Origin of the sequence: Shewanella psychromarinicola (genome assembly GCF_003855155.1) — a bacterium.
Lineage (GTDB): Bacteria > Pseudomonadota > Gammaproteobacteria > Enterobacterales > Shewanellaceae > Shewanella > Shewanella psychromarinicola.
In genome coordinates, this window is record NZ_CP034073.1 from 576714 (window position 1) to 634384 (window position 57671).

Genomic DNA, 57671 nt, shown 5'->3' on the forward strand with positions numbered 1-57671 from the left:
TAATATCGGGGCCATTATATGGCTCAAAAAATAGCACTCTGATTATTCGAATATAGTAAATAGCGCCAATAATGCTCCCGAGCAAAATCATAATTGGCAGAATTAAGTTTCCTGTTTGCACAGCAGCATAGACCATCAGAAACTTACTGAAAAAGCCGCTGAATGGAGGTAGTCCCATAATCGCCAAAATCCCTATAGCGAAACAACAGCAAGTGAATGGCATCTTGCGGCCAACCCCTTTCAAGTCGACAAGCATCTTGCTTTTCATTCGGAAAATTACGGCTCCGGCCGCAAGAAACAGTAAACTTTTAAATATGGCATGATTCATCACGTGCATCATTGCACCAGCAGTACTTAGATGACTTCCAATCCCAAGAATAGCGACAATTTCCCCTACCTGAGCCAAGGTTGAGTAAGCCAGTATTCGTTTAAGATTCTGTTCTTTCAGCGCCTTAACCTCGCCATAAATAAAGGTCAACCCTCCCAATGAAGAGACAATTAAACCAACAGAAAAACCTCCTATGGCAGAGCTTAAACTTGCTAAAGCTCCTGTGCCAAAGACAACAAACAGCACCTTAGCAAGGCCATAAATGCCCGCTTTGGTTAAAATGGCTGACATAGGTGCAGAAATTGAAGATGGGGCGACAGGATGTGCATCAGGTAACCAGCTGTGCATAGGAAATAAACCCGCTTTTACCCCCAAACCGATAATAAAGGTAGCTAAGACCGTTAGCGCGATAGGGGGCGTAAGCTGATTAATCCCCTCACCAATCACATCCATCTCGAAACTACCGAGATTGGCATGCAAAACCAAAATACCAAAATGCATGATATATGCACCGGACACACACATCAGGAAGTATTTCTTCCCCGCCTTTAGCGCTTCATTAGTCTGTTCATGAACCACCAAGAAGTATGAACTCCAGGTCATCAACTCCCAAAACAGATAGAAGTTGCCAAAGTCTGTTGCACTGGTAACACCTAGCAATGAGCCTGTCATTAGGAACAAGAAGAAATAGTAGCGATTGCATTGCTCATCACCGCGCATGTATGAAAGTGAGTAAATAACTACAATCAAGCAAATAAAAGCAAATATTAAGCCGAACAAGTACGACAGACTGTCCACACCTTCGACATTGAAAGCGAGTATCAAAGTAAGACCAGAAATAACTACAGCAAGGGCATTGCGCAAAGTTGGAGAATAGCGACCAACTGCAAAAAGTATAAATCCGCCCAGATAGGGCGCTAGCACCAATGGATTCCATGGAGATTCAAATTCAGGTAACACCACGTTACTCACATCTGACGATAATGACTCAACAAAATGCAGAAATGGCTCAGGGAATAGACTCATGAAGATGGTCAGGACTGTAAGACAAAAAATGGTAGATATTACCAGTCTGGCTTTCGGGACGGAGAAATCAAAGTTTAACTTATTATCTGATTCTGCCAGTTTTTCAAGGCAGACTCGCTGTATGACAATAAGATAATATACCGATGCAATAATACTGGCTAATGTTCCCACTAAAGCCAGCAACCACTGCCCCTGTTCTACCGCGCCATAAAGAATCAAGAACTTACTAAATGAGCCTTTAAACGGAGAAAGCCCCATCACAGAAAAGAGTCCAAAACCAAATATCGTCGCTACTACCGGCATTCTATGTCCACTGCCAGCTAACTTACTAAGACTCGATGATCCCGTCCTTTTAATAAGATACCAAGCCGACACATATACCAACATGCGCATCACTGACTGGAAGCAAAGGTGAAGCATTGCACCTGTTTCTGCTGCCTCATTTCCCAAACCGAAACCCAGCATCACATAACCAAGTTCCGCTAATGTTGAAAACAACAGCATCTTTTTGAGACAGTGGACATTTCTTAATGTCCACACCTCGCCAAGCAGCAGAAGCAGCGCTCCTCCCCAAGCTAGAATCGAATTATCAAGCATGTTATTCCCCGTTATATTTGTTTGATAGTGAATATAATTCGGGACAAATTTAATTCAGATAGGGGGGAGGATCTGTCGCCTTGCTGACAGTAGAGTGTCATTAAATTTCGTAGCATAGCTTTACATTAACAACTGGTGCGATAAAACAAGCTAATCTGCATTATTTTACTATCAAAATACTAATAAAAATTATATTCAACATATTGAATAAAAACAGAAATATAACATTTATCTCCACAGGTTTTTTTAGGAGGGGAAGTTGATACAAGTAGTCTCAAAGAAATAAATATGAATTCGCAATTTCATGACATGACGCACTGTTAAGAAATTTATCAAATTGGAGAACACAAAATATGACGTCGATTCTTTTACTCGGATTTTTATTAGGAATGCAGCATGCGCTGGAAGCGGATCACTTGGCAGCCGTATCTTCAATTTCAGTCGGTGAAGCCTCTATTCGTAATGTTGTTACCCATGGCGCCATTTGGGGGATGGGGCATACCCTTACCCTTATGCTGTTTGCTGGAGGTGCGGTACTACTTGGGCTTGAATTCAGCGAGTCGATGACTGGTTTATTAGAGTTTGGTGTTGGCATAATGTTAATCTATTTGGGTTTTTCTGTACTCAGAGGGGTAGTTAAGAATAAAGTCCACATCCATCTCCACAAGCATGACAATGAGCCACATCTTCATGCCCATTCTCATGCCCTAGATACCGGATCACATGACAGCAATATGCACCGGCACTCCCACCCGCCAAGAATACCAATGCGAACCTTATTTATCGGTATGACTCATGGCTTGGCCGGATCATCTGCGTTAGTCATATTAGTGGCCTCAACAACCCCCTCGCCATTAATTGGCTTATGCTACGTGGTTCTATTTGGACTAGGCTCCATTTTAGGTATGGCCTCATTGTCAGCCTTGATTGCAGTACCATTTTTAAAAACAGCCAACCAATTAAATACCAAGATCAGCACCGGTCTACGATGCTTAATCGGCCTAGGAACCTTAGTCTTGGGAAGCCAAATTATTTATCACAATGGCTTGGTGCTTTTCGCTTAATAATCAGGTACCAATATTTGGCTGGCATATGCTGGCAAAATACTTGCGTGATTAATCAAGATGGTCGTATTCGAACGCCTCAATTTTTCCCACCTTTGGCAGCCGGCAATCTCTGCGCTAGTCATAAGAAATAGAATATAAAGGAGTCTAGATACAACTCTGCCTTGTTAGGTTCACATCCAGCCTAATTTCCACAAATAGCCGATTACAGTACAGCGGCTTTGCCATCAAAGAGGCCAACGATTAATCTTAGCTGGCCACGACATGCTAGCGCTTAGAAAGGCCGACAGATGCAAGAACGCGCTAAAGTAATGGAATTGAACTACGGATATTTATCCATTCCCTAGGAGTTCCAGTAACAAACAATGAAACAGAGCACTGAATACCCGCTAGGGTAATCATGAGTAATACTTATTATGGACCGGTTCTAATAACGGCCAATAATTACCATATCGAATGCTATCCGTTGTTGATACCGCTAATAAGCACAAGTTATCGCCGCTCACTGTCATTAACAATATTGTCAGTGCCGTCATGAAAACACACTCATATATGGATGTGTTTAAGCTTGGGTGGGTTCGAACCGTGGAATATAAACTCACGTGACCATGCAGGATTTATAGCGGAGGTCGAGCTGGTGCTCGATGAGATGAGTTGCGAAGCAGTACCGTACAAACAAGGGTTTTAATGGGGTATCTCCTTATAAATCAAGGCCTATTCAATGCAATAAAACTCCGACCCTTCATATATTGTTGTATTTAGCCAGAACTGATACTTAAGTCTCAATTATGCATATTTTATCCTATTAGTGTCATCTGGCCGACAGATTTTATGTCGGTGCTACTGCAAAATTTTCATAAGCTAAAAAATAATCAACTGTTCAACTATGGGCACTTAAATGCATGAAGCAACAATTACCAGTGCACTGGTCAAGACTTTACTTGCTGAGGCCACACGCCATGGTGTGACTCACGTAAAGCGTGTAACCGTTAAAATCGGCATGCTAAAAGCGGTAGAGCCACAGGCGCTAAGTTTTTGTTTCAACATGTTTGCCGAAGGCACAATTGCAGAAAATGCTGAATTGGTGATTGAACATCTTCCACCCATTGCGCGATGCAGGGGATGCCAAGTGCAGTTTAAGGTACCGAAGTTTAAATTTCGTTGTCCTGACTGTGATGATACAAATCTTGAGATCATTCAGGGTGAAGAGCTATTTATTGATAGTTTTGAAATATAGAAAAAACTAAAAGGCCGACGTTATGAAAGAGCTGGAGAATGTAATTATCTATGCTGACGCTCAGAAGTGTATCGGGTGTCATAGCTGTGAGCTCGCCTGCGCAGTGGCACATGGGGGCAAAGGTGGGCTTATAGGGGCTGTAATCAACAAACAACCCCTGCATCCGCGAATAAAAGTGGTGGAAGCCGATGGTGTGATCATGCCAATGCAGTGCAGGCAATGTGAAAATGCACCATGTGCCATGGTGTGCCCTACAGGAGCTTGTCGCCAAGAAAATGGGCAGGTGATGATAGTCGAAAGCAACTGTGTTGGTTGCAAGCTATGTGTCATGGTTTGTCCATTTGGAGCCATAACAGTAAGAAGAGATAGTTTTAAAGATGATGGCTCTTCTACCAACCAGGGAGTGGCGCTTAAATGTGATCTTTGTACCTCTTGGTGTGCTGAGAATAACAAAAAAGATACGGCATGCGTGGAAGCCTGCCCAACTAAGGCTATCAGCCTGATCAAGATGCATGAATATAGAACGGCACTGTTAAAGGCTAGGGCTAAAGAGCTAGCTCAATCGCATAAACATATGAATATGACACTGAGGAAACTGTGATGAATAATAGAATTAAAACAAGTGATCCAGCAGTAATAGCCCTATGCTCTGTGGCTGAAAGTGAGGGGATTGCTACAGTATTTGATCGCTATCAGGCACAGCAACCTCAGTGTGGGTTTGGGTCTTTGGGCTTGTGCTGCCGAATATGTTGGAAAGGCCCCTGCCGAGTAGATCCCTTTGGTGATGGTCCCCAAGCTGGTATCTGTGGTGCCGATAAACATACGATCGTAGCGCGTAATGTCACTCGTATGATGGCCGCAGGTGCCGCCGCCCACTCAGAACATGGCCGTCATATTGCCTTAGCTCTGCAGAAAATTGGTAAGGGACTTTTGCCTGCTTACCGGATACGTGATGAAGCTAAACTTTATCGTATTGCTACGTTGCTTAATATTGATACTCAAAACAAAGAAATGCTTGAAGTAGCATACGATGTAGCAACAAAGACACTAGAAGACTATCAGAATCAAGACCATCATAAAGGGTGTCATTGGATAAGTGCGACTCTGCCTAAGAAACGGGTTGAACTTCTGAGTCATCTTGGGGTGCTACCGCATAATATCGATGCCACCGTATCGCAGATCATGGCAAGAACACACATAGGTTGTGATGCCGAACCCAAGAATGTGTTCCTAGGCGGTATTCGCGGCGCCTTAGCAGACTTTAATGGTATGTCTCTGGCAACAGAGTTGTCAGATGTGATGTTTGGCACTCCAAGTCCGGTGGTTACTGAAGCCAATATCGGTGTTATAGATAAAAATGCTGTCAATATCGCTGTCAATGGTCATAACCCCATGCTCAGTGAAGTCATCTGCGATATGGCCAGAGAAATGAATGATATTGCTAAAGGGGTTGGGGCTCCAAAGGGGATAAATATTGTTGGTATTTGTTGTACCGGTAATGAAGTGATGATGCGCCATGGTGTGCCTTTAGCGACCAACTATCTTTCTCAAGAAATGGCTATATTGACTGGCGCGTTAGATGCAATGGTGGTTGATGTGCAGTGCATTATGCCATCTTTACCTCAGATAGGAAATTGCTTCCATACAGAAGTCATTACGACCATGGATGAAAATAAGATGCAGGGTGCACGTCATATTAGCTTCCATGAAGAAAATGCAGTGGAAACTGCACGGGAAATCATTCAGTGCGCAATAAATGCCTATACACGCCGGGATCCAAAGAGGGTCAACATCCCCAATATTAAACAAACTGCTGTGGTGGGGTTCAGTAGCGAAGCCGTAATGGCTGCTCTTTCTAAGATCGATGCAGATGATCCGCTAAAACCTTTGGTTGATAACATTGTTAATGGAAATATTCAGGGCGTGGCTTTATTTGCTGGCTGCAACAGTACCCAAACAGTACAAGATGAAAGTTATCAGGTCATCGCTAAAACGCTTGCTGCAAATAACGTTTTGATGCTTGCAACGGGTTGTGGTGCTGGAGCATTTGCCAAACATGGGCTGATGAATCAACAGGCAACGGAGCAGTATGCAGGTGACTCACTCAAGGCCGTATTAACTGCAATTGGTCAGGCCGCGGGGCTCGGAGGTCCCTTACCACTAGTGCTACATATGGGATCTTGTGTTGATAATAGCCGAGCGGTGAGTCTGGCGACGGCATTGGCTAACAGATTAGGTGTTGATTTGTGTGATCTACCTTTAGTGGCATCAGCACCTGAGGCGATGTCCGAAAAAGCAATTGCGATTGCTTCATGGGGCGTTGCCATCGGCTTACCTACTCATCTTGGCACTATGCCTCAGGTGACAGGTTCTGATGTGATTACCGATCTAATGCAGGAAGGCGCTAAAGATCTATTTGATGGTTACTTTATTGTCGAGACTGATCCTAAAATTGCCGGTAATAAACTGGTGGATGTCATTAAACAAAAACGCCAAAAATTAGGTATTTAACTAAAAACATCCCCGGTGAGTCTTCATATGTCCACCGGGGCTGATTAAGAGGTCAATATGAAAATAGCTATTACTGGTAAAGGGGGCGTCGGAAAAACGACTATTGCAGGATTATTAGCACGCTCATTTGCTTTGCAAGGACGAAGAGTATTGGCGATTGATGCCGATCCCGATGCAAACCTTGCGTCTGCAATAGGTATTCCGGCTCAAAAGTTAGCGGGTTTACAGCCTTTTTCTAAAATGAAAAACCTTGCCAAACAACGAACGGGAGCAGATCAGAATAATGGCGGTCTATTTGTGCTCAACCCCAGAGTCGATGATTTACCTGATAGACACTGCGTAGAGCATGCTGGCGTCCGCCTGCTGATGATGGGAACGGTAGAGCATGGTGGGTCTGGATGTGTTTGTCCTGAACATACATTACTGCGGAGTCTGATGAAACATCTCTTATTGGATAGAGACGATGTATTGATCATGGATATGGAAGCCGGAATAGAACATTTGGGCAGAGCAACCGCAGAGGCAGTTGATGTACTCATTGTTGTCGTTGAACCCGGAAGCCGCAGTCTGCAAACTTCAATTCAGATAGAACAATTGGCAGGTGAAATTGGTATAACCAAAATTGTATACATTGCCAGTAAAGTAGCAGACGAGGCTGATTTAACTTATCTGCAACAGTCACTTCAGAATAAAACCTTGTTGGGGCATCTGTCTGTAAGTGAGGCAATAAGAGAAGCGGATAAAAAGGGATCTTGTGCTTTTGATATGCAAGGCGAATTCAAAACTCAAATTTCTAATATTGTGACTGCACTCGGTGCTTTTTCTCGATAATTCCTTAATTAATATATCCACAATGCATGAAAACCTGGAGATAGGCCATGTGTAATATCACAGTTAAATTAATGTCCAACGATACTGAAGAGTTAATCAAAGACGTCACTCAGATCGAATTTTGCACTTCAGACATATTAGTAAGCACTTTTTTTGAACAGGACAGGGCCTTGTCAGGCTATAAACCTGTATTAATAGATTTTCTTCAAGGGCTCGTGGTTCTCGAACGGCAAACTAGTCCAGGTCAATTAGGAATAATATGATGAAAGACGATGTAAATATGCAAAAAACCGAAGCTGAAAAAATTGCAATCGGTCAAACAATAGCAGAGCGATTAAAAGTGCTATTACCCCACTGGAATCATCATAACGATGAACATATTACCCAGCTTAATAACTGGCGAGAAAAGATGATTGAAGAGGAGCTTAACGAACTTGCGGAGACAATTGAGAGCGCAGTATTTCATATGAAGTGCAGTGGAGAATTTTTGTCAAAAGCTTTAAATAGTCTTAATTCAGAACCAGAGAATAGCGTTCAAACTCACCATTCCTGAATATAATATTGCTAAGAGTAACGGAGTTAAATATGTGTAATACGTGTAACTGCAATATAACCGACGGTAACCGTCACCTTCTACAAGAAGGTGCAGAGTATGCTAACTGTAGTGATGGAAGCAGATCGATTGAAGTAATAAAAAATTTATTGCATGAGAATGATCACCAGGCTGAGCATAACAGAGGTTTTTTTAATGACCGTAACATCTTGGTTATCAATCTAATGTCGTCCCCAGGCAGTGGCAAAACACGCCTTTTAGAGGCGAGTATTGGTGCATTAAAAGAACGCGGTGTTGGTGTTGCAGTTATCGAGGGCGATCTGGAAACGGAGAATGATGCTGACAGGATCCGTAAGCATGGGGTGCCCGTTATTCAGATCACTACCGGCATGGCTTGCCACCTAGATGCACATATGATTGACAAGGCAATCATAGAGCTTGATTTAGAAAAGGTCGATATTCTGTTTATTGAAAACGTGGGCAATCTGGTTTGTCCTGCAAGTTTCGATCTTGGCCAACATCTGAACGTTGTGCTTTTATCTGTAACAGAAGGAGATGACAAACCCTCTAAATATCCGGTAATGTTTCGAGAAGCCGATACAGTGTTACTGACCAAAGCCGATCTATTACCTCATTTTGATGACTTTTCAGTAGACAATGCAAAAAGGGCTGTGTATGAATTGTCGGATAGAACCGATATCTTAACCTTGTCCGCCAAAAGTGGGACTGGAATGAATGAGTGGTTAACTTGGCTACAAGCATCCCTATTTCGGTGCCGCAACAATGAACTTGCTTCGCAGTTCATTGGCTCCCAAGATACTGCCTAGCCTAAATGAATCAATTTAACCTTTAGAGTGGACTGTGAAAAATGTGTATTTAGTGTTTAATATTCAGTTAGTCATTCTGGATTATTAATACTGAGTCTGGAGGCAAACTAAGCCTTGCCTATACTAAGGCGCCAGTGTAATGGCAGAGTTATTTCCCCACTCTTTTGTAAGTCAATCAGCTACAACTTGGCGCCAATAATTAGATACACTTATACCATTGGCAATAGTTTGTAACTCACAAATGGGCATAAATGAGTTTGCCTGTTTAACTGAAAATGTACAAATTCAACTCTGAACTTGAGGCCGTTAAAGACTTTTTATAAAAGAATGCGTGAGCAGATTCATCGCTTCAGGTTCAATTAAAATCGAGGACGTTGAAGAAAATAGCGTGAAGCTCACATGGCCTTTCACGTATATCCATATACTCCAAGGCATTCAGGCATCCTGCCTATCAGATGCTAGCTAGCTTTCGCGGTACCGGTCGTTCCTTGGCGTTCTGCCATCACGACATTCGTAAATCCATTCACATCAGATGTACCATCGGAAGCGTTAGCATTTTCACTCTTTATTGCAAAATGGGCCGAAGCAGCATACAAATGAATTTAAAAGCTGGATCAATCCCCATGGCGACCTTTTCGCATCTGTTGTTTAAGTAAATAGGGAAAATGTTGCGGGGCGGCTGGGCCAATTCTTTTAAAAAGAGTAAAGAGGGAACAGCCGTTGGTTTCCTCTTGGTCTGGTGTGGGCGAAGCGCCACGACGTTCGTGGCCGCAGGCCATACGCTCAGAATACAAATGACCGCAGACTACATCTAAAAATCACAATGGAATAATACTTATCAAAAAACTTATTTATATCCCCAAGGTTTCGGCGGTAATGCGACAGGCTTAGTGAGATCAAACTCTACTTTAAAGTCGCGATTTTCTCGGCTTAACCGATAAGTAAAAGTATGGGCTTCAATCATCATCTGCCATTCGTTAGTGACCGATTGCGTTAAGCCATGTTGCTTAAAATTGGCAATGGACTCATCATCTACAGGAAAAGTCTGCATATTTGCAGTGCCAGTATCGCGTGTATCACCACCATACATAGTCACTTTATCTTCACTGCCATCTTGATGGCGATGATCATGCTTTAAGCGTAATCCGGTATCGGTTTGAGTTATCACCCAAGTGCGAGAGTGATCATCGCCAACATGAAATGGAATACGTAACTGATGATCGGTGCATTCTCTTACATGCATAACTAATGATTTGCCACTAAAGCCATCCCCTTTACCGCCACCAGCAGTGACTTTACCCGCAAAAGCTTTACCGCAAAGATCGCTGATCGCTTCAAAAAATTGCTGTTGCTGTAACGAGTTAGCGGCATAAGCAGGATTAACTAACATAGCGCTACCACACAGCAGTACACCACTGAAATATCCGCTAAGCCTAATTAACGTTGGCATAATGATCGTTCCTTGTTTATCAAACCATTGGGTCATCTAATCAATAAAGTGCAGTCGTATAACAAAACAGCGACTGAGCAGACTAAATTAAAAGACCAAAGTATCGAACCAGATTACCTTGTTATTGAATCTGTTACTGCAAAAAAACAAAACCCGCAAACGTTAATGCGGGTTTTTATGACAGTAAGTTAACGTGTTAGCTTACTTGGCGTATTTAGATTTAGTCGCCCAAGTGGTCGCTTTAGCTGGACGCTTAGCGCCTTGGTTTTTGGGTGCTTGCCCTTTTGCCGCTTGGCCCGAAGCTTTGGCTGGAGACTTTGGTTTCTGCCCTACTGGCTTAGCACTGCCTTTGTCTGCTTTAGTGGAACCTTTACGGTCTTCAAACTGATCAGCAGAAAAACGCGTCATGGCCTTTTGACCACCTTGCTCTTTCGCTTTAGCCGATGGCTTTTGGCCCCACTTCACTTTCGTTTGTTCATTACGGGTTTCTGGCGGCACCAAATGATTTGGTCCATTACCAATTAACGACTCTTTACCCATGGCAACTAGCGCTTCACGGATCATCGGCCAACCCAATGGGTCGTGATAACGTAATAAGAATTTATGCAATTTACGCTGACGGCCTTTTTTCGGCACTGTCACTTTTTCACTATCATGCTTAACGTTTTTCAGTGAGTTCAGTTCGGTATGATAAATCGTGGTCGCATTGGCCATCGGTGAGGGATAAAAGTTTTGCACTTGGTCGAGCTTAAATTTCTGCCCTTTTAACCATAACGCCAAATTAACCATGTCTTCATCGGTGGTACCAGGATGCGCCGAAATAAAGTACGGAATTAAAAACTGTTCTTTACCCGCTTCTTTAGAAAACTTATCAAACAGTTCTTTAAACTTGTCATAGGTTCCCATACCTGGCTTCATCATTTTACTGAGAGGACCGTCTTCGGTATGTTCAGGGGCAATTTTTAAATACCCACCAACATGATGCTTAGCTAACTCTCTAATATATTCTGGGTTTTCGATAGCCAAATCGTAACGAACACCCGAAGCAATTAACACTTTTTTAATGCCAGGTACTTCACGTGCCGCTTTATATAAATCGATGGTGTGTTTATGGTCGGTGCCTAAATGACCACAAATAGACGGATACACACACGACAAACGTCGGCAGGTTTTCTCCGCTTTCTCACTGGTACAGCCTAAACGGTACATGTTCGCCGTTGGGCCGCCCAAGTCAGAAATGACCCCGGTAAAGCCCGGCACTTTTTCTTGAATGTCTTTAATTTCTTTAATGATCGACTCTTGCGAGCGACTTTGAATAATGCGTCCTTCATGCTCGGTAATCGAACAAAATGAGCAACCACCAAAACAACCACGCATGATATTGATTGAAGTCTTGATCATATCGTAGGCGGGGATTTTCTCATCACCATACATGGGGTGCGCGATACGCTGATACGGTAAATCAAATACCGCATCCATTTCATCGGTGTTTAGTGGCCACGCAGGCGGATTAACCCACACCCCGCGGTTGGCATCATGGGACTGAAATAACGCTCGAGCACAACCCGGATTTTGCTCTTGGTGTAAAATCCGTGAAGCATGGGCGTATAAATATTTGTCTTCGCTGACCTTATCAAATGCCGGTAGCAACACATAGGTTTTTTCCCACGGCTTAGGTCGTGGCGGCTGAATACTAATCGCTTTAGGCGCGTCGTTATCAAAAATTTTGTTGTCGGAAGGACCCGATAAATTACTGCAGCCAACATCATCGGCACCATAAGGATTCGGCAGCGGTTCAATTTTGTGTAACTGATCAATTTTACGAGAATCCATACCGCGCCAACCAGGCATAGGTGCTTTACGCATTACCGCAGTACCACGAACATCATCAATGTCGCTAATGGCTTCACCCGCCGCAATACGGCGGGCGACTTCCATCAGTGGACGCTCAGCATTACCGTAAATTAAAATGTCTGCTTTGGCGTCAAAAATCACGCTGCGACGCACTTTGTCTGACCAATAATCATAGTGGGCAATACGACGTAAACTGGCTTCAATACCGCCAATGACCACCGGCACTTCTTTAAAAGCTTCTTTACAACGTTGGGTATAAACGGTCACGGCACGATCTGGGCGTTTTCCGCCAATGTCACCAGCCGTGTAAGCATCGTCATGACGTAACTTACGATCAGCCGTGTAGCGGTTAATCATCGAATCCATGTTGCCAGCGGTCACCCCAAAAAATAAGTTGGGGCGACCGAGTTGCATAAAATCATCTTTATTAGACCAATCTGGCTGAGAAATAATCCCCACCCGATAACCTTGTGCTTCTAACATTCGCCCAATTACTGCCATACCAAAGCTAGGATGATCAACATACGCGTCACCTGTTACGATAATAATGTCGCAACTATCCCAGCCTAATTTATCCATCTCTTTACGAGACATAGGTAAAAAAGGTGCGGTTCCGTAGCATTGCGCCCAAAACTTTGGATAATTAAATAACGTTGACTCAACTTGCATGTATATGACCTACATAAATGGGGAAAATCAGTCTGCCTGATCCATTGACAACATCAGCCTGTGGCTGAATTTAACGGACGCAGATTATAGCAGTACCGCGACACTAAGTGTGACTAAAAAAACACCAAATGTGAAATATTTTTATCCTGTTATACCCTTGCAAATTGAGTGGTCATATTACTATTCCCTCATGTTTTCAATGTTATAACCCAAGAAAGAAACCAATATTAGCAACAGCTAAAATCAATAGTACAATCCAGGTGATTAATACGCCGTAAAATCGACCAAAATGATAATCACCCTTACCTTGATTAAGTCCAATAGCATGCAGTAAACGCGCAACAATCCAAGCCGTGCCCAAACAATGTACCAAGTACATTGGCATACCATTAAATTCAGCTAGCACCAATAAAATTAACACTATGGGGGCATTTTCAATTAAATTTCCGTGGGCTCTTATGGCAACGGATAATCCTTGATGGCCGCCATCACCTATACCAATTTTATTCGCTCGGCGAAATTTAACCACTTTGTAAGATAATGCTAAAACCAACAGTGCCGTTAAGCCGGCATATAAACCCGATACCATCAATGTCATGAGTTATTCCTTGAAAAGACTATATTATTGTTATTACATCAATATTTAATAAGTTGAGTATAGCCAAACGACCTCGAAACACCGGATTGAGCAAGTATAGAGGTGACAGAGTCAAGGCATGAAATAGCTGGACTAGTTATTCTATTTATTCTAGTTTCCTATTTTATAACACTGAAACAGGTTGCTTCTCAACTTGCCCTTCGGGAGCTCTGAAACGAGCATGTTGAAGTGGCTTAGCGATATAACATCATATTGGATCAGTTTGGCTGTAAACACACGCCTTAATCGGTTAATATTCGCGCCAAATAAGCTCATCACCTTACAAAAAGTGACTATCGCCCAGTGGATAATCAGGATTTTTTAGAAAAACGTCGATTTATCATTAAATTAGGAAAAGCCTTACACAAGTTTGGTACCCCGGCGTATCGCTTAGAATCTCACTTACAAACCGTATCAACGACTCTGGGTATCGAAGGGTATTTCTTAATATCACCCACATCGATGACCTTCGTACTTCAGCATGACACTGAGCAAGAATACAATCACGTAGCCCGTGTGAATCCGGGCGATCTCGACTTAGGCTCGTTAGCGCGCACCTTTGAACTGGTAGAAGAACTCAGCTCTGGGCAACGGACACTGCAAGAAGCCCTTGATCGCTTAGAAGAAATAGCCAATAAGCCTAATCCTTATGGACACAAACTGACGTTATTGGCCTTTGGCACAAGTGCGGGCGGGTTTGCCATGCTAATGGGCACAGGTTGGCACGATGTTTTTTGGTCGGCCATACTTGGCTTACTGGTATACGGTTTAGTCTTTTGGGCTGAACGATCAAAACGTATCGCCGAAATGCTCGAGCCCATGGCGGCGGTTATGTGCGCCATCTTGGTCTCCGGTATTGCGCAATTTGACCCCAGCATCAATTTACCTGTCACCATTTTGTCTGGGATCATTATCTTTGTCCCTGGCCTTGCGCTCACACTCGGTTTAGCTGAGCTAGCCGCCCGCGATTTAATCTCTGGTACTGCGCGCATTATGGACGCTGTGATGCAGCTGTTTAAACTGTATTTTGGCGCCGTGCTCGGCATGACCATTGGTAAAGCCATCTTTGGTGATGCCATTTATGTTGAACCCATTCCACTGCCACGCTGGGCTACTTGGTCTGCGGTGCCGCTATTGTCTATGTCACTGGTGATCATCTTTAAAGCGCGCTTAAAAGACTCTCCTTGGGGGGTTTGTGCTGGCATTGTGGCATTCTTTTCTGCCATGCTCGGAGGAATTTACTTAGGCGAATCCATTGGCATATTTGTTGGCGCGTTATCGGTAGGGATATATTCAAACCTCTATGCTCGCTGGATGAAAGCACCTGCATCCATTGCATTACTGCAAGGCATCGTTATTCTTGTGCCTGGCAGTAAAACCTATATTGGCTTAAATGCATTAATTTCGGGTGAAACCATGCTTAACCAAGCCCATTTGGGGTCGCAAATTTTTCTCATTTTTATGTCTTTAATCGCTGGACTCATTTTTGCTAACGTTGTTGTACCCCCTCGTCGTTCGCTGTAAACGTTAGTCTTGTCCTCATATTCCTATCGACTTAAGGGCTGCTATTATTTCAGCCGTTATTTTTACAATCTAAATATCCACACAATTTTGATGGCTAAATGAAATATTTATTCAAGCTAAATGCTTGACTATTATATTATTCAGGTATGATATAAAACAAATAGGCAACATAAAAACCTCATACAGGAAACAATACTTCAACGCTTGCTGACCTATTAAAGACATAACAATAAAAATAAGGACGAAGCTATGCCAATAATATTTACGGCAGTATTTTTTTTCGCCATCCTGCTTGCTTCGTCTTGTGTTCAAGCAAACATAATTGACACTAGGACGCAGTTAATAGTCAAAGATGACTCTGTCACCCGCAAATCATCACCATCGACAACCAATAAGCATGATGTCGACAAGGTCACTAACATTGTGGTGGTCAGTCATCCTATTTTTGACGAGTCGGCACCCGATGCTATTTTCCTACATCGCTGGGCCAATTATCTGCATATCAATACCAAAGAATCGACTATTCTCAATAGCTTAAGCTTTGAGGAAGGCGATAGCCTTACCAAGAAAGATCTTCAAGAAGCGCAGCGCTTACTGCGCTACGAACCTTATATTCGTGACGCTGATATCAATATCGCCAGAAAAGATCCTCTCGCCGATGACAACGTTGAAGACGTGGTATTAGTAGAAACATGGGATAACTGGTCACTACTGCCAACGGTCAGTTTGAGTAAAAATGGCGGCGACACCAAATACTCATTTGGCATAAAAGAAGATAACCTACTGGGATTAGGGGTTAAAACCAAAATAAAATATCAATCGAGTGCCGAACGCACCGGTTACAAGTTTGCCTTTGATGCTCCAGTAAGGTGGGTTAAACACGGTAATGTGTCGGTTGATTTTTACGATAACAGCGACGGCCAAGCATCGGCAATTGCCTTTAATAAACCCTTCTACACACTCGATACTCAGAATATGTACACTGTGTCGTGGTTGACCGATACGCGCATCGACACCACACGACAAAATGGCCAAGACATTAATGAATTTGAGCATGTGATTGATTATACCAATGTAGGTTTTGGTTGGTTAGTCGACAAACAAGCAGATCAATTGCATCGTGTTAGTCTGGGGATTACCCAAGATAATCATCAATTTAGTAACATAGACGATTACCCAGTTTCGCCTTTACCTTTTGATCGTGAGTTTGTTTATCCTTGGATCCGCTACGAATACCTGCAAGATCAATACACAGTATTGAATAATATCAAGCTGATTAATAAAAACGAAGACTTTAACTTAGGTTGGCATCATACGGTAAGTGTAGGATTTGAAACCAATGACATCGCCGACAATGCGGATATGGGTTATCACGTAACGGCTTCAAGCAGTCGCGGTTGGCAACAAGACAATCAATTATTGTTAATGAGTTTAACTGGGCGGACAGATATTCAAACTGGCCAACAAGATTTTTATAATGTGGGTTTAGCTGCGGAATATTTTCATCAAATTAGCCCTAAATGGACCGCCTACTCCAAGGCGCGCATTGCAACCTCACACAATAACTATCTTGATCAAACGTTTGCACTTGGTGATGAAACCGGCGTACGCGGTTACCCCAATGACTACCAGCATGGTGATAATCAATGGTTGCTCACGAGTGAAATCCGATACTATCCAAACATCAATTTATATCAACTGGCCGAGTTAGGCTGGGCAGTATTTGCCGATATCGGTCAAGCAAGCGGTGGCCCAGATGAGCAAAACGAAGTTGATGGTCCTATTGGTAGTATTGGTATTGGCGCACGGATTTACTCTTCTAAATCCAGTTACGGTAACGTAGCCCATGTTGACATTGCCGTTCCGATCACCACAGGTAACGACATCAATGCTTGGGAGTTCAGGTTCCAAGTGAAAGATCATTTCTAACCAGGCAGGCTCTGTTGTTACCACAGCGCCTAACTAGGACGGTAGCACTAACGAGTAAACGATTAAGACTAAACAATCAACACTCACTCGTTAAATGAATTATTAATATCCATCTGATTTAATGTAAATAATGTAAATAACCTGCGTTTGTTAATGATAATGAATATCATTACCTCCCACTCATTATTTATTAATCGGTATACCTATGTTATTCAAGCCTAGCCAATTGGCTATAGCGACTCATTGTGCATTATTTTTATTAGCACTCCCCGTAGCTAATGCCAATGCAGAATCATCATCACAACCCACAGACAACAATGCCTCAATGGAGCGAATGATTATTACTGGCAGTCGCTCAGCCGAACGGATAGACGAAGTCCCCTCTTCAGTCACGCTTATTGAACAACAAACCCTTGCACAAGACATGTTAGTCACCTCTGAGTTACAAAACTTACTCGCATTTCGCGTCCCAGGACTAGCGCCTAGTACAGGCACATCAAGTAACTCAGGGCAAAATCTCCGTGGTCGTGCCGCATTAGTGATGATTGACGGCGTGCCCCAATCTACCCCATTACGAAATGGCAAATTAGGCATAAGCTCTATCGATGCTGGAGCAATTGAACGTATCGAGGTGATTAAAGGGGCAAGCTCTATTTATGGCAATGGTGCTTCAGGCGGGATCATCAACTACATCACTAAACGAGCCAGCGAAGATAAAGCACGCGTTAATGTCGGGGTTTCCAGTAAATTTAGCGCGGTAAAATCACAAGACAGTGCCGGTTATCGAGTTGATACTTCCATAGACGGTACCCTTGATGACTTTAGCTACGTATTGAGTGCCATTACAGAAAAAACAGGCGTGGAACGCGATGCTGAAGGTGACGCCATCGGATTAGTTTATGGTTTATCAGAAACGAAATCGAACAACTATTTTACCAAACTCGGCTACCAACTTGATGACGACAAGTCGATTCAACTGACGTATAACTACTACGAAGCCCAACAAAACTCAGACTACATCGATGTTGCTGGCAATGCTAACACTGGCGAAAAAACTTACGCCGTAGAAAATACTACTGGGATTGCAAAACTGGGCGCCCCTCAAGGGCCACGCGGCAATCATAACCTAATGTTAAAATACGTCGACTATGAGATATTCAATAACACCCAATTAACCGTCGATGGTTACCTGCAAAAAATTGAAAATATGTTCTTCTTTTCAACGGCACTCGCTAACCTAAGTGAAGGTTACGAAGGCGGCCAATCGTTTATCAAGTCAGAAAAGAAAGGCCTGCGGGTTAACTTTGCCACCCAAGTTGATTGGGATAATGTCGAATCAAGCTTTATTTACGGTATTGATGCACTGCAAGACATCAGTTCACAACCATTAGAAGACGGCCGAATTTGGGTGCCTGAAATGGACATGGGTAACTTAGCGGTTTATTTACAAACTAAGTTTGTCATTGCCAATGATTGGGTTTTAAAAGCCGGGATCCGCCAAGATAGCGTCAAGTTAACTGTCGATGATTATCAAACCTTAACACTCTGCCGAACCCCAAGTACTTGCTCAGTACCTTTTGATGTCACTGGCGGAGAATTAACATATGACTCAACCACATATAATATTGGCTTACGTTACAATATCAACGCGTTATTTAACCCGTTTATGAGTTTTTCCCAAGGTGCAGATATTTCAGATATTGGTCGCCTTTTACGCACCGCCACGGTTGATGATATTGCGTTAATCCGCACCGAGTCATCCATTGTTGATAACTATGAAATCGGTTTTGCAGGGCAATGGGGTGATGTCAATTATGAAATTGCTGCCTACCGAAGTGAATCAGAATTAGGTACAAGTAATAGCTTTGATGCAACAACAGGCATTTACTTACCCGTGCGTGCACCACAAAAAATTTGGGGTTACGAAGCACAAATTGACTATCGTGTATTTGATAATCTCAGCACGGGGTTAAGCTATAGTTGGATTGAAGGTAAAGACACTGATACCGATACGTATCTAGATGGTGGCACCATATCACCACCTAAATTAACCGCTTATGTCAGTTGGCAGCCTGTTGAAGAGGCAAGTATCGGCATTAACTACATGTCTGTTGGTGACCGTGACCGATTTGAGCCGATCGATGGCGCATATATTGGGTCTCAAGGACCTATCGAAAATTATAACCTAGTAAACCTAACCAGTCGCTATCAACTCAATAATTGGCAACTCTCACTAGGGGTAGAAAACTTACTTAATGAAGATTATTTTTCTGCCCGCTCACAAGCTTCGACTAACGCGAGTTACTATACCAAATCACTGGGTACCACTATCAATGTGGGCGTAAAAGCCAGCTTTTAACCCTAGGAAAAGTAACAAAAAAAAGGCCTCGCATTGCTGCGAGGCCTTTTTTTATAAAGAGGTGAGTTGGCCGATAAGCCGGGTCCTGTCGTGGACAGTTATTCATCTAGGCCTGCAATTGCTCACAGGCTCAAGCGACCTACCCGGTCCCAACGCGAGCAGCGCCATACGGGACCCTATTTGGTCTTGCTTCGGGTAGACCCTAGCGACAATTGCACGGATGCTTCTAATGCTAAAAGTGGCTACAGTGTACCAAACGATGTACCAAATTCACCTACTTTTATATCACATGAATAATCCGAATGATTTCTCTTCGTAAATATGTGATTATAATATGATTATTTACAATGCGAACCATTCTGAAAGGTACTTATGATTATTGAACATTTGCATGTCAAAAAGTTTAGAGGCTTTGACGATGTAGGATTTCCTTTGGGAAAGCAATTAACTTTAATTGCAGGGCAGAATGGTACCCAAAAAACTACAGTATTGGGGATGCTCACACAAGCATTCACAATTGGAAAAGACTCTCCACTCAATGGTGTCAAGCCTCTATGCGGCGGAACTTATCGCTCTATGTTTTCAGATAAATTTAAACTTTCTGATACATTTGATAAAGCAAAAGAACATGAATGGACACTAAAGCTATCATTACAAGAAGAGCCTTTTGTAATGGAAAGTATGACGAGGGATAGTGTTAGTGGTTCTATTCGATTCTGGCAAAAAGGTAAACGTGGGAAAGGTGATGGCTACTTTCAGTTACCAGTCATATATCTTAGTTTAAAAAGGTTGATGCCTATTGGTGAGGACCGAAATCTTTCACAAGACTCCCGAATCACATTAAATACTGATGAAAAAGAAATCTTCGAAAAAGCTTACAAAGATATTTTAATTAGTACAGATAGAATTGACGCTATCGACCCCTTGGCTAGCTCACACAAGAATACTGCAGGGGTATCTAGCGAGCACTATGACTGGAAAACTAATTCTGCCGGTCAGGATAATATAGGTAAAATACTTCTTGCGATCTTGTCTTTTAAACGACTAAAAAGCGAATACCCTAATGACTATAAAGGTGGAATAATTGCAATCGATGAAATTGATTCCACACTGTATCCTGGCTCCCAAGTTAAACTGATAAAAAACTTATTAAAGTTTTCAGTAAAGTATGACATTCAGTTTATTGCGACGACCCATTCTTTAACAATGATTAAAGAAGTTGATAAATTAGTTAATGACCAAAAACGGAAAGGTCAAGCAACGAATATTTTCCTGCGTAAAGCAAACTCAAATATTTTAGCAGATATCAACCTCCCATATGCTGCAATGAAGAATAATCTAAATGTATCATTAGGTAATCATACCCCCCCCAAGATTCCCGTTTACACAGAAGATCCCGAAGCGATTGACTTCGCTAAAGCTGCGCTAGGAAAGAAGTTTAAATACATTGACTTTAAAGATTGCAAGCTTGGGTGTAGCCAGTTCCTAGACCTAATCGAACGAAAAGTTGAATCATTTTTGTTCCCCTCCTCAATAATTATCCTAGACGGGGATGTGATCCCTACAAAAGCCTACAAAAAATATCTAAACAAAAAGCTACAGAAAAATATAGTATTGTTGCCAGGAACAGTAAACCCTGAAACAGTACTCGCTACATACCTAAGTGAACTAGATGACACTGATAGTTTCTGGACCCCGACGAGCTCAGTTATGACGTACACTAAACAGTTTTGCTTCTCTAACTATACTTTAGAGGATATCAAGTCTGATAGGGTGAAAGCTAAAAAATGGTATAATGAACAGAAAGATACTGGTGCATGGGGTGCTAGAAATGCTAGCAAAATATTCAAGAAATGGTTTGAAGAACACCCAGAAGAAAAGCGAAGATTCGTGAACGACTTCGAAGACCTATACAATCTTGTAGCCAAAGAGCATGGTGTTCAAGTATAGAGTGGCCATAAGAACTTATGGCTGGTATAATACATGCTTCTTCTATATTTATGCGGTAAATAATGCCTTCAACTCCATCTCCTTTGAGATACCCAGGTGGTAAATCCTCAGTGCTAAACATGGTATCTGAGATTATTCACACTAACAACTTATCAGGCTGTTCCTATGCAGAGCCATATGCTGGTGGTTGTGGATTAGCCTTGAACTTGCTACTAAAAGGTCATGTAGAGAACATCTATTTAAATGACTACGATATTTCAATATGGAGCTTTTGGCACTCTGTATTAGAAATGCCTACGCAGCTAATACAGAAAATCATTGATACCCCAGTCACTATAGATGAATGGAGAAAGCAACGTCATATTCATAGTACACCGAATGAACACGATACGTTGACATTAGGGTTTTCTACATTGTTTTTAAATAGAACTAATCGCTCAGGAATAATAAAAGCAGGTTTCATTGGTGGTGCGGCGCAAGACGGAAAATATAAAATTGATTGTCGATTTGGAAAAAAAGGATTAATTGAAAGAATTGAAAAAATTCAAAATCATAAAGATAAGATTAATCTATACAATTTGGATGCATTAGAGTTTTTTGAAAAGACAGATAGCTTGCTTTCTCAAGATGGTTTTTACTGCATTGACCCTCCCTATTACAAAAAAGGGCATACTCTCTATACCAACTTCTATAAACATGATGACCATGTAGAGCTTGCAAGAAAGATATCTGATTTAGAAACAAAATGGATACTCACATACGATAATGCAACGGAAATAAAATCTCTTTATCCATCCCTGAAGCAATATCTATTTAATCTCAACTATAGTGCAGGTGTGAAACGCAAAGGAACTGAACTGCTAGTAGTTAGTAATGATATTTCAATCGGAACTAAAATTAACATTTCAAAAGTAGCACCCTAAATTACTTCGCACTCCAAGTTTCAATAGGTTAGTAATGGGCAACCATGAAGCCACCTTACGAAAGTCTCAACCTATATCCCATCAGTGCACTTCTGTGATCATATTTTCCAGCATTGCCGCAACTGCACTAGCATGTTTGGATGGGAAGATGATGCCATCGGCTATAGAGCGAGGTCATGACAAGAGGTCGTCACTATAGTCCTGTGCAGCCACACGAATAACCTCCAAGTCATCAGAGCTGTCGACCTCTATCGACTGGTTGAGTACTCATTAAAGGCATATGCGCCAACATACTCGCTTGGTGTCACAATAATCTCTTTTTAGTCCCCCAATCCATCTTTAGGTCAATAGGATAACCAGTACTTACTACTTTCTAGCGTTATCTTGCATTATCATACTGACAGCCCAACTACTATATGCCTCGCATGTGGTTCTACCTGAGTTAATTCCTTCTATTAGCTCCTCCGCCCTTGCTGTTACTGCATCACGGTTGTATTGAAGGATAAAGCCAGCCTCAGTTCTACTTGGGTACTGGTCGATTTGAGCTAGTTTAGCTATATCTTCATAGCCCCCTGTGTCAGGATAGTTGTCGCCTCTACTTTTTTAGTTAGAGGAGATTAAAATGAAGAGAAAATTCACTAGAACAAGTGGGGTCAGTGTAAACTTTATTCTACAAAAAACAGCCAACCATAATAAATCGGTAAGTAGTAGATACCATTACGCTGGTGCGTATAGGGGATTGTTTGTAGCACAGTTGACTATTACTCTGTAAGAAAAAAGGCCTCGCATTGCTGCGAGGCCTTTTTTTATAAAGAGGTGAGTTGGCCGATAAGCCGGGTCTTGTCTTGGACAGTTATTCATCTAGGCCTGCAATCACTCACAGGCTCAAGCGACCTACCCGGTCCCAACGCGAGCAGCGCCATACGGGACCCTATTTGGTCTTGCTTCGGGTAGAGTTTACCTTGCTACGAACTATTGCTAGTCGCACGGTGCGCTCTTACCGCACCCTTTCACCCTTACCATTTTTAGCCGAAGCCAATAAATGGCGGTCTCCTCTCTGCTGCACTTGTCGTCGGTTCACACCGCCCAGGCGTTACCTGGTACCCTGCTCTTTGAAGCCCGGACTTTCCTCCCCGTACTTGCGTACGCGGCAACTGTCTGGCCAACTCGGCGCGGATTATAGCTTAAGCAGCGCAACAAACCAATGCATAAGCAACGGACTTTTTATAAATCGAGCTCTAAACCGTATTTATACAAAGCATTTTTCTTTAAACCGTGTATTTGCGCCGCTATAGCCGCGGCCTTTTTAAGCGGTAATTCTTCACAGAGTAGCTTTAACGTAGTGACCGCGACCGCTGGAACACCTTCTTCATCAGATAATGAGAAGCCGTGACACATGATGACAATTTCGCCTTTCTGTTGATTTTTATCGGCTTCAACTATCGCCAAAACTTCAGCAGCGGTGCCAGATAAAAAGGTTTCGAAAATTTTAGTGACTTCACGCGCCATCACGATTTGTCTATCGGCGCCTAACACTTCAATAATCGCGGCAAGGCTATACAGAATACGATGAGGAGATTCGTAAAATATGAGTGTACGAGGATCTTCTTTAAGAAATTCAAGTTTATCGATACGGGCTTTTTCTTTTGACGGTAAGAACCCCTCAAAACTGAATCGATCCGACGGTAATCCCGATGCACTCAAGGCCGTAATCGCGGCACAAGCACCCGGTAAAGGCACCACTCGGTGGCCCGCTTTGCGGACATAATTAACCAAATGGTAGCCGGGGTCTGAAATGAGCGGTGTGCCAGCGTCAGAAATGAGTGCTATTGACTTGCCCGCATCTAATTGTTCAACTATCCATTGCACTCGGTCACGTTCATTGTGATCATGTAGTGCCGTTTTACGGGTTTCAATACCAAAGTGACTCAGCAGCTTTCCGCTGTGGCGAGTGTCTTCACAGGCGATTAAATCTACCTGTTGCAGCACCTCTAATGCACGAGCGCTGATGTCGCCAAAATTACCAATAGGGGTGGGAACAATATACAGCGCGACCATTTGGTCCATAATTACCTCGATAATGAATCTACCTGATACTTTCGCCAAGCGTAAGAGCAGGTTAAACTAGTGCCAGCATCTTACCAGAGTGAAGCCAAGTGTTAAAAAGACTGAATACTACAAAATTCGTGTGTGCGTTGATTTTCTCTGTATTGGTAGTAGGTTGTGCCGCCAAAAAACAGCAAGATAATGTTGACGTAAACGCATCACTCGTTGCCGCGGAGCATCCGGCTAAAATTTATTTAGTTAATGCTACCAATAGCAGTTTACCAGAAAAGCGTGATCGTTATTTATTACTGGCGGCTCACGCTTATATAAATGATGGTAATTTTAATGCTGCCACCAATGTTTTAACGTCAATGCAAAAGCCAATGGTGAAGGTACCTTCGCTTCTCGCTGAGCATATTTACTTGCGCGCCCGCATTGTTGAAAAAACCAATAGCAGCCAAGCCGCATTAGATATTTTACAGTATCCGCCGCATTGGCAGCTACCACGCTGGCAAATGGCAAGTTATCACCAATATAAAGCCAAGTTGTATAAGCATACTCAGCAGCCCATCGATCAGGTAAAGCAACTCAGCTTATTAAGTAATTACTTACCAAAATCCGAAACGGCCGCCGTTAATGATGTCATTTGGAAACTGCTACAGCCTTTGCATGAAGAAACTGTGCAGTCGTTTATGCGTGATCAATCTAATCCGATTTTTGCAGGTTGGTTGCAACTAACCTATATTGCCAAGCGTTATGCCGTTGAGCCAACACAGCTGGTGCGTTATTTAGGTGAGTGGCAACGCAATAACCCTTATCACCCGGGAGCGGTGAAGTTACCCGCTAATTTAGAAAAAGCACTGAATGCCAAACCCTTTAGACCACAAAATATTGCCGTCTTATTACCGTTAACGGGTCCGCGCGCTGCGATTGCCGAACCAATTCGCCAAGGATTATTATCTAGCTATTTATCTGATTTTGATACCAATGTGTCGCTTAACTTTTATGATACTCAGCAAGGCGTCACGGCGGCTTACCAACAAGCTGTCGCCAAAGGTGCAGAGTTTATCATTGGGCCGTTATTACCCAATGAAGTTGAAGAATTACAAAAAATTAACGACAAACAACAAAGCACTGTGCCTCAATTGTATTTGAACCAAACTGATACATTTACGCCACAGGCAAATTTATTTTATTTTTCATTGTCACCAGCGCAAGAAGCCAGTGATGCGGCACAGAAACTCTATAGTGATGGGGTAAAGCTGCCGCTACTACTGGTAAGTAATGATGCCATTGGCAAGCGTATGGCTGACAGTTTTAAGCAAACTTGGTTAACCTTAACCAGTAATGATGCAGAAGTGTATTATTATGATGCTGGCGACCAAATGAAGGTAACAGTTCAACAAGCATTAGGCGTTACAGATAGCCAAGCGCGGATTAGCAGAATGCGTAATTTATTGGGCAGTAGCTTAGAATCAGATTTTCGTTCTCGCCAAGATACTGATGCGATATACATGATTTCGGGTTCACAAGATTTAGCCCTGCTCAAACCCTTTTTAGACGTTAACTTTAGCGTGTTCTCTGAACCCGTAGCCTTGTATACCACTAGTCGCAGCCGCCTTGAAAACGAGTCGGCGCAGTCGGCTCAAGAACTCAATAACTTGATGATTAGTGATGTGCCATGGTTAATGCAATCTAGTAGCGAAACGCAAATGGTGTCAGCGCTATGGAGTGGTTGGAATAACAGCCAAAAACGTTTGTATGTTATGGGTTTTGATGCACTTGAATTGGTCAACCGTTTAGCCCAAATGCGCGCTTTCCCAGGATATCAATTTATGGGCCGCAGCGGTGCGTTATCGGTGGATCCTAATGGGGTGATTGATCGTCAATTGTCTTGGGGACAATATACCCAAGGACAATTAACACCACTATGAACCGCGGACAATTAGCTGAACAACATGCGCGAACTTACCTTGAACAACAAGGTCTGACGTTTGTAGAGGCTAATGTGCGTTACCCATTTGGTGAAATAGATTTGATTATGCGCCAACAGGATGTATGGGTGTTTGTTGAAGTAAAATTTAGGGCGTCAAACCAGTTTGGTGGAGCCTTAAATGCCTTAACAAGCAAACAGATCACCCGGATAAGATTAGCTGCTGATCATTATTTACAACGCCAAAAATTGAATCCACCTTGTCGCTTTGATGTGATTGCGATGAATATTGATGAAATAAACTGGCTACAAGGCTGTTTTTAAGCGACAACTGATTACCATAACCTTGATTTATGGCATCATATAGTCAAATTACCGAGTCTAACTGATGAGCGACGATAAAAAGCCAATCAGAGACATACGTAGACATAATTTAGCGTAAGGATTGTTGCATGTTAGAACGTATTAAAGATAGTTTCACCGAATCGATTCAGACTAAAATTGATGCTGCAGAAGCATTACCTGAGCCTATTGAAAAAGCTGCAGAGATGATGGTGCAATGTTTACTTGGCGGTAATAAAATTCTGTCATGCGGTAATGGCGGCAGTGCTGGTGATGCTCAACACTTCTCTGCTGAGTTATTAAACCGTTATGAAATTGAACGTCCACCGCTACCTGCAATTGCATTAAGCTGTGACACGTCAACGATTACGGCTATCGCCAACGATTATAGCTACGATGAAATTTTCTCGAAGCAAATTTTTGCACTGGGTCAGCCAGGCGATATTTTATTAGCCATTTCGACCAGTGGTAACTCGGGTAACATTATTAAAGCCATGGAAGCAGCGTTAAGCCGCGACATGACTATTGTAGCGCTAACCGGTAAAGACGGCGGCGCAATGGCTGGCTTGATGAGTGTGGGTGATGTAGAAATCCGGGTACCATCAAACGTCACCGCACGTATTCAGGAAGTTCATTTACTGGTTATTCACTGCTTATGCGATAACATCGATCGCACCTTGTTCCCACAGGATGAACAAGCATGATAAGAGCCATACTCATCATCTCAGTCTTGGCAATGCTGCAGGGTTGTGCTGGTGCGGTCATGGTTGGCGCCGTTAGTGGTGCCAAGATGGCAAATGATGAGCGCAGCATGAGCACTCAAATTAGCGATACTAATGCTGACTTTGTTATTGCTAGCGCATTATCAAAACATGATGACCTTAATAATCAAACCAATATCGCGGCGATTGTGATGAACAACAATGTGTTGATGATAGGCCAAGCACCTAACTCAATGCTGCGCGATAAAGCTATTAAAGTGGTGCAAGAGTTACAAATTGGCGGAAAAATACATAACCAAATTCGTATTGGTACGCCAACATCGTTTACCACTCGCAGCAACGACACTTGGGTGACCACCAAAGTGAAAGGCCGCATGTTAAATGAAAAGTCACTCGACATTACTCGAGTAAAAGTGATTACCGAAAACGGCGAAGTCTTTTTACTTGGGTTAATTGACCGCAAGCAAGCTGACTTAGCCGTTGAAATCGCTCGGAATACTGCTGGTGTGCGTAAAGTGATTAAGGTTTTTGAATACACCAAATCTTAATCCTGCGGTACATTGTGGCTTATAGCGATTAAAAAATTCATCCTGCATTTTGCTCGATGAATTTTTTTTGGCCTCTTTTCGCTTGTATCCAAGGGATAATCAGCGACGGCAATACAATAAAACCAGCCCCTACCCAACTTAACCCATCGAGCCATTCATCAAAAAACAACCAGCCGAAAAAAACACAAAACAATAATCCGGTATATTCCGCCACCACGATTTGACTGGCTTGTGCTTGGCGATAGGCCAAAGCACAAAACCACTGATAGGCATTATTTTTCAGGTTAAGAGATGGGATCAATAAGCAAAAAAACAAACAAAAAATAAGCCAGCAAATTGCTGGCTTAAAGGTAAAATTGGCTGATGACTTAGACAATAAGCCCAATTTTTTCATACACATTCTTAAGGGTCACTGCAGCACGCGCTTGGGCTTTCTCTGCGCCTTCAGCCATGATCTGGTGTAAGAATGCCTCGTCAGCACGATACTCTTTAAAGCGCGCTTGCAATGGCTCAAGCATACCAACAACAGCTTCGCCTGTAGCCACTTTCAAATGACCATACATTTTGCCTTCAAACTCAGCTTCTAAAGACGCAATTGACTGACCCGTGCAACCTGACATTAAACTGAGCAGATTAGACACCCCTGGCTTTTGCTCCAGGTCAAAACGCACTACTGGCGGCTCTTCGCTGTCGGTCATGGCTTTTTTTATTTTCTTTAAAATCACTTTAGGATCTTCAAGCAAACCGATCACGTTATTACGATTATCATCCGATTTAGACATCTTTTTAAGCGGCTCTTGCAACGACATCACCTTAGCACCATGTTCAGGAATGAACGGTTCTGGGATGGTAAAAGTGTCGCCATAAGCATTATTAAAACGAGTGGCAATATCACGTGTCAGTTCTAAGTGTTGTTTCTGATCTTGACCAACAGGGATTTCATTGGCTTGATAAAGTAAAATGTCCGCCGCCATTAATACCGGATAATCATAAAGCCCAACGTTAATGTTATTGGCATGCTTTAACGACTTATCTTTAAACTGGGTCATGCGGTTTAACTCACCCATTTGGGTGTAACAATTTAGTGCCCAACTGAGCTGAGTATGCTGCGGTACTTGCGATTGAATAAACACAGTGCTTTTTTTAGGGTCAACACCACAAGCAAGATACAGTGCTAACGTGTCCAAGCAGGCTTCTCGCAATGCTTTAGGATCTTGGCGAACCGTAATGGCATGTAAATCAACAACACAATATAGGCAATCATGACTCTCTTGCATGGCAACCCATTGACGAAGTGCGCCCATATAATTACCTATGGTTAATTCGCCTGATGGCTGTGCACCGCTGAATACTATGGGTTTGGTCATGTGTTTTATTGCTCCAGATTATCTTTTTAAATTTCACATTATTATGAAAGTAAGTATTGCTCTATATCAGCAAAATTTTCGCATACCGCATGGGGATTGCTTAGGCTAATATCTTCGCCGTAGTTGTAGCCATAGGTCAAGCCAATAGACATAACGTTGGCAGCTTTAGCCGCTAAAATATCATTCTTTGAATCACCTACCATCAGTAAATGTGATTCATCTAACTGCCATAGCTTAAGCAGATGTTGCAACGGCATTGGATCTGGTTTCATTTTTGCCAATGAATCACCACCGAGTACTTCACAAAACAAGCCATCGAGACCAAAAGCGGTTAATAATGACACCGTAAAACCGTGAGGTTTATTGGTGACGATAGCAAGTTTGAAACCGGCTTGTTTTAACTTTTGTAATGTGGCTAATACACCAGGATACAAAAGGCTATGCTTCTGTAAATGCTCGCCATAATGATACATAAATTGAGGCATGGTTTGCTCAAGTAATGCCTGTAGTGCTGGGGCATCCTCCGGCATCGCAGACACATAACTTAACGCGCGTTGCATTAACACTTGAGCACCATTACCGACCCAACTGCGCACAAGTGCTTCTGTCACTGGCGGATATTGGCTTTGCGCTAAAGTCGCATTGGTTGCTGCGGCTAAGTCAGGTACGCTATCAATTAATGTACCATCTAAATCAAAAGCAATTGCGCGAATTTTTGACCATTGCATCATGTAAAGTCCCATTAAGTCTTTAAAAATAAATTATGATACCGAAGCGAGTTCAGCACGCATTTGATCAACAACCACTTTATAATCTGGTTGATTGAAAATGGCCGAACCGGCTACAAACATATCTGCACCCGCGGCAGCAATTTCAGCAATATTATCGACCTTCACGCCACCATCGACTTGTAAGCGAATATCAAAACCACTGGCATCAATGCGCGCCCGAACTTGACGAAGTTTATCTAAGGTATGGGGAATAAATGACTGACCACCAAAACCAGGGTTAACCGACATCAATAAAATGACATCGAGCTTATCCATAACATGATCTAAATAATGCAGTGGAGTGCCAGGATTAAAGACTAATCCGGCCTTACAACCAGATTCTTTAATCAGCTGTAGGGTGCGATCTATATGTTCAGATGCTTCTGGATGAAAAGTGATAATTGAAGCGCCGGCGGCAGCAAAATCAGGAATAATACGATCAACGGGTTTTACCATTAAATGCACATCAATATCAGCAGTAATACCGTATTTACGTAACGCCGTACATACCATTGGGCCGATGGTTAGATTAGGAACATAGTGATTATCCATTACGTCGAAGTGAACAACGTCTGAACCTGCATCTAATACGGCTTTAACATCGTCACCTAAACGGGAAAAATCGGCGGACAAAATCGATGGTGCAATTAAAAATGGGCGCATAATCTTCTCTATTGGCAGATCAAAGTGATGACATTTTACCCTTTGCGGCCGCAAGCCTCTAGTCACAAAAGGGAAATAACCACTATCTAATATAGAATTTAGTCAAAAACTAGACCATAAGGCGGATTTGCTATTCTTTAAATAGAAACCACTGTTCAATAACTAAGCGACTTTGCTATAATGAAAAATGTTGTTATCTTAGGGATCTAATAGTAGATTTAACAACTGTTGTAGCATCAATCGAGTTTATACCACGGATAGGACACCTTTTATGGTTAAGCACTTACTACGCAAGCTTTCAGGGCGTGATGGCAAATTATTGCCAGCATCTGTTTTTGCTGTGTTTGCAACGTCGGGGTTGGCATTATTGTTAAGCCAAATTTTACTCACCACCGAAGCTAATTCTGCTAATAGTAAAGCCTGCGTATGCGATAGCACCACAAGCTACAATACTAGTTTGCCAAGTAGTCACCCTACAAATCGTTGTGCTGAGCAATCAGATGATGTCAGTTGGGGTAATTGGGTAACGGGTAATAGCCGCTCGAGCCAATTTCACTTTATTGATTTACTTGAATTGATCCACGGCCACAAAGATAAGCCTTTAAATGATATGCCTACCTCAGGCAGCCCAACTCAGATATCGCGCTAATGTCACTTTGGCGAGTTTTTAGTAGCACTGTAGCGGCCTTTTTTGGCGTTCAGACAGAGCAGAACCGCCAAAAAGACTTCAAAAATCAATCCCCGTTACCCTTTATCATCATGGGAATTATCTTAGCTATAGCCTTGGTTATTTCATTAATGCTGATCGTGAATCAGGTATTAAGTTAACCACCTGCGGTTGTTATATTCTCATCCCAGTAGTACTACTCTTCTTCACGATAATGATGATCGTATAACGCCATAATTTCGTCAACTTTCTTGCGTGAACTGCCTTTTGGGCTAATGTTACGTTGCACCGAAATGGTTGAACAAGATGCGCCACGATACAACTCTCGTGTTAACGGAATATCATGGTTACTGATCAATACCGGAATATTGCGTTCATGGGCAATGAGCCGAGAATGACGGGCAAGTAATGCTTGATCGTCTAGACTAAACCCCGGACCTACATAGGTGGTAAAACTGGCGGTTGTCGATAATGGTGCATAAGGCGGATCACAATAAATGACATCTCCGCAATTCGCCATATAAAAGGCTTGTTCATAACTGATACATTTAAACGTCGCTTGTTGCGCTTTTAATGAGAAATAACGAATTTCAGCTTCTGGAAAGTATGGTTTTTTGTACGAACCAAACGGCACGTTAAAACCACCTTTGCGGTTATATCGACATAAACCATTAAAACCATGACGATTCATGTACAGAAAATATACCGACCGAATAAAAGGGTCACTGCAGAGATTAAATTCAGCACGAATACGGTAGTAGGCATCTTTATCATTCATCTCATCGACAAACATAGCTTTTGCCGCTTGAATGTAGGCATCAGGCTGTTGCTGAACAATTTGGTATAGATTGATTAAGTCTTGATTAATGTCACACAACAAGTAGTCATCAAACTGAGTATTGAGAAATACCGATCCCGCCCCAACGAAAGGCTCAATAAGTCGGTTTCCTGTAGGAAGGTGTTTTGCTAGCTCATCAACGAGCTTGTATTTACCACCTGCCCATTTTAGAAAGGCTCTATGCTTTTTTATCATGAATAGGAATTATACCAGCAAAATTAAAGCTGATAAGTGTACGCTGTTTAGCGACAATTATCATCGGATAAAGTAGATTAATTATGTTGTTTTTTCATATTATTTAATTAGCTATAACTGAATATGACGCGGTTAATCTTGTCGCTTATAATCACTCAAATCTGCCCACTTTCTAACCCATGGAGCAGCTAATGAATATTGTGTCTGAAGACTTTTAGCTTTTAAGTTTGCAACCGTTACGGTATCGAAATCACCTAATAATAAAACATAGCGTTGCTGGTAACTCATAACGTAAACCTGTGGCTCTTGTGCCATTTTAGCTAAAATAGGCGCGAGTGATGCTTTGTCATTAACACTTGCTAGCTGCAAAGTGAAACCTTGTACTTTCAAATTTGGGTTATTATCATTCTCAACAATATCACTGGGCTGAACGACTGCTTGGATCTGTGCTTTTGGCAATTTACCTTGAAAAGATAATCCCTTTATTGATGAACTCACCGTTACATCACTGTGATTGTCTGGAGCGGTGTTGTCGTTAACGTCAGAGATATTACGCTCACCCAGCGAGGTATCTGCAGCCATTTGCTTGTCAAATAACACGAGAGCTTGTTTATTTGCAGTAGACTTAGTGAGTGCCAATTGCCTTTTGGCAAAATAAGCACTCAGTGTCGTGTCGGCAAAATGAGCGACATATTGCTGTGCTTTTACACGTACGATTGATTGCTCTGCTGTCAATGTTGGTGCTAATGATGTTGAAATCGGCACAGGTAATTGACTATTAACCGCTGCCCCAATGGCAACAAAAACCGAGATAACAGCCAAAATTACAAACAGCTTAACTGACAGAGACCAAGAGGGTTTCTCTGTTTGTGGTTCTTCTAATGCTAACGCTAATAATTGAACAACTTCAGCTGGCGTACCCTGCTGTTTCTCTAGTTGTTTATGAATAATTTCACGTGGAATAAACGGCGCTTGCTCGCTGCGGAGCAATAAACTCTGATAAAGGCCATCGCGCTCGGGCACCGATAAAGGTTCAATAGTGACGGGTAGCAATCTAGCGCGTATATCATCAGTTAACTCAGCGACTAAGGTATACCAAAAACTGGGCGTGACGGTCACGGTTACTGCAACAGGTTTTCCTGCACAATGGATTTGACTCAGCAAAATGCATTCAGCCCAAATATCTTTAGGCAATAAATCGGCATCATCAATAATGATGTGCAGCGGCTTTGTTAGACTAGATTGGATCCTAAGCACAGTGTCCATTAAAGGACGTTCATCATCAAAAATAGGGGCGGAGATTAATTGGACCAGAATTTTTCGACGAATTTCAGCGCTATCTGCGTGTTGAGGACAAATGATTAATGCGCAATTATAGTCGTCCAGTTCACTTGCTAATGCGGCTGTCAGTGTAGATTTACCCGACCCCTTGTCACCGCAAATAACCAACAACTGTTCACCATAACTAGCAATATGCTGCAAACGCTGAACTAGCGCTTCTTGAGTGGGGAGTAACAATAGTCCTGGAGTCGTCAATGATTCACCACACTATAATGAATATGTAGCATAGTTATAAGCAGCTAATAACCTGTTTCAGTAAGTCTTCACCTACTTCACTAAAGAGATCAGCTTGGCCTATACCCGTAGGTAATACTAAACGAATTTTACCACCTAAGACTTTTTTATCACGGCGCATATGCTTAATAAAATGCTCAAAACCCATCGACTCGGGAGCCGTTATAGGTAAATCAAACGCTTGCATCAACTGACGAATACGCTCAACACTTTGATCATCTAATAGATTAAGTTTACAGGCTGTTTGTGCAGCAAGAACGGTACCAGCAGCTACTGCTTCGCCATGTAACCAGACACCGTAGCCCATTTCAGCTTCGATAGCATGCCCAAAGGTATGCCCAAGGTTTAATAATGCTCTAACACCTTGTTCAGTTTCATCTTGCGCGACAACATCAGCTTTAATCTGGCAACATTTTGCAATAGCATAGTTTAACGCATCAGTCTGGAGCGATTTTAATGCATCGACATTAGCTTCAAGCCATTGAAAAAAGTCCGCATCCCAAATAATACCGTACTTAATCACTTCAGCCATACCTGCGGCAAACTCATTTGCGGGTAATGTCTGTAAGCAAAGCGTATCGATAATCACAGATTTGGGTTGATAAAATGCGCCAATCATATTTTTCCCAAGCGGATGATTGACTGCCGTTTTACCACCGACAGAGGAATCAACTTGGGACAATAATGTTGTCGGCACTTGAATAAAATCAATACCACGCTGATAACACGCTGCCGCGAAACCAGTCATACCACCAACAACACCACCCCCTAGCGCAACTAATACTGAATCTCGGGCAAAGTTATGCTCAAGTAATCCAGTAAAAATATAATCTAGATGCTGTAAATCTTTAAATTTTTCGCCATCAGGCAAAATAACAGTTTCAATACGCGCGCAAGCGCTCATCGCTAGTTGTATCTTTTGACGATACAACGGAGCAATGGTGTCATTTGAAACAATTAAGGCTTTTTTGTTTGTTAGGTAGCGAGCAAATAGCTCGCTATCATTCATCAAATCCTGGCCAATATAAATGGGGTAACTTCTATCACCTAATTGAACCTGGATCTGTTGCATGTTGTTACCTAAAAGCCGAGTTGCTCGATAATTTGGTTTGCGACGATCTTCGCGCTTTGCTCATCAGTTTTAACGATAACATCCGCAATTTCCTCATATAAAGGATTACGAATTTCCGCTAAGCTTTCGAGCACTTCACGTGGATCATCTACTTGTAACAACGGGCGACGCTTATCACGCTGAGTACGCGCAACTTGCTTGTCGATTGTTGTTTCTAAGTAAACCACTATACCTCGAGCAGAAAGATAATTGCGGATATCTTTACTCTGAACAGAACCACCACCTGTCGCGAGAACGATACCTTGCCTTTCTGAAAGATCACCAATGACTTGAGCTTCACGACGACGGAAACCCTCCTCACCTTCAACATCAAACACCCAGGCAATATCTGCACCGGTACGTTGTTCAATCTCGTGATCTGAATCGTGGAAATCTAAATGCAGCATTTGCGCCAGATGGCGACCAATTGTGCTTTTACCTGCGCCCATAGGGCCTACCAGAAAAATATTGCGTTTTTCAGCCATTGCGTATACGTCTGAATCTTATATGGAAGAATGCCTTATCGACTTAAACTTCAAGCCGACCTATAATTTAACCTTGCTCTATTGAGACTTGACGAAGGATTATCTCAGTTAAGGGCTACCGCTTGCAAGTCATCACAGCTATTTATCATGATTTTATTATGTCACTGATACTAAAAATCCAAAAAAAAATATAATATTTGCGATTAAATGTTTGTTAATGCAAAGATTATACATGGATTGGCACGACACAATCTAATTGAGGCATATACTATCATACTTTAATGAGGTCGCCATTATTGCCACTTAAAATGCTAATTTGACAAACTGGAGTGACGTGTAGTGATGATATATTTAACGAGTTTGATCATTATCGCCGCAAAAATAACCGCCATAAAAAAGCCAGCGGTTAAATAGCTGGCTTTTTAGTGTTGTTATTGGCGAAAGAAACTAGCGTTTGTCAGCAACAATCTTAGGGGTTACAAAAATTAACAGCTCTTGGCGCTCATTTGTGTCGGTTGAATTTCTAAATAAGAACCCCACTAGCGGTATATCACCCAACACAGGAACCTTACTCACACGGCTAATCAAGTTTTGCTGATAAATACCACCTAATACGATAGTCTCACCATTATCGACCAGTACCTGAGTACCAATACGCTGAGTATCAATCGCAACCGCTTCACCCGTTGCTGTAGCAACCGTTGTTCCTTGAGAATCTTGGGTAATTTCAAGATCTAGGATCACCCGGTCATCTGGGGTGATTTGCGGTGTAACACGAAGCGATAGCACGGCCTTCTTAAAGGTCACGGTTGTTGCACCACTTGATGCAGACTCAACATAGGGAATTTCAACACCCTGCTCAATGTATGCCGACTTCTGGTTAGAAGTGGTAATACGTGGGCTGGCAATAATTTCACCTTTGTTTTCTTGTTCTAATGCACTTAACTCTAAATCGAGTACGGTACCGTCAGCCAATTTAGCCACATGAAAAGCAATACTAGTAGCCGAACTTGCCGCAGCCGGTAGATTCACGTTAAGGCGATCATCAATGCTTGGAATAATACCATTGGCAATACTGGTTGCACCTCCAATAGTACCAGAAGTGCCTTTAGAACCCTGCTGATCTGTTATGCCCCAGCGAATACCTAGATCTTCAGACACATCATCTTTAACTGTCACCATACGTGCTTCAATTAGCACTTGTTTAATGGGGATATCTAATACTTCAATCAAGCGGTGTACGTTTTCTAAAATCTCAGCCGTATCTTTTACCAATAGCGTATTTGTACGTTCATCTACGGCAACACTGCCTCGAGATGATAATAAGGTTGAATCGGTGGTTTTAAGTAACTCCGATATATCAACAGCTTTGGCGTAGTTTATTTGTAAGAATTCAGAATATAGCGGTGCTAATTCTTTGACTTCTTGTCGGTTTTTCAAGTCATTACTTTCACGAATGGCAAGCTCTTCACTCGGTGCCACCATTAAAATATTGCCTTCAATGCGTTTATCTAGACCTTTAGTTTGTAAAATAAGGTCTAATGCTTGATCCCAAGGCACATCGTCTAAACGCAAGGTAATATCACCTTCAACCGTATCGCTTGTCACAAGGTTAAAGTTGTTATAATCAGCAATAATTTGCAACACGGTACGAACCGCTATGTTTTGGAAGTTTAGTGACAATGAACGACCATTATATTTTTTAGCCTCTTTAGCAACAGAGACTCGTTCGACTTTGTCTACGCTAACTTTAAATACATTGCCGTCTTGGCGATAGTTATAGTCATAGTTACCGTCAACATCGACCAAGATACGGGTGGTCAAATCATCTTTAAATGTTTCAAAACTATTCACTGGTGTGGCAAAGTCTTGAACATCCATGACGTAAAGTAAATCATTGCCAATATCGGTGTTATAGAGTTTTATTTCAAGCTTTGAACCGACTTGCTCTACATTCGCCGCGACAGAACGATTGCTAAGATTAAATAATATTTCTCCACCACCGGTTTTATTGCGGCGAAAATCAATACTGCTAATAGCATTAACAAATGGATTGTTTGCTTCTACTGGACCGGAAACATCATCATTTATGGTTAATCGATAACTATTATCAACAATTTTACCTTGATATGGCTTCACTTTATTCATGGCGACAATGATTTGTAAATTGCCACCTTGTTGTTGTGTATTTACTTCTTTTACACCAACAGCATTTACCGGAATTTTGTTTTTATTTAAATTAGAAATAGTGTCAGAGAACATCAACATAATTTCTGCCGGGTCTGCCGATAAATCAACAGACGGTGACACTATTGATGATTCAAAAATCAACTCTAATTCTAATTGGTGATCAACCATTGAATGATATTTGACGTCCATAAGACGATTAGCAGCTATCGCATTGGGTACTAGACCCATTAATAAAACTGCGCCTAAGAGCGCTCTAAAAAATAATAACTTTGTTATTGCTTTTTTCATCGCGGCAGAAGATTCCATTATTCACTCATCCTTCGCACGTTATTTTCCTGATAATTCTAAATTGCTGGTTCTTTCAGTCCAGCAACCTGAACCATCAGGGATTAATTCTATAATTTCGATAAATTGCGTCGTTACTTTAGCAATTCGTCCATGATAAAGCCCTAAATATTCACCTACACCCATACGATAAACATTGCCATCACTAGATTCTATTAAAGCCCAAATAGTACTCTCTTCACTCAATGTTCCACGCATTCTTAAAATGTCTAATGCATAGGTTTCTAAACGACCTTTGCGACGCTTTAAGTCTGGCTGTAAACAATCTTTAGATGTATCAATCACCTCTTCAGTCAATTCCCTCGACGGTGGAACAAACGGACTGCGCATCAATTCAGCTTGATAAGCAAAATGTTCAAACTTCGGTGTTTGCTTCAATGGCGGTATACGTGCAACGTGTTGCGCCTTTGTAGTAGTAACAAATAACTCTAAATCGCTGCGATCACCGATACAACCACTCAATAAAAACACCATTGATAACAATAAAAGCAAAAACTTCATTATTTCTGCTCCTTATTGGCCTGTTGCGATAATTCAGCCCCTTCTTTAAAGCGATAGGTTTTGGCGAGAATATCCATAGATAATCCACCGGCATCATTCTGCTTTATTATAAAGTCATGCAGACTGACAATTCGAGGTAATTTTGCAACACCACTGACCATATTACCCATCTGATGATAATCACCGACTACTGACATCTTTATTGGAAATTCAATATAAAAATCACGTTCGATTTCATCATCCCAATCTAGACTGTTAATTCTAAGGCCCGCGTCAGTGGCAACAAACGTTAAATCATCTAATAAACCTGGCATTTCATTTTCAGAAGGCAGCATTTTAAGCAACTCGGCAAACTGCACTTCCATTATATCTAGTTGTTCTCGATACAGTTTTAGATTAGCAGCTAAACGATATTTAGTTTCAAAATCTTCACGTAGTTGGATTTCTTTCTGCTGTTCGACTTTTATCACATCAATCGAGTCTGAAATAAACAAATAATAACTGGCACCGATAACACACACAGACAAAAACACAGCAAATACAACTTTTACCAGCTTGGGCCAACCACCGATATTTTCAAAATCGATATCATTAAATTGATCTAGGTCGAGATTCATTTTCTCGCTCCTTGGTTCGCATCAGCATTGGTTATTTGTGAATCATCACGAATAGTGACACGTAATTTAAAGCGCTGTAATTGCCTTAACTCTTCATTTTGCGTCACAATCGATTGCATACTTGGATCGTTAAGATAACCAGAGGTTTTAACCTTTCTCATCATATTAGCGACATTATTATTCGATTCGCTGCGTCCTTCGATTAATAACACGCTACCCTTTTTCTCTATACTTGAGAGATAAATACCAGGCGGCACCATACGGACTAATTCATCTAAAACATGAGTAGGTAAATTACGCGATTGTTGTAAGTTGAGAATTATTTCAGTTCGACGTTCAATGTCTTTTTTACGTTCGGTAATTTTTCTAATTTCTGCAATTTGGGTATCAAGTAAGCTAATTTCCGCTGCTAAATATGCATTGCGTTGACGTTGATCATCAGTGACAACCTCTAGAAAACCCAGAAATAAATATATAACTAATGATGTCACTAAAAAAACTAACGCTAGAATGCCAATAAAGTCGCGTTTTTGCTTCTCTCTAGCTTCTTCACGCCAAGGTAATAAATTTATGTTCGCCATTGAGCATAACTCCTTAGCGCAAGACCACATGCCAGCATATATTTACTTATATTAGGTTGAAGCTGACTTTTCATAACATCATCTGCATGTAAACAACCTTGGAAAGGATCTGCAATAATGGTATGGGTGCCTAACTCGTTACCGAGTAGTTCAACCATTCCTTCTAACTTAGCGGTACCACCACACAAAACGATATAGTCAACTTTTTCACGTCCACTGGCAGTACAGTATATTTGTAACGTTCGTTTAATTTGCTGTAACAATTGTGTCTGATATGGTGATAAGACTTCGAACATATAATTACGCGGTAATTGACTAGAGATCTTAGCTTGTTCAGCCTCGTCATGAGGCATTCCATAATATGACATAATTGATTGAGTGAATAACTCACCGCCAAAGGCTTGCTCACGTATAAACGTAGTGTCACCATTTTCAACCACAGAGAATGTGGTCATATTGGCACCAATATCAATCATGGCGATGGATTTATCTTTAGCACCATCAGGTAACTGACCATAAATTAATTCTGCAGAGCGCCCTAAGGCATAAGCTTCCACATCAACAACTTTGACTACTAGATCAACAGAATCTAAAGCGTCCAAACGTGAATCAATGTTTTCTGTACGGCATGCGCTCAGTAACACATTAACTTTGGTTGGATCGGTGATATTCGGGCTAAGCCTTTCAAAATCAATGCTGACTTCATCAAGCGAATAAGGAATAAGGTTGTCAGCTTCAATTTCAATTTGAGCTTCCATTTCCTCTTCATTCAACGCGGCATCCATATAGATGACTTTAGTCATAACAGCGGAACCTGAAACAGCGACTGCTGCAAATTTGACCGATTTAGGTAAACCTCGTCTGATTTGCCTCAGTGATTCAAGTACCGCTTCAGAATCACGAATATCATGATCAACAACCGCTCCCTTTCTAACAGGAACGGCCATATGGTTTTGAATTTTATATCCATCGGCAGTCTTGCTCAACAAAATGGCTTTTATTTCATGAGACCCAATATCAATCCCGACCATTTGAGGTGCTTGACGCTTCCACAATTTAGAAATCATAGTCCGTCATCACAATTCTATTCTTATTTTCTAAGAGATTAGCACATAATCAACTCGTTAAAAGTATTTGTATAAGATGTTTCAACATTTTACAAATACTATTTACTTATTTCATGTTTTACTTCACCAAAAACTCTCCCGCTTATATACTAGCGCCACTATTTGTAATTTTCTGGAATTATCGAGTGAAATGGTTTAAACGTTTATTAATTGCATTTTTTAGCCTATCACTACTGGGAGTTGCTGCTATAGCAGCCGCTTACTTTTATGTGTTACCTGATTTACCCGATGTTAATTCGCTAAAGACGGTACAATTACAAACTCCGCTGCGTATTTATAGCCGCGATGGCAAACTTATTTCTCAATTTGGTGAGAAACGCCGCATACCTGTAGAGTATGAAGAGGTGCCCGTTCAGTTAATCAATGCGGTACTCGACACCGAAGATGCACGTTTTTTTGAGCATAACGGTATTGATCCGATTGGTATTATCCGCGCAGCAATCATCTTGATAACGACAGGTGAGAAGAGTCAAGGGGCAAGTACGATTACCCAACAGGTTGCCCGAGGATTTTTCTTAACCAACGAAAAAACATACATTCGTAAAATCAAAGAAATATTCCTCGCGCTAAAAATTGAAAAGGCGCTATCCAAAAAAGAAATTTTAACGCTTTATTTAAATCGCTCTTTCTTAGGCAACCGCGCCTATGGTGTGGGTGCTGCTGCTCAAGTCTATTATGGCAAAGAACTTAGTCAGCTTACACTGCCAGAGATGGCAATGATTGCGGGTCTACCTCAAGCCCCATCTGCAGCCAATCCCGTTAGAAACCAAGAACGAGCCATATCACGTCGTAACTGGGTATTAAGCCGTATGCTTGAGAAACGCAATATTACTCAAGCAGAATATCAAGCGGCAATCAATAGCCCTTCTAGCGCAAAATACCATGGTGCTGAAATTGATTTATACGCTCCGTATATTTCGGAAATGGCGCGTGATTACATGACCCAAAAATACGGTGAAGAAGCAGCCTATACCAACGGTTACAATGTCTACACTACAATATCATCGGATTTACAATTGATGGCTCAAGAGTCATTAAGAGATAACGTTTTTGCTTATGACCAACGCCATGGTTACCGTGGTCCGGTTACGGAATTATGGACGGATACGCCGCTAAATAACGATGAGATTGTCGCTATTTTAAAACGCACATCTTCGATGCAAAGCATTATGCCTGCAGCAGTGCTGAGCGTAAAAGATCAACAAGCACAGGTGATAGATGACAAAGGCGAACTGATTACACTTGAATGGAAAGGCTTAAAATGGGCTCGTAAGTTTATCTCAGATAAACGTCAAACCTTACCACCAAAGCAAGCAGCCGATATACTCACCGCCGGCCAACAAGTGTGGATCCGCCATAATGGTAAGCATTGGCAATTGTCACAAATCCCAATAGTCTCGAGTGCAACCGTCTCACTTGAACCTCATGACGGCGCAATCAAAACCCTCGTGGGTGGATTTAGCTTTCGCAAAAGTCAATTCAATCGGGTAACCCAAGCTAAACGCCAATTAGGTTCCAATATTAAGCCTTTTATTTATGCTGCGGCATTAGAAAAAGACTACACCTTGGCGACGCTCATTAATAATGCACCGATTAACAAACCTGATACCCGTCAGGGCACAGCGTGGCGCCCTAAAAACTCACCCGATGTTTATGGTGGACCAACACGCTTACGTGTCGGCTTAGCTCAGTCGATTAACGTTATGTCGGTCAGAGCGATGCGACATACCGGTTTAGACGACACCATAAAAGAGCTGGTGAAGTTTGGATTTGATCCGAGTGATTTACCACGAAATGAATCGTTAGCGTTAGGGTCGCCGTCAGTGACACCATTACAAGTTGCCACGGCATTTAATAGCTTTGCTAATGGCGGTTATTTAGTTGAATCTTATTATATCGATCACGTGACCGACTCATACGACAACATTATTGAACAAACCATACCGACTATTGCATGCAGTAAACCAGAGCCCTCTGTTGTAGAACCTGTGGCTATTGATGACCCATTTGCTGCGATGGCTGAAGAGCTATCTCAACAAGCAGTAGGCCTATCAGCAGATACATTAGACGAAGAAACTGAGGTCGATTTACTGACTGCTGAACAAAATATTTGCAGTAACCCACAAGCTCGCTTTGCTAAGCGGATCATTTCTGAACAAACGGCATTTTTGATCACTGAAGCGTTAAAGAGCGTTATTTGGGGCGGCGGTGACTGGAGCCAAGGTACGGGATGGAATGGTACAGCATGGCGAGCGTCTAAATTAATTAGACGTCATGATATTGCGGGTAAAACAGGAACAACTAACGAGTCTCGAGATACTTGGTTCAGTGGTTTTAATCCTACACTTACCGCGACCTTCTGGGTTGGTTTTGATGATTTTGGTCGTCAACTCGGTCGCTCAAGCTGGGTGGCCAATGGCGACCCCGATCAAATATCGGGTGGTGAAGCTGGGGCGAAAACCGCAGGTCCTGGCTGGAATGACTTTATGAATAAAGCCCTCGCGGGTAGCCCGGAAGCGCCGGTTATTCCACCGAAGGGGATTGTCTCTGCACGTATTGATTTAGCCACGGGTAAATTAACACGTAAGACAGACCACACCACACAGTTTGAGTATTTTGTTGAAGGTACAGAACCCAAAGAATATGTCACCGAAACACCGCAAAGTGGTGATATCTTTATCGACAATGTTGCTGAAGATTTATTTCAATAACACCCTTTAAAATAAGCGGATAAAAAAAGCCATTCAGTCGAATGGCTTTTTTATGTCTGAACTGACCAACTATTGAGTGGCATCGGGCAGCAATAATTGATGTAGTTCAGCTAAATTACGGACCTGATAGCTTGGAGATATATTATTAGTCACAGGTGCATCATGATGATTTAACCAACAGGTGTCGATACCGGCATTGATACCGCCTAAAATATCAGAATGTAGGTTATCACCGACCATGAGTACTTGATGCTTCTCCGGCTCCCCCATTAAGCCAAACGCATGATGAAAAATAGCCACATCAGGTTTTGCTTTACCCAGTTGTTCAGAGATAACCACAGGATTAAAGGCACCTTGAAAGCCTGTGCGACTCAAGCGGATATTTTGTAACTCGGTAAAACCATTAGTAATGATACCAAGCTTGACCCTACCATTTAATGAGTCAATCAATTCCCGGGCACCGGGTAATGGCTGACAAATATCGGCCATTGCCGCCAGAAATTGACTGTTTAGATGTTGCGGGGTAACAGACAACTTTGTCGCCCAGTCATGAAACCGAGCGTGTTGTAAATGCGCAGCACTAATTACACCATTTTGGTATTCAACCCATAGTGGTTTGTTGACCTGCTGATAAACAGCAAAGTTTTCGGTGTTAAAATCAATATTAAATCGAGAGAACATTAATTTCAATCCCGCAAAATCATCGAAATGAAATAACGTTTCGTCAGCATCAAATAAAATCCATTTATATTTATTGAGCATATTTAACATCAATGAGATCCTTATTTCGTTCAAATAAATGGTTAACTATGGCAGCTAAGCGTTAAATAATGACTTTAACGCAGCTTCTTGCCTCAGTAGACTTTGATAAATAGTTAGCTGATTTATCGCGCGATCAAGATTATGGTTTTGGTGCTTGATCCCAAAATAAACATCACCATTTAAATAATCAGTTAAAAATCGTACCCCAAGCATTAACGGCATCACTTTAGTTCCTAGCCATAAACTGCGCTTTTCAAGCGGGGTAATGATGCCAGCGAGAGACGCTATATACGCGTTTGCCGCAGCAATAATGATCTCAGGTCGTGCATACACATTGCCTAAGTCAGTCGAGTCTTCCGGCTCAGGGGAACAAAAAGCCCGCACCATATCACCAAAGTCATACATCAAATACCCTTTCATGCAGGTATCTAAATCAATAATAGCCAGACTAGACATATCTCGACTATCAAACAGCATATTATTGATTTTAGTATCATTGTGACAAATCCTTAGCGGTAAGGCAGCTTCATATTGTACTAATTCTGCTAATAAATCCGTTTGTGCTAAGCACAAGTCCGGCCATTTTTTACACTGGACTAATCGACCGTTGACATCATTAACCATTGCATCATGCAATTGAGTGATACGCTGGGGTAAATTCAAAAAGTTGGGAATAACATCGATAATGTCATTGGGGGTTAAATCACTCAACGCCGCGGCAAAATGGCCAAAAGCTGCGGCGGCCAGCATGGCTTGTTCGGGAGTATCAACCACTTCAATCGTATCGCTATGGGGCAAGTAATCTATTGCTCGCCAAAACCCTTGCTCACCTAAATCTAAGTAAAGTGCACCTGAAACGGTGGCTATTGGACTCACCACTTGCAATGGATATTGCTGCTGTTGACGCTTAGTGAGTAAATGCTGACTAATATTGCTGGCATTTTGAATCATCACCTTAGGATCGGTAAATATTTGGGTGTTGATACGCTGCAAGACCATCGTTTTAGCGTTATCATTCACCAAAAAAGTCTGATTAATATGGCCATTACCCAGTGGATGAAGCGTACTATGCTCGCCCCTAAAACCAAACTGAGACAATACATTTTTGCGGATAAAATTAACCAATCACAACTCCAAACTCATCTTTATCATAGCCAAAGATAACCGACAGAGCTCTACTGTCTGATTATCTCCCTAATGGTTACTGGCTTAGTATCATTTCAAATTGAGGGTTTTGCATTAATGTTGCTTGGCTGCCCTTTAAGCTAAATTCATAACCACACAACTTAAAGCTACCTTTAAGCGCGACATTATTGACAATGGCATCTTTATCCAGCGGCGTAAATCTGGCTTCAGTGGCACTGTCCTGTAACCGATCAACCGTGAGTGGTCGATAACGACTACCATCATTAAATTCAAGGTTGGCGCAGGTTTTATCGCCTATGGCGCTGGCTAAATGCCACAAGCGTCTAGCATCACCGCGATCCCCTAACCAGCGTACAATCAGAACATCGCCGTCTAGTACTAACCAAAACCCATCCGGCAGTTTAATCATTTGTCGACTACTGGCTTGTTGTTGATTGATCATCTCATCAGCATGGTCAGTTTGTTCTGTCGCCTCGCCAGAAAAAACACTGATCAAGGCGGAAACTAAATATACAACCAAACCGGCAGCGACAATGGCAGCAGTAATTTTTCCGATTAAAATAAGCTTTTGCTGATGTAACTTGGCCACATTAAGCCAAGATTTTGCAAGCTCGGTAATCGACCCTGAATGCAATGCATCCTGATCAACATAAAGAGGCTGATTACTGCGAGCAGATGATGTAGAAAATGATCTGACTTGATCATCCTCCATTTTCTCATCAACGTCATGGTCCATGTGTGCGTCAGTTTGCTCGGAACTTGCCTGCTGCACCACATCATCATTTAATTGATATTTTTCTGTCTCGAAAGAATCTGGCTCAACCGAACCCGTAAAGTTCACTTCATCATCCGTTATCTCTGTTGATGAAAATGTACTCTCTGGCATAGTATGAACAGGCATAACCCGCCTTTTCATTACCGGTTCTTGTCGGTGATGTACCGAGCCCGCAAAAGATACTGGCACCATACTGGGTCCATTATAGCCTTGCACATAATTAATCTTACTTTTAGCCGGCATAAAGGCCAAATAGCCACCACAAGCTAGGCCAAACAAAAACACTCCTGCGAGTGCGCCCAAAGGCGCCATAAAGTAAGTCAATATGCCAAAAAGGCCCACAGGAACGACACAAACCATCGCCAATTTAATCGATTTATTGACGTCATTTAGGCGACGAACAGCAGACAAACCAACAATAGGCATTATCGTTAGCGTCACAACCCAATTAATTACACTCGCCGGGAATACGATAGCAGCGACAGTTAACAACAAAAATGCTGCTAATATAATTATCATTAACCTTAAGCCTGTGTCACGACCATCTCGGCACAGTAGGGGTTTTACAAACATCAATCATTCCTATTAATTTACAAAAAAATCAAAACAGCTGGCTACATAACAGAAATCGTCGGTGATTCTACACCGCTATTACAAGGTTAAAGGATTGTTGTTATCATCAAAATCGACAACCGCTATTAATAGCCCAAAGCCTACAGAATTTATCTTATAAAGCCAGACCCAAGCTAGATTTTGGTTTACTTTTTTATTCCTACTTTTGCAAGTCACTTTTATCCATCTTATCGCGATAAGACTCATCAGCAATCTCTATGATTGCGCTAGCATAACCCTACCGTTAACGAGTATAATGTTAAGCTTTCTTAATGAATAATCGGATGAGCAACCTTATTTATGAGCACTCGTGGAAATCTTTTTATTGTGTCAGCCCCTAGTGGCGCAGGTAAATCATCACTTATATCAGCACTATTAAAAGATAAACCCAGCGATAAACAGGTTTCTGTGTCACATACGACCCGTAAACCTCGCCTTGGCGAAGTCGATGGACAGCATTATCATTTCGTGTCTATTGAGCAATTTAAAGCATTAATTGCCCAAAATGCCTTTCTTGAATGGGCCGAAGTCTTTGGCAATTTTTATGGCACCTCCAAGCGCGTCATCGAACAAACCTTAGATAAAGGTATCGATGTATTTCTTGATATTGATTGGCAAGGCGCAGAGCAAGTTAAAAAATTGATGAAAACGGCATTAGGGGTGTTTATTTTACCGCCGTCTAAGTCCGAGCTTGAACGCCGTTTAACCGGTCGAGGCCAAGACAGTCAACAAGTGATTGATTCACGTATGGCACAAGCCGTTTCTGAAATGTCACATTACGCTCAATATGACTTTGTGATTGTAAATGATGATTTTGATGACGCATTGGTCGATTTAAGCGCCATTATCCGCAGTCAACGATTAACCTGTGCTAGTCAGCAGTATGCCCACAATGATATGATTACTGATCTCTTGGCAGATTAATTGTCATAGTGTACAATTTTGCGTCCTTTTTTCCCAATAGATAACACTGGAGTTTCAACACATGGCTCGCGTAACTGTAGAAGACGCCGTAAACAAAATCGGCAACCGTTTTGATATGATCCTGGTTGCAGCGCGTCGTGCACGCCAAATCGCCGTCCAAGGTAAAGAACCTATGGTTGATGAGATGAATGATAAACCAACGGTTGTCGCATTACGTGAAATCGAATTAGGTTTAGTCACCTCAAATACTTTAGATGCTGATGAGCGCCAAACTGTTCGTGAACGTGAAGCAGCTGAAATTGCCGCTGTCGCAGCCATTGCAGAAGGCCGCGTTTTATAAGGAGTAGCGCCACTTGTATCTGTTTGAAGGTCTAAAAGAGTCAGCATCCAGCTATTTAGAGCCGGATCAAGTAGAATTACTCAAGCAGGCCTATTTGGTTGCGCGTGATGCCCACGAAGGGCAAATGCGCACAAGTGGCGAGCCTTACATTACCCATCCCGTTGCGGTTAGCCGCATCTTGGCAGACATGCGTCTCGATCATGAGTCGCTTATGGCTGCCTTACTTCATGACACCATCGAAGATACACCTGTCACCAAAGAAGAACTCTCTGAGTTATTTGGTGTTGCTGTTGCAGAACTCGTGGAAGGTGTATCAAAGCTTGATAAAATCAAGTTTCGTGATAGAAAAGAAGCCCAAGCGGAAAACTTCCGTAAAATGATGATGGCAATGACTCAAGATATTCGAGTGATCCTCATCAAATTGGCTGATCGAACCCACAACATGCGTACTTTAGGCGCACTTCGCCCTGATAAACGCCGTCGTATTGCTAGTGAAACCCTAGAAATCTACGCCCCAATTGCTAATCGATTAGGTATTCACAATATCAAAATCGAACTTGAAGACTTAGGTTTTCAAGCCTATTACCCTATGCGCCATAGAGTGATCCGCGATGTTGTCAAAGCGGCCAGGGGTAATCGTAAAGAACTGATTAATAGTATTGAAGTTGCTATTGAAAAACGCCTTGAAGAGGCTGGAATACCCACAAAAGTTAAAGGCCGTGAAAAAAACCTCTACTCGATTTATCGAAAAATGCGCAGTAAAGAACTGCAATTTCAAGAGGTCATGGATATCTATGCGTTCCGCGTTATTGTTGACTCTATCGATACCTGTTATCGCGTTTTAGGCGCTATGCACGGATTATACAAGCCGCGCCCTGGACGTTTTAAAGATTATATCGCTATTCCAAAAGCCAACGGTTATCAATCATTGCACACATCATTATTTGGTCCTCATGCGGTTCCTGTTGAAGTGCAAATTCGCACTGAAGAAATGGATCAAATGGCCGACAAAGGTGTCGCTGCACATTGGATGTATAAAAATAAGATTGATTCGGCTCAGCAAAGTACCTCTCAAGTTCGTGCTCACCGATGGATGCAAAGTTTGCTGGAATTGCAGCAAAGCGCCAGCAGCTCATTTGAATTTGTTGAAAACGTTAAAACAGAGCTATTTCCTGAAGAAATTTATGTGTTTACCCCAGAAGGCCGTATTTTAGAATTGCCGGTTAATGCCACAGCTGTCGACTTTGCCTACGAAGTGCATACTGATGTGGGTAATACCTGCGTGGGAGCGAGAGTCAATCGCCAAGCTTATCCTCTGAGCCAGCCACTGATCTCTGGGCAAACGGTTGAAATTATTACCGCTAAAGGCGCTCGTCCTAATGCTGCATGGTTAAACTTTGTGGTCACCGGTAAAGCTCGTGGTAAAATTAGGCAAGTATTGAAGAGCCTTAAAGGTGATAACGCCATTGCATTAGGTAAGCGTTTGTTAAACCATGCCTTGGGTGATACTAAACTTGAGAATATTCCAGCCGATTTACTTGAAAAAGTGATTAAAGAAACCAAACATACTTCGCTGGACTCATTACTGGCCGATATTGGCTTAGGTAATGCCATGAGTATTGTGATTGCCCAACGTTTATTAGGCCAACAGCTAGACGCTCACGATCATAATAAAGAAACCTTGCAGATGCCAATTCGTGGCGCTGAAGGTATGTTGGTGACCTACGCTAATTGTTGTCGCCCTATCCCTGGCGATGCCGTCATTGCCCATGTGAGTCCAGGCAAAGGTTTAGTGGTTCACATGGAAAGCTGTGCCAATATTCGTGGCTATCAAGGCGAGCCTGATAAGTACATATCAGTGCATTGGGACAACGTAGAAGGCGCAGAGTACCAAGCTAATCTGCGCGTCGAAATTGTTAACCATCAAGGTGCGCTGGCTAAAATCACCTCGATTATCGCTTCAGCTGGGTCAAATATTCACAATCTCAGCACTGAAGAACGTGATGGCCGAGTGTATTTGATTAATTTACGTATTTCAGTTAAAGATCGTGTCCATCTTGCCAACGTAATGCGCAGGATACGCGTTTTACCTGAAGTATTACGCACCTCGCGTAATCGCTAGTCACTGATCACAATAAAGAGAACACAACATGGCTGAAAAAATTATCATCGCAACCGACAAAGCCCCACAAGCAATTGGCACTTACTCACAAGCCGTTAAAGTCGGCAGTACCGTTTATCTTTCAGGTCAAATTCCATTAGATCCAAAAACCATGACCATGGTAAGCGATGATTTTGCTGAACAAGTCGTGCAAGTTTTCGAAAATTTATCTGCGGTATGCGAAGCTGCAGGCGGAAAAATGAGTGATATCGTTAAGTTAAATATCTTCCTGACCGATCTGTCTCATTTCGCCACAGTTAATGAAATTATGAGCCGTTATTTTCAACAGCCTTACCCTGCTCGTGCCGCTATTGGCATCAAAGCGTTACCAAAAGGGTCATTGGTTGAAATGGACGGAATAATGGAAATCTAAGCCCAACGGTATAATATTGTTTAAAGGCGCCTAGAGCGCCTTTTTTATTATCTGTGGGCCCCCCTATTGTAGAGTATTTACTCAATACCTATTGTTAATTCAGCAGATCCTGCTAACGTGTTGATAATGTTACCTTGCACACATAGTGTGCAATTGTTTGCGCCAGCGCACAAAAATAGCCATAATAAGTTTATAAAGACCCACAATAACAATAAAGAACTATGGAAGCGTCTATGGAAAATTTAATTAAAACGCCGGTTGAGATGTTGTCTCATTGGGTTGATACACAAGGCGATAAAGTTTACCTTCGCCAGCCAATTGACGGTAAGTATGTGGATTTCACCTGGCGTGAAGTTCAACAAAAAATGCAACAAATTGCAGGTTCACTGCGTCATTTAGGTCTAGAACGTGGCGACAAGGTTGCTGTACTGTCTAAAAACTGCGCCGAGTGGTTTATTGTCGATTTAGCATTAATGTACGGTGGTTACATTAGTGTACCGGTTTATCCAACCGCGAATGCTGAAACCATTCGCTATATACTTGAACATAGCGGTGCCAAAGCCATCTTTACCGGCAAGCTCGATCATTGGGCTGAACAAGAAGCGGCTGTGGGCGGTGACATTCTCCGCTTAGCCATGCCTTATGACACTATGCCAGCTCAATATCATTGGCAGCAACTGTTAACGCTGGGTCAGCCGCTTGTTGACGAGCAGCTGCCAACGGCTGATCAAGTCATGACGCTCATTTATACTTCGGGGTCAACCGGCAAACCCAAAGGCGTGATACAAACCTTTACCAGCTATTGCTGGGCCTGTGAAGCGGTCATTCGTGATTTACAAACCAATACGACTGACCGACTATTATCTTACTTACCTCTGGCACACATTACTGAACGTGTGGCGATAGAAGGTTCATCATTCTATTCTGGAGCAACGATTTCTTTTGTAGAAAGCCTCGACTCATTTGTTGATGATATTCAGCGTTGTCGTCCAACGATATTTTTCTCCGTGCCGCGCTTATGGACGGTATTTCAATTAAATATCATCAATAAAATTGGCGTCAAAAAACTCAACACATTACTGAAATTGCCCATTATTAGCAGTATCGTTAAGCGTAAAATAAAAAAAGGTTTGGGTTTAGACCAATCACGCTTGAACGGCTCAGGTTCAGCGCCTATCCCACCATCATTACTGCAATGGTATAACAGCATCGGCATTGATATTTGTGAAGCGTGGGGCATGACCGAAAACTGTGCTTACTCGATAATCAATTACCCATTCAATGCCAAAAAAATCGGCACGGTTGGCCGTCCGGTTGAAGGATGCTTAGTGCGTCAAACTGAACAAGGTGAGTTATTAGTCAAAAGCCCAGGCTTAATGAGTGGCTATTACCTGCAAGAAGCCGCTACCGCTGCAGCATTTACTGAAGACGGCTTTTTCCTCACTGGCGATTTGTGTGAAATCGACGAAGACGGTTACATTGACATCACTGGCCGCGTTAAAGACAACTTTAAAACCTCAAAAGGCAAATATGTTTCACCGGTACCTATTGAACGTAAATTGGCTCAAGATTCACATATTGAGCTAATTTGTGTTATTGGTTCTGGCTTACCGCACCCTATCGCTTTGGTGCAGCTTTCTGAAGGTTCAAAATTACAGCCGCGCGAGGAAGTAAGAACCTCATTAAAAGAGAGCCTCGACAGTATTAATCCCAAGCTTGAGTCACATGAAAATATTGATGCCATTATAATCGTAAATGATGACTGGACCATTGAGAGCGACGTATTAACGCCGACGTTAAAAATTAAACGTCACGTTCTGGAAAAAGCATTTAGCGCCAAAGTAGAAGGTGTCCGCGGTGCTAAAGTACGTTGGGAAGACGAATTGTAATCACCCGCTAAATGATTAACTATCTTAAAAAAAATACACGCAATATGCGTGTATTTTTTTGACATATTCTGTCAATATACGCCCCATCAACTATTCAATGTTAACAATGTTGTTACACACCCTTACTTAGGCAGAGACTCTCATGTTCATTGCGTTAACCATTATCGGCGGTTTTATCATTTTAACCTTTGGTGCAGAAGCTCTTGTGCGCGGAGCCAGTGCTGTAGCGCTTCGTTTAGGCATTGCACCACTGATTATTGGCTTAACTATTGTAGCATTTGGTACTAGCGCCCCTGAATTGGCGGTAAGTGTAAAATCGGCATTAGCAGGTAACCCGGGGATTGCTTTAGGTAATGTGGTGGGGTCCAATATTGTCAATATCGGCTTAATTTTAGCTATTACCGCCCTTATTCGCCCTATTACAGTGCAATCTCAAATGGTTAAGCGCGACATCCCTATCATGATTTGCGCATCGGTATTAATGTGGTTTTTACTGCTTGATGGTGAAGTGAGCTTTATCGACGGTGCCATTTTATTCAGTGCACTTGTTAGCTATTTAGTGTTTAGTTATGTCAGCGCCAAAAATAATCCCGAAGATCTTGATCTTGATGCCAGCCCTCAACACCCAGGGTTATCAATAGCATTAATTATTATGGGTATCGCTATGCTGGTCGGTGGTGGCATATTATTTGTTAATGGTGCTGTGGATTTAGCCAAGCAATTTGGCATTAGCGAAGTCATCATCGGCTTAACTATTGTGGCGATTGGCACCAGCATGCCAGAACTTGTCACCTCGGTGATGGCTGCACTGAAAGGTCAAAGTGACATTGCCATCGGTAATGTGGTTGGATCAAACATTTTCAATGTGCTCGGTATTTTAGGCGCGACTGCGTTAATCCACCCTGTCTCCGCTGCCGGATTTAACCGAATCGATTTTATCGCCATGCTGATCTTTGCTTTCATGGTATTACCGTTTGCTTGGAGCGGCTTACGTATTGGTCGCCGTGAAGGTGTAGTGCTTCTAGCGGGTTACTTAGGTTACACCAGTTACTTAGTCATGCAGGTTGGGTAATTTTACGAAACTATTTGTCAGAAGCGATTAATAAACTCAATGCTAGCAACCGAATTGACGCCGCCAGAATCGCCAAACAAAAGGGTTGGTTATAATTAGCGGCTTAATATTGCCTTGTATTGAAAGTCTGCTAAGATACCTTAAACATATGTATATAATTACAGTGATTCGAAATTGACAGCTTGAAATTACAATGCTTTTTTAAATCTTTAATCACCAACTTGGGGTGCGCACAATTTGCTACGACTGGATCTTGTTCCGATCACCGACCTTAAAGGTGTTGCTAAAAAGGTCGCGGAAAAACTGGCTAAGTTAGGTATTAAAACAGTACAAGATGTACTGTTTCACTTACCGCTGCGTTATGAAGACCGTACGCAAATCTATCCCATTGCCGCGTTGCCTCCTGGCAGTTATGGCACCATAGAAGCCGAAATTCAGTCGACTCAAATAATGCAAGGTCGGCGACGTATGCTAATGTGTAATGTTCGCGATCACAGCGGAATGATGAGCCTGCGTTTTTTTAATTTTTCAATGGCACAACGTAACGCCATGGAAAATGGATCCACCATTCGGGCTTACGGTGAAATACGTCGAGGCAATCATCACAAAGAAATTGTTCACCCCGAATATCAAATTATCCATCCTGGTGGATCAGTCACATTAAGCGACACACTAACGCCTATATACCCGACAACAGAAGGGGTAAAACAAGCCAGTTGGATAAAACTGACCGAGCAAGCCTTAACCATGTTAGATGATGGTGGATTGCCAGAATTATTACCCAATGGCCTGCAGCCAAACAATATTAGTCTTCGCGATGCGCTGCATATTTTACATCGTCCCCACAGCTCGGTGTCACCATTTGAATTAGAACAAGGTCAACATCCGGCACAGCAAAGGTTAATACAAGAAGAACTGCTCGCTCATAACCTCAGTATGTTGCAACTACGCCAACGTAGTAACCAAGATGCCGCAGTGCCTATGCCTGCAACCGGCCAATTATCAAGCCCTTTTTTAGCCCAGTTGCCCTTTAAGCCAACGGGGGCACAACAGCGCGTAGTGGCCGAAATTCGCCAAGATATTCAGCATCCAACGCCAATGATGCGTTTAGTTCAAGGTGACGTTGGCTCAGGAAAAACCCTGGTGGCGGCGCTTGCAGCATTGCAGGCTATTGAAAACGGATACCAAGTAGCCATGATGGCGCCGACCGAGTTACTCGCTGAACAACATGCCAGCAATTTTGCCGCATGGTTTGAACCTCTGGGAGTGAAAATAGGTTGGTTAGCAGGCAAACTCAAAGGTAAAGCTAGAGTCCAATCCCTTGAAAACATTGCCTCTGGTGCAGCCCAAATGGTGATCGGTACTCATGCGATATTTCAACAAGCGGTGGTATTTAACAAACTGGCGCTGATTATTATTGACGAGCAACATCGTTTTGGCGTTCATCAACGCTTAGGTTTACGAGAAAAAGGCGTCAGCCAAGGCTTTCACCCGCACCAGTTAATTATGACGGCCACGCCAATTCCGCGCACCTTAGCCATGACAGCCTATGCAGATCTTGATACCTCGATTATTGATGAACTTCCCCCAGGGCGCACACCCGTGACGACCGTTGCCGTTGCTGATAGCCGCCGCGAACACGTTATTGAGCGAGTCAAACAAGCAGCATTACATGATAATCGCCAAACTTATTGGGTATGTACCTTAATTGAAGAATCTGAAGTGCTTGAATGCCAAGCTGCTGAAGACACTGCAGCGGAACTCACCATAGCATTACCTGAACTCAAAATAGGCTTGATCCATGGCCGAATGAAAAGCGCTGACAAACAGGCCATTATGGCGCAATTTAAAGCGGGTGATGTAAACTTATTAGTCGCCACTACCGTCATAGAAGTGGGTGTTGACGTACCCAATGCCAGTTTAATGATCATCGAAAATCCTGAACGATTAGGCCTAGCGCAGTTACACCAATTAAGAGGTCGAGTCGGCCGAGGCGCGGTAGCCAGTCATTGCGTGTTACTCTATAAAGCGCCATTGTCGCAAACGGCCACCAAACGCTTAGGTGTTCTGCGAAACAGTAACGACGGCTTCATCATCGCCCAAAAAGATCTCGAAATTAGAGGGCCTGGTGAAGTGCTCGGGACAAAACAAACAGGTTTAGCCGATCTCAAAATCGCAGATTTACTTCGCGATCAACACTTAATTGAACCTACTCAAAAATTAGCCGTACACGTTAACCAGCAAGTGCCACAAAACGTAGACGCTATCATTCAACGCTGGATAGGTGATAGACAACAATATGTCCAAGCATAATACAATACTAATCGTAATATATTGTTCATTATCATCAGTTATCACTAGACAAGTCAGCCGAATATTGCAAAATGGTACTATGCACAATTTTTCGACTCCACCTAGATATTTGTACCGATTAGCAATCACACCAAGGAATTGAAATGCAAGTTAATGAAGAAGACCGAATTACCCCTCCAGGTTCTGAAAAGCCAGGGTCTAACAAGATGTTAATCGCTATCGCGGTGATTGCATTGTTAGGCGCAAGCAGTTATTTCTATTTTACCAGTGATGACACTGATGAATTTGAACCCGTTGTTATCACCCCAGTTGAACTGCCAGAATCAGTTCCTGAGACGCCAATAGAGCAAACGCCTATTGAAGAACCAGAAAGCATTGCCACAACAGATGATGTAGTGCCCACTGGAGAATCCGCTGCCGCAACGATAGAGCCACTCCCCACCTTAGATGAGTCTGATGATTTTGTAGAAGCAAAAACATTAGCCATTGCTAACGGCATGAAAATTGCGCCAATGATCTTGAAAAAAGACATTGCCCGCCAATTTGTGGTATTTGTCGATAACTTAGCCCAAGGCAATATGGTGCGTAAAGCGAGCCCGTTAAAAGGCCCCGATACAAAATTTACCGTGAGCGAAATAACCAACAAAATCTATCTTAATCCAGACAGTTATCATAGATATGATTTATACGCTAATTTTATAGAGGAGCTGAGTGATAAAGATTTAATCAGTACTTACAATGAGTTAAAGCCATTATTTGCCGAAGCTTTTACTGAACTAGGTTACAGTAACATTGACTTTGATACGCGAATGCAGCAGGTTTTCAGCATGGTTGCTGATACGCCCATTATTGAAGATCCTATTGAATTATCATCGATCAGTGTTAACTATAAATATGTCGATCCCAATCTTGAGGCATTACCCAATGCACAAAAACTGTTGATCCGCATGGGGCCAGAAAACGCTCGTAAAATCAAAGCAGCAGTCAAGAAACTACAACAAAGCTTTCCGAGCCAATAAGCTATTACATCAAGCGGTAAAGCTATTTTATTAGGCTATAAGCAATCAGCGCGACGTTTACCGTCGCGCTTTTTTATTGCACAATCACTTTGTTCAATAAACCCTCTGCTATTAGCCTTTTTCGTCCACACGACTTCTTATCTACATTCACTTCAGTGTACAATCGGCAAGGTTAACGAATATTCATTATTGGCATGATTATTATTAACAATTAGATAAGGATAGCTAGGCAGTTATAGAGGGAATGTAGTGCAATTAGTATTTGATCTTCTATCATGGGGTGCATGGTCTGCGGACTTTCAGACAACAGAACGTTGGCAGCAATGGCAACAGCCTAATGGCGACTTGTCGCCAAAATCTGACTCACCAGCATTAGCACACATTCCTGCCATGCAACGTCGGCGCTTTAGTCGCTTAACCAAAATGATGCTAACCGCGGCATACCAATGCCAACCCGATATGCATTGCCGTAGTATTTTTGCATCTCGTCATGGTGAACTTACCAGAACCTTAGGCTTACTTAAGGATATTGCCCAGCAGCAAGCTTTATCACCAATGGCTTTTAGTCAATCAGTGCACAATACTGCCAGTGGTATTTTTGGTATTGTGAATGATAATACTACGACGTCTACATCCATTGCTGCGGGTGAGCAAACCCTCACACAAGCACTCATTGAAGCCT

The 57671-nt window shown here is 42.2% G+C and carries 49 protein-coding genes, 1 other RNA gene and 2 pseudogenes (2 of these 52 cut by a window edge); 30 read left to right on the plus strand and 22 right to left on the minus strand.

Annotated elements, in window-relative coordinates; genetic code table 11:
* Positions 1 to 1951, minus strand: partial view of a proton-conducting transporter transmembrane domain-containing protein gene (locus EGC80_RS02375; protein WP_124013226.1) — the 5' portion only. 1829 nt of this gene lie to the left of the window's left edge; 1951 of the gene's 3780 nt are visible here — the first part of the coding sequence; the start codon lies at positions 1949 to 1951; the stop codon falls past the left edge of the window.
* A gap of 353 nt (positions 1952 to 2304) precedes the next feature.
* Here EGC80_RS02375 and EGC80_RS02380 point away from each other — a divergent pair, with 353 nt between their 5' ends.
* The 7 genes from EGC80_RS02380 (at position 2305) to hypB (ending at position 8974) form a co-directional block, all read left to right on the plus strand.
* Positions 2305 to 3015: an urease accessory protein gene (locus EGC80_RS02380; RefSeq protein ID WP_124013225.1), complete on the plus strand. Its 711-nt coding sequence runs from the start codon at positions 2305 to 2307 to the stop codon at positions 3013 to 3015.
* Between the two features lie 898 nt (positions 3016 to 3913).
* The gene (gene hypA / locus EGC80_RS02385; protein WP_124013224.1) at positions 3914 to 4252 is read left to right on the plus strand and encodes a hydrogenase maturation nickel metallochaperone HypA; all 339 of its coding nucleotides are present in this window, start codon (positions 3914 to 3916) and stop codon (positions 4250 to 4252) included.
* 22 nt (positions 4253 to 4274) lie between these two features.
* Entirely contained in the window at positions 4275 to 4853 is a 579-nt protein-coding gene (locus EGC80_RS02390) for a 4Fe-4S dicluster domain-containing protein (RefSeq protein WP_124013223.1), read from the plus strand.
* Positions 4853 to 6763, plus strand: coding sequence for an anaerobic carbon-monoxide dehydrogenase catalytic subunit (cooS, locus tag EGC80_RS02395; protein ID WP_124013222.1), 1911 nt, complete (start codon positions 4853 to 4855; stop codon positions 6761 to 6763). The genes EGC80_RS02390 and cooS overlap by 1 nt, the downstream gene beginning before the upstream one ends.
* A gap of 57 nt (positions 6764 to 6820) precedes the next feature.
* A complete protein-coding gene (locus tag EGC80_RS02400; protein WP_124013221.1) occupies positions 6821 to 7594 on the plus strand; it encodes an ATP-binding protein in 774 nt (257 codons plus the stop codon).
* Positions 7595 to 7853: 259 nt separating this feature from the next.
* Positions 7854 to 8147, plus strand: a complete 294-nt coding sequence (locus EGC80_RS02410; protein ID WP_124013219.1) for a hypothetical protein — start codon at positions 7854 to 7856, stop codon at positions 8145 to 8147.
* 32 nt (positions 8148 to 8179) lie between these two features.
* Positions 8180 to 8974 (plus strand): hydrogenase nickel incorporation protein HypB, encoded by a 795-nt coding sequence (gene hypB / locus EGC80_RS02415; RefSeq protein ID WP_124013218.1) that lies wholly within the window; start codon positions 8180 to 8182, stop codon positions 8972 to 8974.
* A gap of 847 nt (positions 8975 to 9821) precedes the next feature.
* Here hypB and EGC80_RS02420 read toward each other — a convergent pair.
* Positions 9822 to 10364 carry a hypothetical protein gene (locus EGC80_RS02420; protein ID WP_164839526.1) on the minus strand — a complete coding sequence of 181 codons (543 nt, stop codon included), beginning with the start codon at positions 10362 to 10364 and terminating at the stop codon, positions 9822 to 9824.
* 72 nt (positions 10365 to 10436) lie between these two features.
* Here EGC80_RS02420 and EGC80_RS02425 point away from each other — a divergent pair, with 72 nt between their 5' ends.
* The gene (locus tag EGC80_RS02425) at positions 10437 to 10616 is read left to right on the plus strand and encodes a hypothetical protein (RefSeq protein ID WP_124013216.1); all 180 of its coding nucleotides are present in this window, start codon (positions 10437 to 10439) and stop codon (positions 10614 to 10616) included.
* 9 nt (positions 10617 to 10625) lie between these two features.
* Here the strand turns inward: EGC80_RS02425 and EGC80_RS02430 are convergent, their stop codons facing one another.
* Both EGC80_RS02430 and EGC80_RS02435 read right to left on the minus strand, forming a co-directional pair.
* A complete protein-coding gene (locus EGC80_RS02430) occupies positions 10626 to 12947 on the minus strand; it encodes a YgiQ family radical SAM protein (protein WP_124013215.1) in 2322 nt (773 codons plus the stop codon).
* Between the two features lie 202 nt (positions 12948 to 13149).
* Positions 13150 to 13545: an MAPEG family protein gene (locus EGC80_RS02435; protein WP_124013214.1), complete on the minus strand. Its 396-nt coding sequence runs from the start codon at positions 13543 to 13545 to the stop codon at positions 13150 to 13152.
* Between the two features lie 342 nt (positions 13546 to 13887).
* On the opposite strand from EGC80_RS02435, the gene EGC80_RS02440 reads away from it, so the two are divergent.
* From EGC80_RS02440 to EGC80_RS02460, 5 genes are all read left to right on the plus strand, one after another.
* Entirely contained in the window at positions 13888 to 15108 is a 1221-nt protein-coding gene (locus tag EGC80_RS02440; protein WP_124013213.1) for a threonine/serine exporter family protein, read from the plus strand.
* 249 nt (positions 15109 to 15357) lie between these two features.
* Positions 15358 to 17037, plus strand: coding sequence for a ShlB/FhaC/HecB family hemolysin secretion/activation protein (locus EGC80_RS02445; RefSeq protein ID WP_124013212.1), 1680 nt, complete (start codon positions 15358 to 15360; stop codon positions 17035 to 17037).
* Positions 17038 to 17242: 205 nt separating this feature from the next.
* A complete protein-coding gene (locus tag EGC80_RS02450; RefSeq protein ID WP_124013211.1) occupies positions 17243 to 19396 on the plus strand; it encodes a TonB-dependent receptor in 2154 nt (717 codons plus the stop codon).
* A gap of 372 nt (positions 19397 to 19768) precedes the next feature.
* Positions 19769 to 21346 carry an AAA family ATPase gene (locus EGC80_RS02455; protein ID WP_124013210.1) on the plus strand — a complete coding sequence of 526 codons (1578 nt, stop codon included), beginning with the start codon at positions 19769 to 19771 and terminating at the stop codon, positions 21344 to 21346.
* Between the two features lie 62 nt (positions 21347 to 21408).
* Positions 21409 to 22269 carry a DNA adenine methylase gene (locus EGC80_RS02460; RefSeq protein ID WP_124013209.1) on the plus strand — a complete coding sequence of 287 codons (861 nt, stop codon included), beginning with the start codon at positions 21409 to 21411 and terminating at the stop codon, positions 22267 to 22269.
* 813 nt (positions 22270 to 23082) lie between these two features.
* Here EGC80_RS02460 and rnpB read toward each other — a convergent pair.
* Positions 23083 to 23439: RNase P RNA component class A (gene rnpB / locus EGC80_RS02465), an RNA gene on the minus strand.
* Positions 23440 to 23493: 54 nt separating this feature from the next.
* Entirely contained in the window at positions 23494 to 24336 is an 843-nt protein-coding gene (rsmI, locus tag EGC80_RS02470; protein WP_101033050.1) for a 16S rRNA (cytidine(1402)-2'-O)-methyltransferase, read from the minus strand.
* A gap of 89 nt (positions 24337 to 24425) precedes the next feature.
* Between rsmI and EGC80_RS02475 the strand changes: the two genes are divergently transcribed.
* The 4 genes from EGC80_RS02475 (at position 24426) to EGC80_RS02490 (ending at position 27860) form a co-directional block, all read left to right on the plus strand.
* The gene (locus EGC80_RS02475; RefSeq protein WP_101033051.1) at positions 24426 to 26249 is read left to right on the plus strand and encodes a penicillin-binding protein activator; all 1824 of its coding nucleotides are present in this window, start codon (positions 24426 to 24428) and stop codon (positions 26247 to 26249) included.
* Positions 26246 to 26572: a YraN family protein gene (locus EGC80_RS02480; RefSeq protein ID WP_101033052.1), complete on the plus strand. Its 327-nt coding sequence runs from the start codon at positions 26246 to 26248 to the stop codon at positions 26570 to 26572. The genes EGC80_RS02475 and EGC80_RS02480 overlap by 4 nt, the downstream gene beginning before the upstream one ends.
* A gap of 128 nt (positions 26573 to 26700) precedes the next feature.
* Entirely contained in the window at positions 26701 to 27294 is a 594-nt protein-coding gene (locus EGC80_RS02485) for a phosphoheptose isomerase (protein WP_101033053.1), read from the plus strand.
* Positions 27291 to 27860, plus strand: a complete 570-nt coding sequence (locus EGC80_RS02490) for a BON domain-containing protein (RefSeq protein WP_124013208.1) — start codon at positions 27291 to 27293, stop codon at positions 27858 to 27860. The genes EGC80_RS02485 and EGC80_RS02490 overlap by 4 nt, the downstream gene beginning before the upstream one ends.
* Before the next feature lie 37 nt (positions 27861 to 27897).
* On the opposite strand, the pseudogene EGC80_RS02495 reads toward EGC80_RS02490, so the two are convergent.
* From EGC80_RS02495 to rpe, 4 genes and pseudogenes are all read right to left on the minus strand, one after another.
* Positions 27898 to 28128: pseudogene (locus tag EGC80_RS02495) on the minus strand (DMT family transporter); the annotation flags it as partial.
* 100 nt (positions 28129 to 28228) lie between these two features.
* On the minus strand, positions 28229 to 29227 hold the full coding sequence (gene trpS, locus EGC80_RS02500) for a tryptophan--tRNA ligase (RefSeq protein ID WP_124013207.1): 999 nt from the start codon (positions 29225 to 29227) through the stop codon (positions 28229 to 28231).
* A gap of 41 nt (positions 29228 to 29268) precedes the next feature.
* On the minus strand, positions 29269 to 29958 hold the full coding sequence (locus EGC80_RS02505; RefSeq protein ID WP_124013206.1) for a phosphoglycolate phosphatase: 690 nt from the start codon (positions 29956 to 29958) through the stop codon (positions 29269 to 29271).
* 30 nt (positions 29959 to 29988) lie between these two features.
* Positions 29989 to 30660 (minus strand): ribulose-phosphate 3-epimerase, encoded by a 672-nt coding sequence (gene rpe, locus EGC80_RS02510; RefSeq protein ID WP_101033057.1) that lies wholly within the window; start codon positions 30658 to 30660, stop codon positions 29989 to 29991.
* Between the two features lie 271 nt (positions 30661 to 30931).
* Between rpe and EGC80_RS02515 the strand changes: the two genes are divergently transcribed.
* Together EGC80_RS02515 and EGC80_RS02520 are read left to right on the plus strand one after the other, a co-directional pair.
* Entirely contained in the window at positions 30932 to 31309 is a 378-nt protein-coding gene (locus EGC80_RS02515; protein ID WP_124013205.1) for a hypothetical protein, read from the plus strand.
* Positions 31309 to 31488 carry a DUF2970 domain-containing protein gene (locus tag EGC80_RS02520; RefSeq protein ID WP_101033059.1) on the plus strand — a complete coding sequence of 60 codons (180 nt, stop codon included), beginning with the start codon at positions 31309 to 31311 and terminating at the stop codon, positions 31486 to 31488. The genes EGC80_RS02515 and EGC80_RS02520 overlap by 1 nt, the downstream gene beginning before the upstream one ends.
* 35 nt (positions 31489 to 31523) lie before the next feature.
* Here the strand turns inward: EGC80_RS02520 and EGC80_RS02525 are convergent, their stop codons facing one another.
* From EGC80_RS02525 to EGC80_RS02565, 9 genes are all read right to left on the minus strand, one after another.
* A complete protein-coding gene (locus tag EGC80_RS02525) occupies positions 31524 to 32360 on the minus strand; it encodes a Dam family site-specific DNA-(adenine-N6)-methyltransferase (RefSeq protein WP_124013204.1) in 837 nt (278 codons plus the stop codon).
* Between the two features lie 132 nt (positions 32361 to 32492).
* The gene (locus tag EGC80_RS02530; RefSeq protein ID WP_124013203.1) at positions 32493 to 33896 is read right to left on the minus strand and encodes an ATP-binding protein; all 1404 of its coding nucleotides are present in this window, start codon (positions 33894 to 33896) and stop codon (positions 32493 to 32495) included.
* 34 nt (positions 33897 to 33930) lie between these two features.
* On the minus strand, positions 33931 to 35007 hold the full coding sequence (gene aroB / locus EGC80_RS02535) for a 3-dehydroquinate synthase (protein ID WP_124693452.1): 1077 nt from the start codon (positions 35005 to 35007) through the stop codon (positions 33931 to 33933).
* Positions 35008 to 35015: 8 nt separating this feature from the next.
* Positions 35016 to 35531: a shikimate kinase AroK gene (gene aroK / locus EGC80_RS02540; RefSeq protein WP_011635865.1), complete on the minus strand. Its 516-nt coding sequence runs from the start codon at positions 35529 to 35531 to the stop codon at positions 35016 to 35018.
* A 447-nt stretch (positions 35532 to 35978) separates the two neighbouring features.
* Positions 35979 to 38027 carry a type IV pilus secretin PilQ family protein gene (pilQ, locus tag EGC80_RS02545; RefSeq protein ID WP_124013201.1) on the minus strand — a complete coding sequence of 683 codons (2049 nt, stop codon included), beginning with the start codon at positions 38025 to 38027 and terminating at the stop codon, positions 35979 to 35981.
* A gap of 21 nt (positions 38028 to 38048) precedes the next feature.
* Positions 38049 to 38567 carry a pilus assembly protein PilP gene (locus tag EGC80_RS02550; RefSeq protein ID WP_101033064.1) on the minus strand — a complete coding sequence of 173 codons (519 nt, stop codon included), beginning with the start codon at positions 38565 to 38567 and terminating at the stop codon, positions 38049 to 38051.
* Positions 38567 to 39184, minus strand: coding sequence for a type IV pilus inner membrane component PilO (locus tag EGC80_RS02555; RefSeq protein WP_101033065.1), 618 nt, complete (start codon positions 39182 to 39184; stop codon positions 38567 to 38569). Before EGC80_RS02555 ends, EGC80_RS02550 begins: the two co-directional genes overlap by 1 nt.
* Positions 39181 to 39765, minus strand: coding sequence for a PilN domain-containing protein (locus EGC80_RS02560; protein WP_101033066.1), 585 nt, complete (start codon positions 39763 to 39765; stop codon positions 39181 to 39183). Before EGC80_RS02560 ends, EGC80_RS02555 begins: the two co-directional genes overlap by 4 nt.
* Positions 39753 to 40832, minus strand: a complete 1080-nt coding sequence (locus EGC80_RS02565) for a pilus assembly protein PilM (RefSeq protein ID WP_124013200.1) — start codon at positions 40830 to 40832, stop codon at positions 39753 to 39755. The genes EGC80_RS02560 and EGC80_RS02565 overlap by 13 nt, the downstream gene beginning before the upstream one ends.
* 185 nt (positions 40833 to 41017) lie before the next feature.
* Between EGC80_RS02565 and EGC80_RS02570 the strand changes: the two genes are divergently transcribed.
* Entirely contained in the window at positions 41018 to 43603 is a 2586-nt protein-coding gene (locus tag EGC80_RS02570) for a penicillin-binding protein 1A (protein WP_124013199.1), read from the plus strand.
* A gap of 69 nt (positions 43604 to 43672) precedes the next feature.
* Here EGC80_RS02570 and yjjG read toward each other — a convergent pair whose 3' ends face one another.
* From yjjG to EGC80_RS02585, 3 genes are all read right to left on the minus strand, one after another.
* Positions 43673 to 44374, minus strand: a complete 702-nt coding sequence (gene yjjG / locus EGC80_RS02575; protein ID WP_124013198.1) for a pyrimidine 5'-nucleotidase — start codon at positions 44372 to 44374, stop codon at positions 43673 to 43675.
* Positions 44375 to 44419: 45 nt separating this feature from the next.
* Entirely contained in the window at positions 44420 to 45490 is a 1071-nt protein-coding gene (locus EGC80_RS02580) for an aminoglycoside phosphotransferase family protein (RefSeq protein ID WP_124013197.1), read from the minus strand.
* A 76-nt stretch (positions 45491 to 45566) separates the two neighbouring features.
* On the minus strand, positions 45567 to 46859 hold the full coding sequence (locus EGC80_RS02585) for a DUF805 domain-containing protein (protein WP_124013196.1): 1293 nt from the start codon (positions 46857 to 46859) through the stop codon (positions 45567 to 45569).
* A gap of 339 nt (positions 46860 to 47198) precedes the next feature.
* Between EGC80_RS02585 and gmk the strand changes: the two genes are divergently transcribed.
* From gmk to EGC80_RS02635, 10 genes and pseudogenes are all read left to right on the plus strand, one after another.
* The gene (gene gmk / locus EGC80_RS02590; protein ID WP_124013195.1) at positions 47199 to 47822 is read left to right on the plus strand and encodes a guanylate kinase; all 624 of its coding nucleotides are present in this window, start codon (positions 47199 to 47201) and stop codon (positions 47820 to 47822) included.
* Between the two features lie 61 nt (positions 47823 to 47883).
* Positions 47884 to 48162 (plus strand): DNA-directed RNA polymerase subunit omega, encoded by a 279-nt coding sequence (rpoZ, locus tag EGC80_RS02595; RefSeq protein ID WP_011635854.1) that lies wholly within the window; start codon positions 47884 to 47886, stop codon positions 48160 to 48162.
* 13 nt (positions 48163 to 48175) lie between these two features.
* The gene (gene spoT / locus EGC80_RS02600; RefSeq protein WP_124013194.1) at positions 48176 to 50284 is read left to right on the plus strand and encodes a bifunctional GTP diphosphokinase/guanosine-3',5'-bis pyrophosphate 3'-pyrophosphohydrolase; all 2109 of its coding nucleotides are present in this window, start codon (positions 48176 to 48178) and stop codon (positions 50282 to 50284) included.
* 28 nt (positions 50285 to 50312) lie between these two features.
* Positions 50313 to 50696, plus strand: a complete 384-nt coding sequence (locus tag EGC80_RS02605) for a RidA family protein (RefSeq protein ID WP_101033074.1) — start codon at positions 50313 to 50315, stop codon at positions 50694 to 50696.
* 233 nt (positions 50697 to 50929) lie between these two features.
* The gene (locus tag EGC80_RS02610; RefSeq protein WP_101033075.1) at positions 50930 to 52585 is read left to right on the plus strand and encodes an AMP-binding protein; all 1656 of its coding nucleotides are present in this window, start codon (positions 50930 to 50932) and stop codon (positions 52583 to 52585) included.
* Positions 52586 to 52727: 142 nt separating this feature from the next.
* On the plus strand, positions 52728 to 53657 hold the full coding sequence (locus tag EGC80_RS02615) for a calcium/sodium antiporter (RefSeq protein ID WP_124013193.1): 930 nt from the start codon (positions 52728 to 52730) through the stop codon (positions 53655 to 53657).
* Between the two features lie 2 nt (positions 53658 to 53659).
* A pseudogene (locus EGC80_RS02620) lies at positions 53660 to 53752 on the plus strand (DNA-binding response regulator); the annotation flags it as partial.
* A gap of 142 nt (positions 53753 to 53894) precedes the next feature.
* Positions 53895 to 55970 (plus strand): ATP-dependent DNA helicase RecG, encoded by a 2076-nt coding sequence (gene recG / locus EGC80_RS02625; RefSeq protein WP_124013192.1) that lies wholly within the window; start codon positions 53895 to 53897, stop codon positions 55968 to 55970.
* A 143-nt stretch (positions 55971 to 56113) separates the two neighbouring features.
* Entirely contained in the window at positions 56114 to 56989 is an 876-nt protein-coding gene (locus EGC80_RS02630) for a DUF3014 domain-containing protein (RefSeq protein ID WP_124013191.1), read from the plus strand.
* Positions 56990 to 57238: 249 nt separating this feature from the next.
* On the plus strand, positions 57239 to 57671 hold the 5' portion of the coding sequence (locus EGC80_RS02635) for a beta-ketoacyl synthase chain length factor (protein ID WP_124013190.1). 365 nt of this gene lie beyond the right edge of the window; 433 of the gene's 798 nt are visible here — the first part of the coding sequence; the start codon lies at positions 57239 to 57241; its stop codon lies off the right edge, out of view.

Coding starts and splice junctions, on each gene's coding strand:
- EGC80_RS02380 (WP_124013225.1), top strand. CDS start 2,305: ATGACGTCGATTCTTTTACTCGGATTTTTATTAGGAATGCAGCATGCG.
- hypA (WP_124013224.1), top strand. CDS start 3,914: ATGCATGAAGCAACAATTACCAGTGCACTGGTCAAGACTTTACTTGCT.
- EGC80_RS02390 (WP_124013223.1), top strand. CDS start 4,275: ATGAAAGAGCTGGAGAATGTAATTATCTATGCTGACGCTCAGAAGTGT.
- cooS (WP_124013222.1), top strand. CDS start 4,853: ATGAATAATAGAATTAAAACAAGTGATCCAGCAGTAATAGCCCTATGC.
- EGC80_RS02400 (WP_124013221.1), top strand. CDS start 6,821: ATGAAAATAGCTATTACTGGTAAAGGGGGCGTCGGAAAAACGACTATT.
- EGC80_RS02410 (WP_124013219.1), top strand. CDS start 7,854: ATGATGAAAGACGATGTAAATATGCAAAAAACCGAAGCTGAAAAAATT.
- hypB (WP_124013218.1), top strand. CDS start 8,180: ATGTGTAATACGTGTAACTGCAATATAACCGACGGTAACCGTCACCTT.
- EGC80_RS02420 (WP_164839526.1), bottom strand. CDS start 10,364: ATGTTAGTTAATCCTGCTTATGCCGCTAACTCGTTACAGCAACAGCAA.
- EGC80_RS02430 (WP_124013215.1), bottom strand. CDS start 12,947: ATGCAAGTTGAGTCAACGTTATTTAATTATCCAAAGTTTTGGGCGCAA.
- EGC80_RS02435 (WP_124013214.1), bottom strand. CDS start 13,545: ATGACATTGATGGTATCGGGTTTATATGCCGGCTTAACGGCACTGTTG.
- EGC80_RS02445 (WP_124013212.1), top strand. CDS start 15,358: ATGCCAATAATATTTACGGCAGTATTTTTTTTCGCCATCCTGCTTGCT.
- EGC80_RS02450 (WP_124013211.1), top strand. CDS start 17,243: ATGTTATTCAAGCCTAGCCAATTGGCTATAGCGACTCATTGTGCATTA.
- EGC80_RS02455 (WP_124013210.1), top strand. CDS start 19,769: ATGATTATTGAACATTTGCATGTCAAAAAGTTTAGAGGCTTTGACGAT.
- EGC80_RS02460 (WP_124013209.1), top strand. CDS start 21,409: ATGCCTTCAACTCCATCTCCTTTGAGATACCCAGGTGGTAAATCCTCA.
- rsmI (WP_101033050.1), bottom strand. CDS start 24,336: ATGGACCAAATGGTCGCGCTGTATATTGTTCCCACCCCTATTGGTAAT.
- EGC80_RS02480 (WP_101033052.1), top strand. CDS start 26,246: ATGAACCGCGGACAATTAGCTGAACAACATGCGCGAACTTACCTTGAA.
- EGC80_RS02485 (WP_101033053.1), top strand. CDS start 26,701: ATGTTAGAACGTATTAAAGATAGTTTCACCGAATCGATTCAGACTAAA.
- EGC80_RS02490 (WP_124013208.1), top strand. CDS start 27,291: ATGATAAGAGCCATACTCATCATCTCAGTCTTGGCAATGCTGCAGGGT.
- trpS (WP_124013207.1), bottom strand. CDS start 29,227: ATGACCAAACCCATAGTATTCAGCGGTGCACAGCCATCAGGCGAATTA.
- EGC80_RS02505 (WP_124013206.1), bottom strand. CDS start 29,958: ATGATGCAATGGTCAAAAATTCGCGCAATTGCTTTTGATTTAGATGGT.
- rpe (WP_101033057.1), bottom strand. CDS start 30,660: ATGCGCCCATTTTTAATTGCACCATCGATTTTGTCCGCCGATTTTTCC.
- EGC80_RS02515 (WP_124013205.1), top strand. CDS start 30,932: ATGGTTAAGCACTTACTACGCAAGCTTTCAGGGCGTGATGGCAAATTA.
- EGC80_RS02520 (WP_101033059.1), top strand. CDS start 31,309: ATGTCACTTTGGCGAGTTTTTAGTAGCACTGTAGCGGCCTTTTTTGGC.
- EGC80_RS02525 (WP_124013204.1), bottom strand. CDS start 32,360: ATGATAAAAAAGCATAGAGCCTTTCTAAAATGGGCAGGTGGTAAATAC.
- aroB (WP_124693452.1), bottom strand. CDS start 35,007: ATGCAACAGATCCAGGTTCAATTAGGTGATAGAAGTTACCCCATTTAT.
- aroK (WP_011635865.1), bottom strand. CDS start 35,531: ATGGCTGAAAAACGCAATATTTTTCTGGTAGGCCCTATGGGCGCAGGT.
- pilQ (WP_124013201.1), bottom strand. CDS start 38,027: ATGGAATCTTCTGCCGCGATGAAAAAAGCAATAACAAAGTTATTATTT.
- EGC80_RS02550 (WP_101033064.1), bottom strand. CDS start 38,567: ATGAAGTTTTTGCTTTTATTGTTATCAATGGTGTTTTTATTGAGTGGT.
- EGC80_RS02555 (WP_101033065.1), bottom strand. CDS start 39,184: ATGAATCTCGACCTAGATCAATTTAATGATATCGATTTTGAAAATATC.
- EGC80_RS02560 (WP_101033066.1), bottom strand. CDS start 39,765: ATGGCGAACATAAATTTATTACCTTGGCGTGAAGAAGCTAGAGAGAAG.
- EGC80_RS02565 (WP_124013200.1), bottom strand. CDS start 40,832: ATGATTTCTAAATTGTGGAAGCGTCAAGCACCTCAAATGGTCGGGATT.
- yjjG (WP_124013198.1), bottom strand. CDS start 44,374: ATGTTAAATATGCTCAATAAATATAAATGGATTTTATTTGATGCTGAC.
- EGC80_RS02585 (WP_124013196.1), bottom strand. CDS start 46,859: ATGTTTGTAAAACCCCTACTGTGCCGAGATGGTCGTGACACAGGCTTA.
- gmk (WP_124013195.1), top strand. CDS start 47,199: ATGAGCACTCGTGGAAATCTTTTTATTGTGTCAGCCCCTAGTGGCGCA.
- rpoZ (WP_011635854.1), top strand. CDS start 47,884: ATGGCTCGCGTAACTGTAGAAGACGCCGTAAACAAAATCGGCAACCGT.
- EGC80_RS02605 (WP_101033074.1), top strand. CDS start 50,313: ATGGCTGAAAAAATTATCATCGCAACCGACAAAGCCCCACAAGCAATT.
- EGC80_RS02610 (WP_101033075.1), top strand. CDS start 50,930: ATGGAAAATTTAATTAAAACGCCGGTTGAGATGTTGTCTCATTGGGTT.
- EGC80_RS02615 (WP_124013193.1), top strand. CDS start 52,728: ATGTTCATTGCGTTAACCATTATCGGCGGTTTTATCATTTTAACCTTT.
- EGC80_RS02630 (WP_124013191.1), top strand. CDS start 56,114: ATGCAAGTTAATGAAGAAGACCGAATTACCCCTCCAGGTTCTGAAAAG.